This window comes from Corallococcus sp. AB030 (assembly GCF_003668965.1).
Taxonomy (GTDB): Bacteria; Myxococcota; Myxococcia; order Myxococcales; family Myxococcaceae; genus Corallococcus; species Corallococcus exiguus.
Window position 1 is genome coordinate 1 of sequence record NZ_RAWQ01000067.1, and the last position, 42,831, is coordinate 42,831.

At 70.2% G+C, this 42,831-nt stretch carries 32 protein-coding genes; 11 read left to right on the forward strand and 21 right to left on the reverse strand.

Translation table 11 applies throughout. The features are described from left to right. The first annotated feature begins 370 nt into the window (after nucleotides 1-370). The 3 genes from D7Y15_RS45800 (at nucleotide 371) to D7Y15_RS17830 (ending at nucleotide 5,080) form a co-directional block, all read left to right on the forward strand. Entirely contained in the window at nucleotides 371-952 is a 582-nt protein-coding gene (locus D7Y15_RS45800; protein ID WP_233597096.1) for a hypothetical protein, read from the forward strand. Between the two features lie 131 nt (nucleotides 953-1,083). Then, on the forward strand, nucleotides 1,084-4,287 hold the full coding sequence (locus D7Y15_RS17825) for a TonB-dependent receptor (protein WP_121753337.1): 3,204 nt from the start codon (nucleotides 1,084-1,086) through the stop codon (nucleotides 4,285-4,287). Nucleotides 4,288-4,327: 40 nt separating this feature from the next. Further along, a complete protein-coding gene (locus D7Y15_RS17830; RefSeq protein ID WP_233604991.1) occupies nucleotides 4,328-5,080 on the forward strand; it encodes a hypothetical protein in 753 nt (250 codons plus the stop codon). On the opposite strand, the gene D7Y15_RS17835 is transcribed toward D7Y15_RS17830, so the two are convergent. Beyond that, nucleotides 5,052-5,765 (reverse strand): HAD family phosphatase, encoded by a 714-nt coding sequence (locus D7Y15_RS17835; protein WP_120577663.1) that lies wholly within the window; start codon nucleotides 5,763-5,765, stop codon nucleotides 5,052-5,054. The genes D7Y15_RS17830 and D7Y15_RS17835 overlap by 29 nt on opposite strands. A 212-nt stretch (nucleotides 5,766-5,977) precedes the next feature. Here D7Y15_RS17835 and D7Y15_RS17840 point away from each other — a divergent pair, with 212 nt between their 5' ends. From D7Y15_RS17840 to D7Y15_RS17855, 4 genes are all read left to right on the forward strand, one after another. After that, nucleotides 5,978-7,621, forward strand: a complete 1,644-nt coding sequence (locus D7Y15_RS17840; protein ID WP_120577662.1) for a sigma 54-interacting transcriptional regulator — start codon at nucleotides 5,978-5,980, stop codon at nucleotides 7,619-7,621. Between the two features lie 18 nt (nucleotides 7,622-7,639). Next, complete coding sequence (locus D7Y15_RS17845; protein WP_233597094.1) at nucleotides 7,640-8,014, forward strand: hypothetical protein; 375 nt, start codon at nucleotides 7,640-7,642, stop codon at nucleotides 8,012-8,014. Nucleotides 8,015-8,155: 141 nt separating this feature from the next. Next, nucleotides 8,156-8,533 (forward strand): hypothetical protein, encoded by a 378-nt coding sequence (locus D7Y15_RS17850; protein ID WP_233604992.1) that lies wholly within the window; start codon nucleotides 8,156-8,158, stop codon nucleotides 8,531-8,533. A 137-nt stretch (nucleotides 8,534-8,670) separates the two neighbouring features. Next, nucleotides 8,671-9,030, forward strand: coding sequence for a hypothetical protein (locus tag D7Y15_RS17855; RefSeq protein ID WP_121753339.1), 360 nt, complete (start codon nucleotides 8,671-8,673; stop codon nucleotides 9,028-9,030). A 5-nt stretch (nucleotides 9,031-9,035) separates the two neighbouring features. Here the strand turns inward: D7Y15_RS17855 and D7Y15_RS17860 are convergent, their stop codons facing one another. From D7Y15_RS17860 to D7Y15_RS17900, 8 genes are all read right to left on the reverse strand, one after another. Then, complete coding sequence (locus D7Y15_RS17860; RefSeq protein WP_121753354.1) at nucleotides 9,036-12,578, reverse strand: serine/threonine-protein kinase; 3,543 nt, start codon at nucleotides 12,576-12,578, stop codon at nucleotides 9,036-9,038. A 122-nt stretch (nucleotides 12,579-12,700) separates the two neighbouring features. Then, the gene (locus tag D7Y15_RS46590; RefSeq protein WP_121753340.1) at nucleotides 12,701-15,889 is read right to left on the reverse strand and encodes a DUF4215 domain-containing protein; all 3,189 of its coding nucleotides are present in this window, start codon (nucleotides 15,887-15,889) and stop codon (nucleotides 12,701-12,703) included. A 60-nt stretch (nucleotides 15,890-15,949) separates the two neighbouring features. Continuing rightward, nucleotides 15,950-17,719, reverse strand: a complete 1,770-nt coding sequence (locus D7Y15_RS17870) for an OmpA family protein (RefSeq protein WP_121753341.1) — start codon at nucleotides 17,717-17,719, stop codon at nucleotides 15,950-15,952. Nucleotides 17,720-17,940: 221 nt separating this feature from the next. After that, entirely contained in the window at nucleotides 17,941-18,357 is a 417-nt protein-coding gene (gene rnk, locus D7Y15_RS17875; protein ID WP_121753342.1) for a nucleoside diphosphate kinase regulator, read from the reverse strand. 363 nt (nucleotides 18,358-18,720) lie between these two features. Beyond that, entirely contained in the window at nucleotides 18,721-19,302 is a 582-nt protein-coding gene (locus D7Y15_RS17880) for a DUF1629 domain-containing protein (RefSeq protein ID WP_120576461.1), read from the reverse strand. Nucleotides 19,303-19,319: 17 nt separating this feature from the next. Next, nucleotides 19,320-20,519: an AHH domain-containing protein gene (locus D7Y15_RS17885; RefSeq protein ID WP_306770415.1), complete on the reverse strand. Its 1,200-nt coding sequence runs from the start codon at nucleotides 20,517-20,519 to the stop codon at nucleotides 19,320-19,322. A 607-nt stretch (nucleotides 20,520-21,126) separates the two neighbouring features. Beyond that, nucleotides 21,127-21,726: a DUF1629 domain-containing protein gene (locus tag D7Y15_RS17895; protein ID WP_211486776.1), complete on the reverse strand. Its 600-nt coding sequence runs from the start codon at nucleotides 21,724-21,726 to the stop codon at nucleotides 21,127-21,129. Further along, complete coding sequence (locus D7Y15_RS17900) at nucleotides 21,723-23,054, reverse strand: AHH domain-containing protein (protein WP_120576464.1); 1,332 nt, start codon at nucleotides 23,052-23,054, stop codon at nucleotides 21,723-21,725. The genes D7Y15_RS17895 and D7Y15_RS17900 overlap by 4 nt, the downstream gene beginning before the upstream one ends. 85 nt (nucleotides 23,055-23,139) lie before the next feature. On the opposite strand from D7Y15_RS17900, the gene opgC reads away from it, so the two are divergent. Then, nucleotides 23,140-24,249, forward strand: coding sequence for an OpgC domain-containing protein (gene opgC, locus D7Y15_RS17905; protein ID WP_120576465.1), 1,110 nt, complete (start codon nucleotides 23,140-23,142; stop codon nucleotides 24,247-24,249). 1 nt (nucleotide 24,250) lies between these two features. Here the strand turns inward: opgC and D7Y15_RS17910 are convergent, their stop codons facing one another. The 4 genes from D7Y15_RS17910 to D7Y15_RS17925 all read right to left on the reverse strand — a co-directional run bounded on the left by D7Y15_RS17910 (nucleotide 24,251) and on the right by D7Y15_RS17925 (nucleotide 28,799). Then, nucleotides 24,251-25,279 carry a nitronate monooxygenase family protein gene (locus D7Y15_RS17910; RefSeq protein WP_233604993.1) on the reverse strand — a complete coding sequence of 343 codons (1,029 nt, stop codon included), beginning with the start codon at nucleotides 25,277-25,279 and terminating at the stop codon, nucleotides 24,251-24,253. Nucleotides 25,280-25,620: 341 nt separating this feature from the next. Further along, the gene (locus tag D7Y15_RS17915) at nucleotides 25,621-26,568 is read right to left on the reverse strand and encodes a serine hydrolase (protein ID WP_121753344.1); all 948 of its coding nucleotides are present in this window, start codon (nucleotides 26,566-26,568) and stop codon (nucleotides 25,621-25,623) included. 12 nt (nucleotides 26,569-26,580) lie between these two features. Beyond that, nucleotides 26,581-27,783 carry a DUF819 domain-containing protein gene (locus D7Y15_RS17920; protein WP_233604994.1) on the reverse strand — a complete coding sequence of 401 codons (1,203 nt, stop codon included), beginning with the start codon at nucleotides 27,781-27,783 and terminating at the stop codon, nucleotides 26,581-26,583. Then, a complete protein-coding gene (locus tag D7Y15_RS17925) occupies nucleotides 27,780-28,799 on the reverse strand; it encodes a dipeptide epimerase (protein WP_121753345.1) in 1,020 nt (339 codons plus the stop codon). Before D7Y15_RS17925 ends, D7Y15_RS17920 begins: the two co-directional genes overlap by 4 nt. A 96-nt stretch (nucleotides 28,800-28,895) precedes the next feature. On the opposite strand from D7Y15_RS17925, the gene D7Y15_RS17930 reads away from it, so the two are divergent. Further along, nucleotides 28,896-30,290 (forward strand): M20/M25/M40 family metallo-hydrolase, encoded by a 1,395-nt coding sequence (locus D7Y15_RS17930; RefSeq protein WP_121753346.1) that lies wholly within the window; start codon nucleotides 28,896-28,898, stop codon nucleotides 30,288-30,290. A 136-nt stretch (nucleotides 30,291-30,426) separates the two neighbouring features. Here the strand turns inward: D7Y15_RS17930 and D7Y15_RS17935 are convergent, their stop codons facing one another. From D7Y15_RS17935 to D7Y15_RS17965, 7 genes are all read right to left on the reverse strand, one after another. After that, on the reverse strand, nucleotides 30,427-30,960 hold the full coding sequence (locus tag D7Y15_RS17935; protein ID WP_158629067.1) for a TetR/AcrR family transcriptional regulator: 534 nt from the start codon (nucleotides 30,958-30,960) through the stop codon (nucleotides 30,427-30,429). A gap of 129 nt (nucleotides 30,961-31,089) precedes the next feature. Next, nucleotides 31,090-31,845, reverse strand: a complete 756-nt coding sequence (locus D7Y15_RS17940; protein WP_306466068.1) for a class I SAM-dependent methyltransferase — start codon at nucleotides 31,843-31,845, stop codon at nucleotides 31,090-31,092. A 170-nt stretch (nucleotides 31,846-32,015) separates the two neighbouring features. Then, nucleotides 32,016-34,892 (reverse strand): HEAT repeat domain-containing protein, encoded by a 2,877-nt coding sequence (locus tag D7Y15_RS46595; protein ID WP_121753348.1) that lies wholly within the window; start codon nucleotides 34,890-34,892, stop codon nucleotides 32,016-32,018. Then, entirely contained in the window at nucleotides 34,885-36,102 is a 1,218-nt protein-coding gene (locus tag D7Y15_RS17950; protein ID WP_121753349.1) for a VWA domain-containing protein, read from the reverse strand. Before D7Y15_RS17950 ends, D7Y15_RS46595 begins: the two co-directional genes overlap by 8 nt. Then, the gene (locus D7Y15_RS17955; protein ID WP_121753350.1) at nucleotides 36,099-38,411 is read right to left on the reverse strand and encodes a DUF5682 family protein; all 2,313 of its coding nucleotides are present in this window, start codon (nucleotides 38,409-38,411) and stop codon (nucleotides 36,099-36,101) included. The genes D7Y15_RS17950 and D7Y15_RS17955 overlap by 4 nt, the downstream gene beginning before the upstream one ends. Next, on the reverse strand, nucleotides 38,411-39,496 hold the full coding sequence (locus D7Y15_RS17960) for an AAA family ATPase (RefSeq protein ID WP_120576491.1): 1,086 nt from the start codon (nucleotides 39,494-39,496) through the stop codon (nucleotides 38,411-38,413). Before D7Y15_RS17960 ends, D7Y15_RS17955 begins: the two co-directional genes overlap by 1 nt. A gap of 104 nt (nucleotides 39,497-39,600) precedes the next feature. After that, the gene (locus D7Y15_RS17965; RefSeq protein ID WP_158629068.1) at nucleotides 39,601-40,119 is read right to left on the reverse strand and encodes a trans-aconitate 2-methyltransferase; all 519 of its coding nucleotides are present in this window, start codon (nucleotides 40,117-40,119) and stop codon (nucleotides 39,601-39,603) included. A 151-nt stretch (nucleotides 40,120-40,270) separates the two neighbouring features. Between D7Y15_RS17965 and D7Y15_RS17970 the strand changes: the two genes are divergently transcribed. Both D7Y15_RS17970 and D7Y15_RS17975 read left to right on the forward strand, forming a co-directional pair. After that, the gene (locus D7Y15_RS17970) at nucleotides 40,271-40,972 is read left to right on the forward strand and encodes a hypothetical protein (protein WP_121753352.1); all 702 of its coding nucleotides are present in this window, start codon (nucleotides 40,271-40,273) and stop codon (nucleotides 40,970-40,972) included. Between the two features lie 154 nt (nucleotides 40,973-41,126). Further along, entirely contained in the window at nucleotides 41,127-42,458 is a 1,332-nt protein-coding gene (locus D7Y15_RS17975; protein ID WP_121753353.1) for a ferritin-like domain-containing protein, read from the forward strand. Between the two features lie 11 nt (nucleotides 42,459-42,469). On the opposite strand, the gene D7Y15_RS44715 is transcribed toward D7Y15_RS17975, so the two are convergent. After that, nucleotides 42,470-42,631 carry a hypothetical protein gene (locus D7Y15_RS44715; RefSeq protein WP_158624387.1) on the reverse strand — a complete coding sequence of 54 codons (162 nt, stop codon included), beginning with the start codon at nucleotides 42,629-42,631 and terminating at the stop codon, nucleotides 42,470-42,472. Nucleotides 42,632-42,831 lie beyond the last annotated feature (200 nt).

Consider the following 42,831-nt stretch of genomic DNA (forward strand, 5'->3'; position numbering starts at 1 on the left):
GCTCTTCGTTGATGGCCACTTTGCGTCCCCGCATGGCCTCTCTTACTGCTCCCCACCACTCCGCCTCGCACGCAGCTGTCAGGTAGGCGTCTGGCGATCCGCTCGCTTAAATGCGGGGATCACTCAGCCTGGAGACAGCAGCGCTGGGAGCCATTCAGGTGGAACTGGCCCAACGCATCTCGGCGAATTGCGCCAATCTGGCGGCTCAGACCGTGTTCAGTTCGACCACGCCGGTGACAGCCCTCGGGCTCGCGTGTGAGGAGTTCAGGACCACCTTCGGGATCGGGCTTGATGGGGCCATCCTTGGCTCGCGAGTCAGGCAGCAGTGCCACCCAGCAACCCTCTCCTTCAACTCCAAGGCCAGGAAGCCATGACGCCTTCCGCCGAAGAATTGCTCGCGATTGCTCGTCTCTACTGGGGCACCGACCAAGCCTATGTCTTCCGGCAAGAACCCGGTCCCGAGGATCTTCGCTACCAAGCCCTCTGGGAGGAGAAGGATGTGGAAAGGCCCCGCTGGGGGGCCTTCGTGAAGACGCTTCGAGCAGCGATTCCCGATTGCGATGCCTGGGACTACGCGCCGGGCCTGGCAAACCCCAGCTTCTGCGTGCTGGTCTACCCGCATCAGGCGAAGGACATGATGCGCCCGCAGATCACCTGGACGGTCGCCGGGTACCTCAGCATCTTGGCCCCCCTCTACACCGTGCACTGCGTTCGCCGGGTCTTCCTGGGGAAGCACCTCATGGAGTCGAAGGTCTTCCTCGGCCCCGTCCCGCTGGAGCTGCAAGGCATCGCGGACACCGTCGCCCGACACATCGAAGCTGAGTTCGGCGCCACCGCCCTGCCGCTCGAAGTCGCCCAGACGCCCGTTCCACTCTACGTCAACTTCATGAAGCCGCCGGAGACCACGCTCTTCCACGCGCTCTTCACCTCCGAGCCCGGGAACATCCTCTGAGCTCCCTCCCCCGGCCTGACGCAGCGGGCCAGCCGTTTTCCGCTCTGGCGGCAAAGTCTTTTTGATTTGGGCTGGTGGATTTCTCACGTTTTGCGACAGAGTTCGCCGCCTTCGCCGGGAGGGGCGCAGCCGTGTCCAGACGAATCCGATTCATCCGTGGGCTGTGGCTCATGGTCGTGTTGTGGGGAGCCGGGGCCTGGGCCCAGGGCAACTCGGTCATCACCGGGACCCTGACGAACACGCTCGACAAGAAGCCGCTGGTGGATGTCGTGGTCACCGCCACCTCGCCCCAGTTGCAGGGCGAGCGCACCGTGCTCTCCGACAAGAGCGGCCTGTACCGCATCCCCCAGCTTCCGCCGGGCACGTACACGCTGCGCTTCGAGGCCCAGGGCTATCAGCCCTATGCCCGCGACGGCATCCTGCTGCGCATCGACCGCACCATCCGCTTCAACGCGGAGCTGGCTCCGGACGCCCTGAGCTCCGACGTCGAGGTCGTCGGCTCGCCTCCGACCCTGGACGTGGGCTCCAGCGCCGCGGGCGTCACCGTGGACCAGGACTTCATCCGCAACATCGCCGTCATCCGCCCCGGCACCAAGGGCTCCGCGTCCCGCTCCTTCGAGGGCCTGGCCGAGCTGGCCCCCGGCGCCACCGAGGACCGCTACGGCGTGAGCATCAGCGGCAGCTCCTCACCCGAGAGCCAGTACGTCGTGGACGGCCTGTCCGTGAACGACCCCGGCGTGGGCACGCTGGGCACTCCCCTGTCCGTGGAGTTCGTGAAGGAGGTCAACATCATCACCGGCGGCTACATGCCGGAGTACGGCCGCTCCACCGGCGGCGTGCTCAACGTCGTCACCAAGTCCGGCTCCAACGAGTTCCACGGCTCCGTCTTCGCCAACTACGCGCCCGGCGCGTTCCAGACGTCCGGCAAGGAAATCCTGCGCGAAGGCAGCGTCATCTCCGCGCAGGGCAGCGCCCACAACCTGGGCGACTTCGGCTTCGACCTGGGCGGCCCCCTCCTCAAGGACAAGCTCTGGTTCTACGTGGGCGTCGCGCCGTCCTTCAATCGCATCCAGGTGGACCGCCAGCTCAGCAGCTACGAGCTGTGCTCGGAGGTGGACCCCGAGAACGGCTGCTCCGCCGTGGGCGCGCGCCGCAAGGACCCCACCACCGGCTTCTCCCAGGTGAACCCCATCGAAGGCAGCCGCACCAGCCGCTTCGCCGACGAGCGCAGCGTGCAGTACCTGGGCAAGCTCACCTACAACTTCAACCCGGACCACAGCCTGTCCGTGTCCGTGTTCGGCACGCCGCGCTCCTCCGGCGGCAGCGGCAAGTACTCCTTCAGCGACGACGGCGAGCCGGAGGTGTGCACCAGCCTGTCGTGCACCGCCTTCGTGCAGGGCGCGTATGAAGCCATCGCCACCCGGCGCAGCAACAGCGCCATGGACATCGTCGCGAAGCAGGCGTCGTCCTTCTTCGACAAGAAGCTGCTCGTGGACGCGACGCTCGGCTGGCACCATCAGGCGGACTCCATCCTCCCGTCGGACGGCTCCGGCCTGGGCTCCGGCGAGGGCCTGTCCGCGAAGTCCAACATCGCCTGGCGCCGCACCCGCAACCCGGGGTTCCACACCATCAACGAGTTCGAGACGCTCCCGTACGCGGACGCCTGCGGCACCACGCCCGAGGAGCAGCGGCTGCGCTGCCCCGTGGCGGCCTACTCCACGGGCGGCCCCGGCACCATCAGCATCCAGCGGCTGGACCGCGTGCAGGGCAAGGTGATGGGCACGTACCTGCTGGAGGCCCTGGGCCACCACATCCTCAAGGCGGGCGCGGACATCGAGCGGATGAGCTTCTACAACAAGCGCGCGCGCACCGGCCTCACGCCCTGGCAGGAGTGCACCGGCGGCGACTGCTTCTTCAGCCTCAACCAGTACGGCTACCTGCAGGGCCCTGACATCCCGGTGTTCCTGCCCAACAAGGAAGGCACCTCCACGTCCACCACCGTGGGCGGCTTCCTCCAGGACAGCTGGTCCGTCATGGACAAGGTCACCGTCAACGTGGGCCTGCGCTACGACGTGCAGACCATCTACGGCCTGGACGGCGAGGTGGGCCTGCACCTGCCCAACCAGTGGTCCCCGCGCCTGGGCGTCATCTACGACCCGACGCAGAGTGGCCGCGCCAAGCTCTTCGCCAACTACGCGCGCTTCTTCGAGAACGTCCCCCTGGACATGGCGGACCTGTCCTTCCCGCAGCAGCAGCTGCTGTCCGCCACCTACGACTCGCCCCCGTGCGTTCCCTCCCGTGAGGATTCGCTGCTCGGGGACTGCACCCAGAACGTCAACCGCCAGCCCATTGGCAACCGCGAGAGCCCCAACCAGCTGTGGGACGCGCAGGGCGGCGACCGCGTGCCGGTGGATCCCCAGATTCGCGCCCAGTCCGCGGACGAGTTCGTGCTGGGCGGTGAGTACGAGCTCTTCACCGCGAGCCGCCTGGGCGCCACGTACACCCGGCGCTACCTCAACGACGTCATCGAGGACATGAGCCGCGACGACGGCAGCACCTTCTTCCTGGGCAACCCGGGCAAGGGCTACTCCACGGACTTCCCGCTGGCCCGGCGCGAGTACGACGCGGTCAACCTCTACTTCCAGCGCGCCTTCACCAACGGGTGGCTGGCCCAGGGCAGCTACACCTGGTCCACCCTGCGCGGGAACTACTCCGGCCTGTTCCGCGCGGACACCGGCCAGCTGTCCCCCAACCTCACGCGCGACTTCGACCTGGTGTCGCTCACCGTCAACCGCGAGGGCCAGCTGCCCGGAGACCGCACGCATTCCTTCAAGGTGTTCGCCGCGAAGGAGCTGGTGCTGGGGCCGAGCACCAGCATCAACGTGGGCGGCAACTACCGGGCGCGCTCCGGCGCGCCGCTCAACTACCTGGGCGCGCACCCGCGCCGCAGCGGTTCGGAGACGTTCATCCTGCCGCGCGGCAGCGCGGGGCGGCTGCCCTGGGTGCACGGCGTGGACGGGCACGTGGGCCTCAACCAGCGGCTGGTGAAGGACTACGTCCTCACGGTGTCCCTGGACGTGTTCAACCTCTTCAACTTCCAGCAGTACACGGACGTGGACCAGACCTTCACCACCACGCGCGTGTATGCCATCGAGCAGGGCGGCAAGCCGGACGACCTCACCGCCTGCCTCACCAACGGCAACCCCCACTGCAAGGTCATCTCCACCGCCACGAACCAGCCCATTGGCGAGGCGGACATCAACCCCAACTTCAAGCGGCCCACCGCCTACCAGGCTCCGCGCTCCATCCGCCTGGGCGCGAAGCTCAGCTTCTAGGTCTTGAGCCATGAGGACTCCCGCGATGAAGTTTCGTTGGATGGCAGTGAGTGCAGGGCTCGCGGCGGCGGCCGTCGCCGTGGGTGCGTGCGGCAGCGAACCGGAGCCCGAGTGCGTCGTGGCTCGCGCCGTGTCGGACGGCTCCACCGGCTCGTTCGCCGCGACGTACCAGCTCAAGCCCGGGCAGAACCCGGACCTTGTCTGCGCGCAGCTGAAGCCAGAGCCGCTGGGGCTGCAGAAGTTCTTCAGCCCGGACCCGGCCGCGCCCGACACCGTGGGCGTGCGCAGCGCGCGGCTGGGCAAGTTGCTGGCGGACTTCGCGTCCCGGCTGACGGAGGACTCGAAGGCGACCGCCACCGCGGTGGGCCCCTTCGCCTCCGTGACGCCGGGGGCGGACCACTTCTGCTCGGTGCCGGCCCTGACGCCCACGCGGCTGGAGGTGCCCGCTTCCACGGCGCCTGACGGCGGCCCGCTGCCCGCGCAGGACTTCGGCTACGCGTGGAGCAACCTGCGCATCTACAACACGCCAGAGATTCCGGGCACGCAGTTCACCGCGGACCTCGTGTACTCGGAGAACGGCTGCAGCGCCGAGTACACCGTGAAGGGCATCTGGCCGGTGGTGAAGTGCCAGAACAGCGCCACGAAGCTGCCGGACGACGCGCTGTGCGACCCGTACGCGGACTACGACGCGGGCCGGCTGCGCGGCTCCGGCATCAACCCGCTGTTCCCCGTGAAGTGCGACCCGGACGCGCTCATCTGCGTGCTCACGGGTGAGGTGCCGTCGGCGCCGTGAAGCCGTGACTTCCGGGACGCAGCGCCTGCGGCAGGTCCCGGAAGTCCTTCACCAGCCAGTCCGGCCGCTCGCGCACCAGGACCTCGCGCGGGAACGACGTGGCGACGGCGACACACGCCGCGCCCGCGGCCCGCGCGGCCCTCAACCCCGCCACCGCGTCCTCGAACACCACGCACGCGTGCGGCGGGACGCCCAGCGCGGCGGAGGCCTTGAGGTACACCTCGGGATCCGGCTTGCCCCGCGACACGTCCGTGGACGTCACGCGCACGGGGAACAGGTGCTCCAGCCCCACTCGCTCCAGGGCCCGCTCCGCGTTCTGGGCCAGGGCGCTCGTGCCCAGGGCCCAGGGCACGCCCGCCCGCTTCAAGGACATCAGGTAGGCGCCCACGCCGGGGACGGGGGACACCGGCTCGTGGTCGAGCAGCCGGTGGAAGGCCCGCTCCCGGTCGTCCGTGAGCACGGCCACCTGCTCGTCATCCAACTCCGCGCCGAACCACGCGCGCAGCGTCTCCCCGGCCCGCAGGCCGTTGGTGGCGAGCAGCTGCTCGCGCGTGGGCACGTAGCCCCGCTCGCGAGCGAACTCATCCCAGACGCGGTAGTGCAGTTCGGTCGTGTCGATGACGACGCCGTCCAGGTCGAAGAGGACGGCGCCGAAGACAGGGATGTTCGAGTTCGATGGAGTCATGAAGGTCGCGCTCCCTCTCGAAGAACCACACGGCACGCGCCACAAACCTATTCATTGGATGGGGCGCGGGCGTGGCTCCCGCTCCTACGGCCCGTGCCCACCTTGCGAGCAGACGTGGGGACGGCTCCCCGCCGGAGCAGGTAGGAGCGCGAAGGAACGCCGCCTGCCAGGCCCCGGGGCAGCCAGCCCGTTGTAGGCTGCCTGGGAGGTCCATGCCGCTCAAGAACCCCACGAACTTCTCCACGACCGCCGTCCGCACCCAGGGCACGCCTTCACAGGCCGCCCAGGTGATGCCGGCGTTGACGCTCATTGGCCATGCCCAGCCCCAGCGCATCGGGGAGCGGCTGCTGCTGGACGGGTTGCTGTCCGGAGAGCGCGCGGTGGCCCTGTCCCGCAACGCACCGGACTTCAGCCGTCCGGGGGCGGTGCTGGCGTTGCCCCTGGGTGACCCCTTCCTCAGCCGGACTCCGGTGCGCTTCGAGGCGGGGACGGACGGCAGCGTGCGGCTGCGGGTGCCGGAGGGCGGGACGCCGGTGTGGGTGGGCAGCGAGCCGGTGCGCGGCGGGCGGGAGTTCCCCGCGCAGGCGCTGGTGGCAGGCGTGCCGCTGGTGCTCGCCGGGCGCGTGGCGCTGCTGCTGCACCAGGCCACCGTGCGCGGCGCCAGTGCCCAGACGGAGCTGGCGGGGCTGGGCATGGTGGGCGACAGCGAGGGCGTCGTCCGCGTGCGCGAGGACGTGCTGCGCGTGGCCGACCTCCTGGTCCCCGTGCTGGTGCGGGGCGAGACGGGTACGGGCAAGGAGCTGGTGGCGCGCGCGCTCCACGCGCGGAGCCCGCGCCGCGCCGGGCCCTTCGTCAGCGTCAACCTGGGCGCCCTGGCCAAGGACCTCATCGCCGCGGAGCTGTTCGGCGCGGTGCGGGGTGCGTTCACCGGCGCCGCGCGCGACCGGGAGGGCTTCTTCCGCGCGGCCCACGGCGGCACGCTCTTCCTGGACGAGGTGGCGGAGGCGCCCCCGGAGGTCCAGGCTGCGCTGCTGCGCGTGCTGGAGACCCAGGAGGTCTATCCCGTGGGCGCGCAGACCCCGGTGCGCGTGGACGTGCGGCTCGTCACCGCCACGGACGCGGACCTGGAGGCGCACATCCGCGACGGCCACTTCAAGGCCCCGCTGCTGCACCGGCTGGCGGGCTTCGAAATCACCGTGCCGCCGCTGCGCGAGCGCCGCGAGGACATCGCGCCGCTGTTCCTCCACTTCGCGCGCCAGGAGCTGGAGTCCACGGGCGAGGCGGGGAGGCTGAGCTCCTCGGATGCGCGCGCGGAGCCGTGGCTGCCCGCGTCGCTCGCCGCGCGGCTGGTGCGCTCCGCGTGGCCCGGCAACGTGCGCCAGCTTCGCAACGTCGCGCGGCAGCTCGTGATTGGAAGCCGGGGACTACCCGGGCTGCGCGTGGATGCGCGGCTGGAGCAGTCACTGGACGCCGACGCGCTCCCCATCCCCGGACAACCCCTGACCGAGCGGTCGCCCTCCCCTGCCTCGGAGGACACGCCCGCGCCTTCGGAGACGCGCGCACCCGCGCGGCGCAAGCCGTCGGAGGTGAGCGAGCAGGAGGTGCTGGAGGCCCTGCGCGCCTGTGCGTGGGACTTGAAGGCCACGGCGGACTGGCTAGGCATCCCGCGCTCCTCCGTGTACGTGCTCATCGACAAGAGCTCGCTCCTGCGGACCGCGCGCGACCTGAGCCCGGAGGAGATCACCCGCTGCTTCCACGAATGCGAGGGCGACCTGGACCGCATGGTGCAGAAGCTGGAGGTCTCCCGCCGCGCGCTCCATCGCCGCGTGCGTGAGCTGGGATTGGACGCGAGCTGAGCTGGTACGGCGTCTGCAATGTCCACCCGCACCATGCCCACCAACACCATCACCATCGACGTCTCCACGACCCCTGTCAGCTACAGCCCCAGCCCCGATGTGAAGCACGGCGACAAGGTGGTCTTCACGTTGGGCAACGCGGTCAGCGCCACCGCCACCGTGACGTTCCCCGACGGCACCTGCCTCACCACGTCCGGCCCGTACACGCTGGGAGGCGCGACGATGGCGACCTCGCCCCTGACCGTCGCCCTAACGGCCTCGCGCGGGGTCTATGCCTTCGACGTCGACTTCAACAACGGCCAGGAGTCCCAGGCCCGCAAGGGCCACGAGTGGGACCGGAAGAACGGCGGCATCGACGTGACCAGCGACCCGCCGAAGGAGCTGCTCCGGTAGACGCCGGACACGTCAGCTCCCGGACCGTGACGTGTCACTGACACGTCCGGGAGCGCGCGTCCGCTGTCGCAGCCGTGAAACATCCGAGCACGTATTCAAGCCATGCATGTTGGTACGGGGGCTGCAATGCTGCGCGGACCTATGGCCAACATCACAGTCGACCTCTCCACGGTTCCCGTCACCTACAGCCCCGGTCCGGAAGTGAAACACGGTGACACGGTGATCTTCTCGCTGGGCAGCTACCCTCCGGGCGCGACCGCCACCATCACGTTCCCCCACGGGAACTGCCTCACCGTTTCCGCCTCGAACCCGTACCCGTACGAGCTCGGAGGGACCCACGCGCTGGCGACCTCCCCGCTGAACGTCTCGATGACGGCGGTGAAGCGGATCTACGAATTCGACGCGACCATCGACGATGGGTCGAGCACCCGGAGCGAGGACAAGGTCGGTCCGCTCAAGCTGGACCGGAAGAACGGCGGCATCGACGTGACCAGCGACCCGCCGGAGGAGCGCGCCTAACCGGCGGACACGTCAGCCCCGGACCGTGCCCTGTCATTGACGTGTCCGGGGTCCTGTCCCGTGTCGCGGCCGTGAAACATCCCAGCGGTGTTCACGGTCCGCGCACTGGTACAGGCGATGCAGTGCAGTCCGGGCCTATGGCCCTCATGACAGTGACTCTCTCCCCCAAGGACATCACCTACGACCCGTCGCCGGAGGTGAAGCACGGCGACCTGGTGGTCTTCGTGATGGCTGGTTACGCGGCTGACGCCACCGCGATCGTGTCGCTCCACCACGATGATTGCTTCACCGCGCGGAGCCCGTTCAAGCTGACCAGCGACAACGCGGTGCCCGTGCCGCTGACCGTCGCCTCCCACGCGAAGCGCGGGATGCATCCCTTCCAGGTGCGCATCCACACGCGCAGGGCCCAGGACGACAGCTCCATCGAGGGGCAATCGGACCGCAAGAACGGCGGCATCGATGTGACGAGCGATCCGCCGGCGGAGGTCCGCCGGTAGTCTCCTCAGGGCGTGGGTGCGTCGACCACGCTCTCCGGGGTCGGGGGTCCGGCACGAAGCGCTGCCAGGCCGGCCCTCACCTCGCGCGCGTGATTCCACCGGGGACGGGCCGACACCACCGCATCGGCCAGCGCCAGCCCTCGCGTCAGCCCGGCCGTCGCGTCCTGCCCTTCACGGATGCGCCACCGCGCCCATGCGCCGTGGAGCTCCGCCGCCGCGAGCCGGTACTCCAGCCTGGGGTCGAGCTTCAGCGCCTCCTCGAAGGCCTCCGCCGCGCGCGTGAACTCGCCGTCCGCCGCCCCGTGGCCCCGCGCCATCCAACGCGCACGGACGCCGGAAGCCTCCGCCAGGTAGCGCCAGGCATTGCCCAGGCGCGGGTTCTGCTCGCGGGCCCGGTTCAGCGCCGTCTCCGCCTTCGTCAGCTCCGCCGCCGGATTTCCCGCCTGTGACAGCGTCCACGCCGCGTGGCGCACCCAGGCCTTGCCCAGGTTCGCCAGCAGGTCCGCGTCGTCCGGCAGCCGCTTCAGCGCCTCCGAGTAGTCGTCCACCGCGGCGCGCAGCGCGACGCTCGGGTCCTCGCCCTTCGCGAGCTGGAGCTCCGCGCGGAAGACCTCCCACTCGCCCAGGTTGTTGAAGGCGAAGCCCTGCGTGGGCGCCAGGGCGCGGGCCTTCTCGAAGGACGCCTTCGCCTCGTCGAGCAGGGCCTTCGTGTCGCCGCCCTCCTCCGCGCGCAGTTCCGCCTGCCAGAACACCGCGGAGCCCAGCGCGTTGTGGAGCGCGGGCTGCTTCGCGTTGAGCGCCAGCCCCTGCCGGTACAGCGTCAGGGCGCGCTCCAGGTCCACGCTCACGTCCTCGCCCTTCAGGTAGCGGGCTCGCGCGAGCTGCTCCGCCACCTCCGCGCCGTTGAAGCACGCGCTGAAGTTGTCCGGGTTGAGGGACAGGGCCCGCGTGAGCGCGCTGTTCGCGAGGCGCAGGTCGCCCATCGCATCCGGCGCGTTCCGGGCGTCCGCCCGCTTGCGGTACGCGACGCCCAGGTTGATCCACGAGAACGGCTGCTGCTCGCTCAGCTGGAGCGCGGCTTGGTACTCAGTGATGGCCTTGTCCAGCAGCGGCAGCGGGTCTCCGCCGCGCGCGGCCTCCGCGTCCGCCTGCCCCTGCCACGCGAGCCCCAGGTTGGCGTGGAACGCGTAGTCGCGGTCCTCCGGGCGCAGCTGTTCGAAGGAGGCAATCGCGAGCTTCAGCTGTCCGCGCGGGTCCTCTCCGCGCAGCTGCTGGTAGCGCGCCCACTGGCGATGCGTCAGGGCCCGCTCCAGCGGGATGCGTTCGCTCGGCGTGGCCACGGCCTCCGCGGTGCGCAGCGCGGCCAGGGACTTCTCCAGCAGCGCCTCCACGCCCTCCCCGCCCTGGTTCGTGCGCTGCTCCGCGAGCCGGCGGTGGAAGCGCGACACCAGCACCAGCGAGCGGGCATGGTCCGGCGCGGCGGCGAGCGCGCGAGACAGCGCCTCCAGGCCCCGCTCGTAGTGCGGCAGGATGTTTCCCTCGCCGTACAGCTCCATCACCAGCGCGGCCAGCTCCAACCGCCCCAGCACCGAGTGCACCACGGGCTGGCTCTCCGCGGTGGCGACAGCGGCGGCGTACGCCTCGCGGCTCAGCGCCAGGTCCGCCTGCGAACCCGCGCGGTCCCCGCCGTTCCAGCGCCGCGTGGCGCGTGCGAGCAGGATGTCGCCGCGCAACAACGGCGCCTCGTAGAACCACGGCGACTGCGTGCCCGGCGCGTCCAGCAGCGCCAGCGCGTCCTCCGGCCGGTCCTCGTAGAAGGCGAACAAAGCCTTCACGAACGACGGCGGCGCGGGCACGTCCGGCCCTTCCGCCTGGCGCAGGTACGCGAGCGCCGGGTCGCGGTAGCGCCCGTTCAGCTCCTTGAGCCGGGCCTCGCGCTGCGCGGGGGCTCGGCGCTCCACGTCCAGCAGCAGCTGCTCGCGGTACAGGTGGCCCAGCGTCTGAGCCAGCGCCCAGGCCACGCGGGGCTCGCGGAAGCCGTGCGCCCACGCGGACTCCAGCTTCGCGCGCGCGCCGTCCAGGTCATCCAGCGCGAACAGGGCGCGGCCCAGCGCGTACTCACCGGGGCCCACCGCCTGCTCGCCCGCGCGGGAAATCTCCTGCTCCAGCGCGGCCATGCTCGCGCGCAGCGCCTCACGGTCCTTGCGCGTGTCGTGCAGGCGCGACAGGGCGGAGTAGCGCGCCGAGGACTCGATGCGCTCCACGCGCTCGGTGAAGGCGCGGGCCAGCCGCTCGCGTTCGGCCACCTCTCCGCGCGCGAGCTGCGCTTGCGTGAGCGCGCCGGCCACCACCGCCATCACCGTGCCGCCCAGCGCCAGCGCCGCGCGGTGCTTGCGGACCTTCTTGCCCAGCCAGTAGCGCGCGCCATGGCGGGCTCGCACCGGCTCGCCGGACAGGAAGCGCTCCAGGTCGTCCGTGAAGGCGCGCACGGAGTCGTAGCGGAGCGGCCGCTCCTTCTCCAGGCACTTGAGGACCACCGCCTCCAGGTCCTCCGGGATGTCCGGCTCCAGCGCGCGCGGACGCGGAGGCGGCTCCGTCTGGAGCTTCGCGAGCACCTCCTTCTCCGTCCCGCCGGTGAAGGGAGGCTGCCCGGTGAGCAGCGCATATAATGTAGCGCCCAGCGCGTAGACGTCCGCGCGGCGGTCCAGGCGGTGGCCTTCGCCGCGGGCCTGCTCGGGCGGCATGTAGTGCGGCGTGCCCAGCACCGCGTTCGGGGTGGTGCTGTCCTCGCGCCAGTCCCGCGCCAGGCCGAAGTCCATCACGAACGGGGTGAAGCCTCCGTCCTCCGTGCGCTCCACCAGGATGTTGCCGGGCTTCAGGTCGCGGTGGACCAGCCCCACGCGGTGCGCGGCGTGCACGCCCTCCGCGGCCTGGCACAGCACCCAGACGCGCTGCTCCAGCGTGAGCGAGTTGGAGAGCTGCCCCAGCGACGGGCCCTCCACGTAGCGCATGGCGATGAAGGCGTGGCCGCGCACCTCGCCCACTTCGTAGACCTCGCACACGCGCTCGTGGCGCACGCGGGCCTGGGCACGGGCCTCGGACAGGAAGCGGCGGGCCAGCTCCGGGTCCCCGTCGCGCACGAACTTGAGGGCCACGTTGCGGCGCAACAGCGGGTCATAGGCCAGGAACACCTGCCCCATGCCGCCCTGCCCCAGGAAGCGCACGGGCTCGTAGCGGTCCCAGCCGGGCACCGGGAACGAGGGCACGCCATGCACGGCCAGCGAGGACGGAATCGCCGTGCCCAGCGTGGCGGCCTCCTGGATGGGCGCTTCACCCCGGTCCGTGACGCCGCGAGCCAGGTCCTGCCGCAAGAGGTCCAGGGTGTCCTCCGTCAGCCGGCCCCGTTCCTTCAACAGCTCCAGGGGCCCGCGGTGCAGGCGAAGGGCCTCCTCGCGCAGGGCCGCCGCCTCCTCGGAGGACAGCAGCCCCTCGTCCAGCGCGAGCAGGACCTCCTCCTCGTAAGACGCTTGATGACCTGCCCCGGGCACGGACGAAGCATACGGGGAAGGCAGGGGGACGCGGGAGCGCCGCCGGAAGGGCGCCATGAGAGGGAGCGAGGGGGCGCTCCCGGGAAGGGGGTAGGCCCTCCCCTCCGGCGGGCTCCGCGAGGCTATGCGGCGCGGCGCTGACGGCGGCGCAGCCCCGGCACTCCCATCAGGCCCAGGAGGGCCAGCCAGGAGGCATCCGGCGCGGTGCTGCACCCGCCGCCCGCGAAGGCGCGCGTGTTCACCACCGTCCAGGTGTACTCCGCCGGGGTCGCATCCGTGTTGCCGCTGCCGTCCACCGCGCGGACGCGCAGGACGTGGTCCCCGCCGCCGACGGTGTAGCTGTCACGGCACGGGCCCCAGGCGCCACCGTCGAGGCTGCACTCGAACGTGGAGCCCACTTCCGTGGAGGCGTACTCGAAGTCCGCCGTGCGGTCGGAGGTGGTCGGCGCCGGGCCCTTCACGATGGAGGTGTCCGGGGCCTGGTTGTCCAGCACCACGCTGTCCACCACGAAGGGGACGGTGGCGGACGGAGGGCTGGTGATGCCCGCGGGCGATTCGGCCGTGGCCGTCACGCTGTGCGGGCCGTCCGTCAGCGGCGTCGTGGGCACGCAGCTCCACTTGCCGGCCGCGTCCACGGTGGCGGTGCAGATGACGGTGGTGCCTTCACGCACCGTCACCAGCGCGCCGGGCTCGCCGGTGCCGGTGATGGCGGGCGTGCCGGTGGTCACCGTGGTGTTCGCCTCGGGGCCGGTGATGACCGGGGCCGGGACCTCCGTGTCCACGATGAAGGGGACGGCGGTGGACGGGGGGCTGGTGGTGCTCGTGGACGTCTCGGCCGTGGCCGTCACGTTGTGCGGGCCGTCCACAAGCGGCGTCGTGGGCGTGCAGGTCCAGTTGCCGGCCGCGTCGGCGGTGGCGGTGCAGACCACGGTGCCGCCCTCACGCACCGTCACCTGCGCGTTGGGCACGCTGGTACCGGTGATGGGAGGCGTGCCGGTGGTCACGGTGGAGTTCGCCGTGGGGCCGGTGATGACCGGGGCCGGCGTCACGGGCTGGGGCTCCTGCGCCACGCACAACTGGGTGGACAGGTCGCAGTACGCCTCGCAGACGTTGGACGCGTTGCACGCCTGGCCCACCTCCAGCAGGCAGCGCGGCGAGCAGGTGTCTCCGCCCACCAGGTTGCCGTCGTCGCACACCTCGGCGCCCGCGCGGATGCCGTCGCCGCAGGTGGTGCCGCAGGCGCTGGGCGCGCCGTTGCAGCTGTAGCCCGGCTCCACGGCGCAGGTGGCGTTGCAGCCGTCGCCGCTGGCCGCGTTGCCGTCATCGCACGACTCGCCTACGTCCACCGTGCCGTTGCCGCAGGTGTTGAAGCACACGTTGCCAGGGGCGGGGCAGCTCCAGCCCGGCTCCACGGCGCAGGTGGCGTTGCAGCCATCGCCCGCCGTGGCATTGCCGTCGTCGCACGCCTCGGAGCCCGCGCGGATGCCGTCGCCGCAGAGGGTGGTGCAGGTGCTGGGCTGACCCGAGCAGCTGTAACCCGTCTCCACGCGGCAGCCATTGGAGCAGCCGTCGCCGGACGACTGGTCCGCGTCGTCGCAGGTCTCGTTCGGATCCAGGGCGCCGTTGCCGCACGACTGGACGCACACGGAGGGACCGTTGGCCGGCGTGGAGCAGGCATAGCCGCCCTCCACGCGGCACTCGGTGGCGCAGCCGTCACCGGACGCGAGGTTGCCGTCGTCGCACTGCTCGCCCGGGTCCATGTGGCCGTTGCCGCACGTCTTCGCGCAGGGCTGGCCCGGCGTGGCGCAGGCATAGCCCAGCTCCAGGGTGCAGGCGTTGGAGCAGCCGTCGTTCAGGTTCGTGTTGCCGTCGTCGCACAGCTCACCGGCGTTGAGCACGCCGTTGCCGCACAGCGGGGCGCAGACGGACGGGGTGCCGTTGCAGGAGTAGCCCGTCTCGATGCGGCACGCCGCGGAGCAGCCGTCGGAGCTGAACACGTTGCCGTCGTCGCACTGCTCTCCCGCGTTGATGGCGCCGTTGCCGCAGGTGGCCGCGCAGGCCTGGCCCGGCGTGGGGCAGGCGTAGCCGTCTTCCACGCGGCAGCTGGCGTTGCAGCCGTCGTTCGCGGTGGTGTTGCCGTCGTCGCACTGCTCGCCGGGGTTCAGGTTGCCGTTGCCGCACGTCTTGGCGCAGGTGCTGGGCGCGCCGGCGCAGCCATAGCCGGCCTCGATGCCGCAGGTGGCGTTGCAGCCGTCGCCCGCCGTGGTGTTGCCGTCGTCGCACTCCTCGCGCGGGGAGACGGCGCCGTCACCGCAGCGGTCGTCGTAGGCGTCCACGAAGAGGTAGCGGAAGGCGTTCGGCGGGCTGGCCTCGTTCTCGTTGCACAGCTCGATGCGGTTGAGGCCCGCGTGCCAGGCCGCGTTGGTGCCGAACTCGCGGAAGATGTTCTTCTGCCAGGGCTGGCCGGGCGGGTCGTTCACGGTGACGGGCGAGATGGCCACGCCGTTCACCTTCGCGCCGTCGAACTGGTTGTCATTGAAGGTGGCCAGGCGCAGGCGGAACTGCGCGATGTGGGTCGTCGAGGGGATGAGGAAGTCCTGGTACACGCACGTCTGGAGGCCCTGGGGCGCCATGAAGCGCGCGGTCTGCATCTCCAGCGGCCAGTCGTTGGCGTTGCGCACGCCGGTGTCCGCGCCGGTGGTGGTGCCGGAGTAGAACCAGTGCGTATCCACCGCGCCCGTGGGCAGGCGGCGGTTCTGCGCGTCCACGCCAGTGTTGAACACCGCCACGCCCGCCCTCACGCAGCGGCTGGGGCTGCCCGCGCAGGCGAAGCCGGGCTCCACTTCGCACTGGCGGCTGCAGCCGTCGCCCTCGAAGCGGTTGCCGTCGTCGCAGATCTCCTGCGCGTAGGACGGGTACTGGCGGTTGTCGAACACGCCGTTGCCACACAGCGACAAATCACACGTGGCCGAACAGCCGTTGCTGCCGCTGGCGGTGTCGCCGTCGTCGCACAGCTCGCCGGTGTTCACCACGTTGTTGCCGCACAGGCTCGCCAACGAGCACGCGTTGCCGGGCACGTTGCACAGGTAGCCCGCCTCCACGGTGCCGGTGGACGAACAGCCGTCCCCGCTCACCGTGTTGCCGTCGTCACACTGCTCGCCGGGCTGGAGCCGGCCGTCACCCACGAGCGAGGACGACTGGCTCGTGAGCACGGGTTCGGAGGCAGCGGGCCGCGGCGTGGCCGACTCGCAGCCCGCGAGGAGGAACAGCGAACACAGGGCCAGCGCGTGGAAGCCCGCGCTCAGGGCCATCCGGGGTGAATCTCCCCGGACAAGGGTATGCATCAGGGTCTTGAGCATGAACGGTCTGCCTTACTTCTGAAGGGTGTCGGGGGAAGAGGAGGAGGCCGGCGTCGTCTGCACGCCCTCGGCCTCTCCGACGATCTTGAACTCGACGCGGCGGTTCTTCGCGCGGCCGTCCGCCTTCGCGTTGTCCGCGATGGGCTGCGTGGGCCCGAAGCCCTGCGCCACCAACCGCTCGCGCTGCACGCCCTTGCTCACGAGGTAGTCCACCACGGCCTCGGCGCGCTTCTGGGACAGCTCCAGGTTGTAGGAAGCCTTGCCGGTGTTGTCGGTGTGGCCTTCCACGCGCACCTTCTCGATGTCCGGATGGGACACGAGGATGGACGCGACCTTGTCGAGTACCGCGTTGCTGCGCTTCTGGATGACGGCCTTGTTGTTCTCGAAGAACACGGCCTCCATGATGCGGATGCTGCCGGAGTCGATGCGCGCGACGGGCGCCTCCTTGCAGCCGCCGTTGGCCTCGGTGCCGGGCTCGTCCGGGCAGTTGTCCAGGCGGTCCACGATGCCGTCGCCGTCACGGTCGGGCTCCACGTCCGGGCAGCCGTCCTTGTCCTTGTAGCCGTTGAACGTCTCCGGCTCCTTCGGGCACTGGTCCTTGGAGTCCACGATGCCGTCCCCGTCGGAGTCAGGGTCGTCCGGGCAGCCGTCCTCGTCCTCGAAGCCGTTCTTGTTCTCCGCCTGCGTGGGGCACTTGTCCGCCAGGTTGGGGATGCCGTCCTGGTCGTCGTCCTTGTCCGGGCAGCCCTGGAGCTGCGCCAGGCCGGCCGTCGTGGGGCACTGGTCGTCGCGGTTCTTCACGCCGTCGCCGTCGGCATCCAGGTCGGGACACTCGGCGGCCACGTGGGGCTGGCCCGCGATACAGACGGGGCCCTTGGGCGCGGGAGGCGTGCCGAAGGACACACCGGCGAGCACGCGGAAGCGCGGCGTGCCCGGCGTCTGGCCAAAGCCCGGGCCGCCCATGACGTACAACTCGGTGCCGTCAGCGGTGGGGACGCGCAGGCCCAGGAGCGCTTCCATCGAGCTGGGCGAGTCCTGGGTGGGAATGGTGCCGCGCAGGATGACCTCTTCGCGCAGGCCCCAGAGGGCGGCGGACAGGTTGACGCCGCCGTTGACCTCCACGCCCATCTCGTCGAGGTAGGGCTGCGTCTGCGGCGTCAGCGCGTACGTCTTCGTGCGCACGAGCGCGCCGACGTCCGCGCCCACGCGGAAGGTGCCGCCCAGCTGCTTGCCGGCGCCCAGGCGCGGGGAGAAGGTGAAGCCCTCGTCGCGGGTGAGGGCGGCCTTGCTGCCCAGGGGCAGGGCCGCGGCCAGGTGCAGACCCAGGTCCATCGGTCCGCCCCGGCTCTCGGAGAGGAAGCCCACGCGCGCCTGGACCCACGGCGTGCCGAGCGCGCTGGTGGTGGGACGGGACACGCCATTCGACGCGGTCTCCGGGCCCCACTGGGCGACGATGGGCACCTGCGCGCCCAATTCCAGCCAGTTCGTGAGGGAGTACGCCGCGGTGATGTGCGTCGTCACGCGGTTGGAGATGATGTCGGCCTGCCGCTCGTCGTTCTCCACCAGGACGAGGGGCCGGTTCTCGTAGTGCGCCGTCAACCCGATGCGGAACTGACCCGCGGGGAGCAGGTCACCGGTGGACAGCACGAGGCTGTCACGCATGGCGGGGTTGAGCTGCAGGCGCTCCAGTTCGACGCCCGGAATGGTGCTCTGGGCCTGGGCGCTGAAGGCGCAGAGGACGGCCAGTCCTCCGAGCCCCAGGTGATGCCTTCGTGCGAACAAGCGTTCCTCCACATGCACACGCGGACGCAAGAGCGTCGCGCGTCCCCTCGCCAGGCGAGGGGTACGCAGGCGGTTGCATGCCAGGGGCCAGGAGGTGTTCGGAAGACAACGTCCAGCAATCACGCGGGGATGCGGCGGGGGCCGGCCTCCCCGGGGGTGGGAATGACGCGTCAGCGCGGGACGCGGACACGGCGCTGACGCGTCATGGGAGGACGCGGGGCCTACAGGTGGAAGTGACCGGCGGCCTCCGGCTGGTAGGGCACGGCGATGATGCGCAGGCGGCGGGTGCGGCCCTGGGGGAGGGGCCACTCCACGGTCTGGCCCACGGACAGGCCCAGGAGGGCGCTGCCCACGGGGGCGAGGATGGAGATGCGGCCGGCGTCGCTGTTGGCGTCCTTGGGATAGACGAGCGTGACTTCGCGCGTCTCGCCGGCCTCTCCGTCTTCATAGACGACGGTGCTGTTCATGGTGACGACGTCGCGGGGAATGGTGCTGGAGGACGTGACGACGGCGCGGGCGAGCTCGGACTCCAGCTGCTCCACGAGTTCGGCGTTGCGGGCGTTGCCGTATTGTTCGACGACGCGCTCCAGGCGCTGCAGGTCGGTGTCGGTGACAATGAGGGAGTGGTCGTGGGTCATGGCGGTTGCCTCCTGTGGGAAGGGGGATGGGGACGGCATGCACACCTGGAAAGGTGGGCGTGCGTGGCGCGAAGGTTCAGTGGGGGTGGAGCGGACGCCGTCCGTCGTAAGCTACGCGAGACGGGCGGCGTGGGTGACAAGCCAGGCGGTGGCTCGGCCGTGCGCGGGCAGCGTCCGGCGCACGGAAATCCGGCGCGGAGCACGCTGCAGGCAGGCTGTGAGCGAAACCGTCATCTGACGAGGAACCCGGGGGTTGCGACTGCGGTGAAGTGCTGAATGTAGCCGTGTGCGCCCTGATTGCAACCGAGCCTCGGAAACAAGCGGCCTGGCGGACAGTCGCCGTGACGCACGGAGGCGCGGAAATCAGCGGAGCGGGGACACGTCCTTGAACTGAACACCCGTGGCGCCAATCGATTCCAGCGCGAGCTTGATGTCCTCGGGAATGACGAGGACGACTTCCCAGTGCAGGGGCCGAAAGACCCTCGCGCTACCGAGCCGTGTGGTGTCGATGCGCATGCCCCAGACGGAGAGATAGGTTCCTACCTTCTCCGTCAGCCCATTCTTGGGCGTCCAGTACCGTGCTTCCTCCGAAGCCTCATCGTCGATGCAGTTCACGCGACGAATGGCGTTCAAGATGAAGAAGTCATCGGACTGTCCCTCGATGTTCACGGGGAAGAGCTGGATGTCGTTCGGAGCCAACCGCTCGAAGATGGCGGCGACCCGGGAGGTGACCACCGGCGTGCCGAATGCCGCATGGGAGTAGTCAAGCGTATTGCCTGGAATCTCCACCGGGACCCGCAGGCTTCCTTCCCACGAGCTTGGTCGACCCATCCTGAACTGCCAGGAGTCCTCAAGGTCCCGCCCCTGGGCGTCCTGTGGATGCCCCAGTTCCCAGCGGCCCTCAATGTACACGTCATCAGCGAGTTCGAAATATCGCAAGGACATGGGTCGGGTTCCTGCACTCACTCCGTGCGGGTCACCAGCTTGTTGAGGAAACTGCCCTTCTGGACGATTTCACTCGCCAGAACGCGCAGCGCACCTTTCAACGCCTCTCGGCATTGGTCGATGGTTTTGCAGGTCGACGTTACCTGTTCAAGTCGCTGATGGACTCTTTCATGGTACTCGCGAGGATGCGGACCTCGATGGCCGGGAACGTCCACCTGGTTCTCGGGATCGTTCAGTGACATCCCGCCCTTGTCGAAGATCCGCTGGTAGCGCGGAGTCCACGGGCCACCGTTCGCGGTGGACGTGCTGAACTTGTCCGAGGCGATATGGTGCTTGGGTCCTGGCACCTCCACAGGCCCACCGGTCGCCACCGCGCCCGGCGCCAGGGTGAGCAGGATGTCCCCCGTCGTGGACATGGCCACGGACTCCACCTGAGAGACCGCGCCCAGTCGGAAGCCGCCCTCCGCCACGCCCACGAGTGACGCCTGCGCCGAACCGGGCAGCTTGGGCAGCTTCGCGGCCAGCGTCTCCGCCGTACTGCCCAACGCCGCCGTGGCCAGCATGACGAAGGCCCGCGCGGCGTTCTCACCCAGCACCTCGCCGTACTGCTCCCCCGCGTCCCGAAGCTCGTCGAAGGTCGTGGCCTCCACCACCGCCTCCGAGAGCCGCATCCATCCCTGGATGAGGCTCCACACCGTGTCGACGCCCAGGTACGCGATGAGCACCGCCGTCATCGTCGCCGCGACGCCCTTCGACACCGGCTCGGGCAACAGCCACAATCCCAGATACAGGGCGCCGGTCGTGACGATCATGGAGAGCACCGCCCCGCGATCCGTCATCCCGCGCAGTGCGTCCTCCGTCTCGTCCCACACCGAGTCCAACGCGATGGAGAAGGCCAGCGTGCGCTTGCCGTCCTCATCCAACGTAGACCCGCGCTCCAGCAGGTGGAGACAATCGCCAGTGAGCGCCTTGCGTTTGCACCATCGGCCATACGCCGCCGCCAGCTCCACCTCCGGTGCATCGTTGAGTCGGAGGTGTCCGCGCCCAGGCTCCTGCACGGAGATGAGTCCCAGGTGCCCACGCACGTGAGCGTAGGGGCGTGACGGAAGCGAAGCTGCCAGCAGCCGGCGGGCCGCCTCCATGGGGTACGAGGAAACAGGCGCGGTGCGTGCGAGCCCCGCGACCGCGGACACGAAGGCGTCTTCGTCCAGCGCCACGGGCCGGACGCCCCGCTGTGGCGTGTGGACACGGGTGGGTTCTCGACCCGCACTGAGCCGCACGGTCCGGGACGCCGCACAGCCGGTCCCTACGAACAGCATCCACGCGATGACGGCTGCGTGCGTCATCCGGACAGTGACACTGGATCCGAGCGACCGGTGCGGTTTACCCGGGACGTGGGCCTGCGGCATGGGTGAGTGAAGTCTATCTCGAGCCTCTCCCTCGCCTTACTGAATTGGCCGCACACTGCGGACGGCGCGGCTTCGGTCTCCGTCACCAGGGCCCAGCCCTCGCGTGACAGGCCAATACCCTGCCCCGCCCACAAGGCGGCGCTGCCCACGGGCGAGGATGAAGATGCGGCCCGAGTCGCTGTTGACGTCCTTGGATAGACGAGCGTCACCTCACGCGTCTTATCGGCCACATACGGAGACCCGGAGCGAAGCACGCTGCAGGCAAGCTGTGAACGACACCCTCATCTCACGAGGGACCCGGGGGCTGCGGCTGAGGTGAAGCGCTGGATGCAGCTGCGTCCTCCCTGATTGCAACCGAGCCGCGGGAAACGGGTGGCATGGCGGACAGTCGCCGTGACGCACGGAGGCGCGGACTTCAGCGGAGCGGGGACACGTCCTTGAATTGCACGCCCGTGGCACCGATGGATTCGAGCGCGAGCTTGATGTCCTCGGAGACGATGAGCGCGATGAGCCAGCCCCAAGTGCGGAAGACCTTCGCGTCCCCCGTCCTGGCAGGGTCGATGCGCAGCCGATGAACCGCTTGATAGGTGCCGACCCGCTCGGGCCGTCCATCCTCCGGCGTCCAATAGCGCACCTCGCCCGAAGCGGTGTCGTCGATGCACTTCACGACGCGCACAACGTTGACGAGGAAGTACGGGTCCGGGGCGCCCTCCAACGTGACCGGGAACAACTCCACGTCCCCCGGAGCCAGTCGGGACAGAACCTCCGCGACCCGTTGGGAAACGATAGGGACAGCACCCGCGTCCGCGAGCGAGAAGTCGAGCGCCCTTCCCCGCGCATAGGACGGAACGCGCAGCGCGCCCTCCACCTGCGCGGGAGTTCCCTGCATGAACAGCCACGAGCCGTGGTCCTGCCCCTGGGCATCCACGGGCGTTCCAAGCTCCCAGCGGCCGGGCAGTGTCACGTCGTCCGTGAGCTTGAAGTACCGGGGCGTCACGCGGGCATCCTGCCTCATCCACCACTCCGGGTGACCAGCTTGTTGAGCCAGGTGTTCTCCGTCGCGAGTTCCTTCGCGAGGATCCGCAGCGCCTGCGTCAGGTCGACCCGGCACTGCTGAATCGTCCGGCATGTGCTGGTCGCGAGCCTCAACCGTTCAAAGACCTCCGCGTGGTACTCCTGCGGATGCGGCCCCCTGTGCCCCGGAACATGAACCTGGTTCTCCGGGTCGTTCAGGGACATCCCGCCCTTGTCGAAGAGTTGTTGATAGCGAGGCGTCCACGGGCCTCCGTTCGCGGTGGACGTGCTGAACTTGTCGGAAGCGATGTGGTGCTTCGGCCCCGGCACGTCCACGGGCCCGCCGGTCGCTACCACGCCCGGCGCCAGGGTGATCAGGATGTCACCCGTCGCGGACACGGCGACGGACTCCACCTGCGCGACCGCCCCCAGCCGGAAGCCGCCCTCCGCCACGCCCACGAGTGACGCCTGCGCCGAACCGGGCAGCGTGGGCACCTTCGCGGCAAGCGTCTCCGCAGTACTGCCCAGCGCCGCCGTGGCCAGCATGACGAAGGCCCGCGCGGCGTTCTGGCCCATCACCTCGCCGTACTGCTCCCCTGCGTCCCGAAGCTCATCGAAGGTCGTGGCCTCCGCCACGGCGTCCGCGAGCCGCATCCATCCCTGGATGAGGCTCCACACCGTGTCGACGCCCAAATAGGCGATGAGCACCGCCGTCATCGTCGCGGCGACGCCCTTCGACACGGGCTCCGGCAACAGCCACAAGCCCAGGTACAAGGCGCCAGTCGTGACGATCATGGAGAGCACCGCTCCGCGATCCGTCATGCCCCGTAGCGCGTCCTCCGTCTCGTCCCACACCGAGTCCAACGCGATGGAGAAGGCCAGCGTGCGCTTGCCGTCCTCATCCAGCGTGGCCCCTCGCTCCAACAGGTGGAGACAATCGCCATCGAGCGCCTTGCGCTTGCACCACCGGCCATACGCCGCCGCCAGCTCCGTCTCTGGAGCATCACTGAGCCGGAGGTGTCCGCGCCCAGGCTCCTGCACGGAGACGAGCCCCAGGTGTCCACGCACGTGGGCATAGGGACGTGACGGAAGCGAAGCCGCCAGCAGCCGGCGGGCCGCCTCCATGGGGTACGAGGAAACAGGCGCGGCGCGTGCGAGCCCCGAGACCGCGGACACGAAGGCGTCTTCGTCCAGCGCCACGGGCCGGACGTCCCGCTGCGGCGTGTGGACACGGGTGGGTCCTCGGCCCGTACCGAGCCGCACGTTTCGGGACGCCGCACAGCCGGTCCCCACGAGCAGCATCCACGCGATGACGGCCGCGTGCGTCATCCGGACAGTGGCACTGGATCCGAGCGACCGGTGCGGTTTACCCGGGACGTGGGGCTGTGGCATGGGTGAAGAGAGTCTACCCGCCATGAAACGCCGCCCCGAGTTCGACAGCCTGCGCGGAGTGCTGCTCGTCCTGATGACGCTGACGCACCTGCCCACCCGGCTGAGTGTCATCGGCAATCAGCCGTTCGGCTTCGTGTCCGCCGCCGAGGGCTTCGTGTTCCTCTCCGCGTTCCTCGTGGGCGTGGTGCACGCGAAGAAGCTGGGGACCTCGAGCCCCGTGGCGATGTTCAAGAGCCTCTGGAGCCGCGCCCTCAAGGTGTACGGCTACCACGTCGCCCTGCTCTCTTTCGCGTTCACCATCATCGCCACGCTGGGCGTCGCCGCGCGCAGGCCCGCCATCCACAACCTGCTCGGGTTCTTCCATCAGGACCCGTTCACCGCCCTGTGGAGCAGCCTGTTCCTCCTCTACTGTCCCCCGCTGCTCGACATCCTTCCGCTCTATGTCGTGCTGCTGCTGCTCACTCCCGCCGTGCTGCTCGGTGCGCGCAAGGAGGGCTGGTCCCGGGTGCTGGGGCTGAGCGCCCTCATCTGGGTCTGGGCGCAGGTGGGCCTCAAGCGCGCCCTGTATGACCTGCTCGTCGCCATCCCCGTGCTGCCGTGGCCGCCGTTGAGCATCGACCTGTCGGGCGCGTTCGACCTGTTCGCGTGGCAGTTCCTCTGGGTGCTCGGGGTGTGGATGGGCGTGGCCCGCGCCACCGCGCCGGAGCAGCGCGAGCCCGTGTCCCGCCGGCTCCTCACGGGCGCCATCGTCGTCAGCCTGGGGTTCTTCGTCGTGCGCCACCTCGACGTGGACCTGGGCGCCGCGGGGGTGCTGTTCGACAAGTGGTCGCTCGCGCCGCTGCGGCTCGTGAACTTCCTGGCCGTGGCGCTGCTGGCGAGTTGGCTCGCGCCCCGCCTGTTCCAATGGCTGCGTCCCAAGGTTCTGGAGGCGCTGGGACAGGCGTCGCTGCCCGTGTTCGCCGTGCACGTGGTGCTGTGCCTGCTCAGCCTGTCGCTGCTGGACGAGAACGAGGACCCGCTGGACTACTGGGATGAAGTCGCGGTCCTCGTGGCCACGTTCTGCAGCATGTACTTCGTGGCGCTGCGCCAGCGCATCGCGGGCCGGAGCGTGGGCCCGCCGTCAACGTCCTGAGTCAGCCGCGCACGGCGGCCAGCGCGGCGTCGGTCTCCACCACCAGGGCACGCACCAGGTCCGCCGCGGGGCCCTCTCGCGAGAGGCCAATGCCCTGCCCCGCCCACAGGGCCATGAAGCGCGTGTCGTTCTGCTTCGACGACGCGGCCCGCAGCGTGCGCGTGGCTCCGTGCTGCTGCGGGAACGGCAGGATGGCTCCGGCCTCCTCCAGCGTGGTCGTCAGCTCGTTGGGAATCGCGCGGGCCGGGCGGCCGGAGAAGGCGCGGGTGATGCGTGACGATTCATCCCGGGCCTCGCGCAACAGCGCCTTGTGGGCCGCCGCCGCGCTGGACTCCTGGCACCGCAGGAACGCCGTGCCCAGCTGCACGGCCGCCGCGCCCAGCATCCGGGCCGCCGCGATGCCTCGTCCATCCATGATGCCGCCGCTGGCGATGACCGGCACCCGCACGGCGTCCACCATCTGAGGCACGAGCGCCATCGTGCCCACCATGCCCGCCTCGAACGAACCGCCGAAGGAGCCCCGGTGGCCTCCCGCCTCCGACCCCTGCGCGACAATCGCATCCACGCCCGCGGCCTCCAGGGCCTGGGCCTCGCGCACGTTCGTCGCCGTGCCCACGACAAGGCTGCCGCGCGACCGGAACGCTTCCAGCACTGGCGCGGGCGGAATGCCGAAGGTGAAGCTGAACACCGTGGGCGCCGCGTCGAGCACGGCCTCCACCTGCTTCGCGAAGTCCGGCATCGCCGCCGCCGGAATCACGGGAGGAGGCAGCCCCAGCGCGGCATGGAAGCGCTCGATGATGGCGAGCGTGGGCCCCGGGTCCGCGGGAGCCACCGCGGGCTGGGGAGCGAAGAGGTTGATGGCATAGGGCCGAGAGGTGAGTGAGCGCACCGCGCGGGCCTGCTGGACGATGTCCTCCGGCTGCACGTACGCGGCGCCCAGCGAGCCCAGGCCTCCTGCCTCCGACACCGCCGCGACCAGCTCCGGCGGCGTCAGGCCCCCTGCCATCGGAGCCTGGATGATCGAATGCACCACCCCAAGCCGCTCCGAGAACCTACGCCACGCCTGCGGATCCATCATGGCCCCACCTCTCGTGACTCACGTCGGACAGCATTAACGGCCTGGCTTCACCTTGGCGCCCCGCGCAAGACAGAATCATCAGTCCTGCTTTCACGGTCCATGCCAGGCACGGAGCGTTTCGTCCGCCTCTCCTGCCCGAACTGGCAAAACCTGTCCGACTGTCGGACAGGTTTCCGCCGCGCGGTCCCGGCCTGTCCGACGGTCCGACAGGTGTCCGTTGTCCGAACCTGTCCGACTGTCGGACAGGTTTTCGCGGTCCGCCTCCGGCGGGGGCCCGCTGGGTTCTCACCTTCTCATTCGCAGTCGTAGTTCGGCGCGGGCGCCCCGGGCTCCAACACGACGGGTGCAGGACCGCCATCCCGCGCCACGGCCTCCCCACAATCCAGCGCCGCGTCCTTCGCCAGGTGCCGGTACAGGACACACGACGCGCGCTCCACGAAGAACGCCTGCTTCGGCCAGTCCGGTCCTCGCGAGGCCAGGATGGCCACCGCATACCGTCCTCCGTCCGGCAACGTCACCAGCCCCACTTCATTGAGCACGTTGTAGCGCGCGTCATCTCCACAGCATCCCGGCGGCAGCCACCCGCCCTTGTGTTGGAGCGACGCGCGGGCGCTCGCGGGCAGGCGCGTTCCCAGCCAGCCGCCGCAGCCGTCCCGAGGCGTCAGTTCCATCCACTTCAGCAGCCGCGCCGTGGGCTCCGGCTCCAACAACTCCCGGCGGTCCAACCGCGCCAGGAACGACACCATGTCGTCCGCGCAGAAGTAGTTGTCCCGCCCCATCACGCGCGGAGAGTTCGTCGCCCAGCGCTCCCGGCCGTAGTTCCACTTCGTCAGCGCCGTGTGCTCCAGGCCCAGGCCGCGAAGATAGACATTGATGGCATCCGGGCCGCCCACCAGGTCGATGACCTCGCCGGATGCTTCGTTGTCCGACGTGCGGAACACCTTCTCCGCGAGCGGTGCCACCGTCGCCAGGTCCCGCTGTCCCAACGCCGCCGCCACCCAGAACACCTTCGCGGAGCTGGCGGAGATGTGCGGCTCCAGGCCGGAGACGCTCGCCGTCTCCCCCGTGCGCAGGTCCATCACCGCGAGCGACAGGTCCGTCCCGGGCGACAGGCGCGTGGCCTCGCCCGCCAGCGACTCCACCACCGCCTTCAGGGACTCACGTGGAGGAGCGCCCGCCTCCGGCTTCGTCGCGCAACCACCCACCGCCAGGAGCCCTGCCCAGAGCAGCACCGTCCGCATCCACGACTCCCTTCAGTGAATCAGCCGGTGCACCTGCTCCAGCATCAGCGCCGTCACCAGCCCGCAGTACGTCCCCAGCACATACCCCAGCACCGCGAGCAGCACGCCCACCGGCGCGAGCGCGGGATGGAACGCCGCCGCCACCACCGACGCGGAGGCCGTGCCGCCCACGTTCGCCTGCGACCCCACCGCCGCGAAGAACACCGGTGCCTTCAGCCAACGCCGCGTGCCCATCGTCACCGCCGCGTGGATGCACATCCACAGCGCCCCCACCGCCACCAGCGCGGGTGCATCCCACAGCCGCCGGAACTCCGCCTGCGCGCCAATCGTCGCCACCAGCAGGTACAGGAACAGCGAACCCATCCGGCTCGCCCCTGCGCCCTCCAGCCTGCGCACCGGCGTGAACGACAGCACCACGCCCACCGTCGTCACCAGCAGTACTACCCACGTGAAGCCCGTCACCACGTTGCCCAGGTCCGGCAGCATCTTCGCCAGCGCCGTGCACACCACCGTCACGCCGAACGCCACCGCCAGCATCGAGAGCAGGTCGGACAAACTCGCGGGCCGGGCGGACGCCGCTTGAATGCGCGCGGACTCCTCGCGCACATGGTCCAGCGCGGTCCGGTCCGCGCCGATGCTCGCGTCCATCGCCTTCTCACGCCCGGCGAAGGACAACAGCACCGCCGTCCACACGTTGGACACGCCCACGTCCACCACCACCAGCATGCTCAACGTGCTGTCCAGCGCGCCCACGCTCTGGCCAATCGCCACGAAGTTCGCGCTGCCTCCAATCCACGACCCGCTGAGCGCCGCCAATCCCTTCCACGCCTGGTCCCCCAGCTCCGCCGGCACCAGCCACCCCAACGCCAGATACGCGAGCGGCCCGCCCACCATGATGCCCACCGAGCCCGCCAGGAACACGCCCACCGCATTGCGCCCCAGCCGCGCGATGGCGGGCAGGTCCACCGACAGCACCAACAACACCAGGCTCGCGGGCAACAGGTACACGCGCGTGAAGCGATACAGCTCCGACTGCGTGGGGATGACGCCCGTGTTCGACAGCAGCGTCGGCACGAAGTACGCGAACACCAGCAGCGGCACCACGTTGAAGAACCGCTCCACCGCCGGGTAGCGCTGCAACGCATACAGCCCCGCCAGCACCGCGAGCAGCACGGCGAGCACCGCCATGGGGTCCTGGATGAGCGGTGGCGTCATCGGGGCTCCACGCCCAGGCCCGCGCCCGCTCCCAACTGGATGCGGCCCTGCACCACCGGATGCGCGCGGTACGGGTCCTCCGCGAGCAGCAGGTTGCCGTCCAGGTCCACCCAGTCCACCAGCGGCGCCAGGTGCGCGCCCGCCGCGATGCCCAGCCCCGTCTCCACCATGCAGCCCAGCATCACCTTCAGGCCGCACGCGCGCGCCGTCTCGATGATGCGCAATGCCTCACGGATGCCGCCGCTCTTCTGGAGCTTCACGTTGATGCCGTGGAAGCCCTCCGCCAGCTTCGGCACGTCCGACGCCTTCGTCAGCGACTCGTCCGCCACCAGCGGCAACGGCGAGCGAGCGCGCAGCCACTTCGCGCCCTCCACATCCGCCGCGGGCAGCGGCTGCTCCACCAGTTCCACGCCCTGCGTGGACAACCACTGGATGTGCGCCAGCGCCTCGTCCGGCTTCCACGCCTCGTTCGCGTCCACGCGGATGGTCTGCTCCGTGAGCGCGCGCACCGTGCCGAACACCTCCTGCACGCGGTCCGCGCCCAGCTTCACCTTCAGCACCGGGAAGTCCGCCGCCTCGCGCACCTTCACGGCCAGCGTCTCCGGCACGTCGATGCCAATGGACATGGACGTCACCGGCTGCCGCGTCGGGTCCACGCCCAGCATCCGGTACAGCGGCACGCCCATCACCTTGCCCGCCCAGTCATGCAGCGCCAGGTCCACCGCCGCCTTCGCCGCGGGGTTGTCCGGCAGCGCCGCGTCCACGGCCTCGGACACGTCGCGGAAGTGGCGCAGGTCGCGTCCCTCCAACACGGGCGCGAGCTTCTGGAGCGCCGCCTCCACCGTCTCCCACGACTCGCCGTAGCGCACGTTGGGCGCGGCCTCGCCGTAGCCCACGTGTCCTTCCGAGCGCACCTCCACGAACACGTTGCGCTTCACCGTGCTCGTGCCCCGGGCGATGGTCCAGGCGTGACGCAGCGGCAGTTCCACGGTGCGAAAGCTCAACGGCGAGGCCATGGCGGAATCCCTCCAGGGCCCTTCCCTTAACACGGCACTCCTTGCAAACACCGCTTCCGTTGCCTTCCCAGGCCGGAAGGGGCGAGCCTCTCCACCATGCGTCTCCTGCCCCTCGTCATCGCATTGTTCGCGCTGGGTCCAAGCCACGCCGCGTCATCCCGTCCCGCGCCGAAGGACGAACTGAGGACGCTGCTCGCGGAGCTCATCGCCGCAGACACCTCCAACCCGCCCGGCAACGAGACGGCCGCGGCCCAGGTGGCGGCGAAGTGGCTGCGCGAAGCCGGCATCGAAGCGGAGCTCATCGAGCCCTCGCCCGGGCGCGGCAACCTGCTGGTGCGCTTGAAGGGCAGCGGCAAGGGCCGGCCGGTGCTCGTGCTCGCGCACCTGGACACGGTGCCCGCCGCGAAGACCGAGTGGGTCACCGACCCGTGGACGCTCACGGAGAAGGACGGCCTGCTCTACGGACGCGGCGTGCAGGACAACAAGGGCATGGCGGCGGCGAGCATCCTCGCGCTGCGCCGGCTGAAGCAGGAGGGCGGCACGCGCTCGCGCGACATCCTGCTGTACCTGGGCGCGGATGAAGAGGTGGGCTCCGGGCAGGGGCTGGACTGGATGATGGAGCACCGGCCGGAGCTGAAGGAGGCGGAGTTCGCGCTCAACGAGGGCGGCCTCACGGAGCTGTCACCGGACCGCAAGGAGGTGCGCTTCGTGGCGCTCCAGGCCGCGGAGCGCGTGTCCCGCAACGTGACGCTCAAGGCCACCGGCCCCGGAGGTCACTCCTCCGCGCCGCCCGTGGATGCGGGACCCCTGGTGCGGGTGGCCGCGGCGGTGGCGCGCGTGGGCGCCCTCACCTTCCCCGCGCATCTGACGCCCGCCGCCAGGCTCCACGTGCAGGGCCGCGCCCAGGCGACTCCCGGCGAGCTGGGCGAAGCGTTGCGCCGCATCGCCGCATCGCCGGACGCGCCGCCCGAGGACGCAGTGACGACCGTGGCCCGGTTGGACCCCGCGCTGGGCGCCGTGCTGCGCACCACCTGCGTGCCCACGGTGTTCAAGGCGGGCACGAAGTCCAACGTCATCCCCGCCACGGCCGAGGCCACCGTGAACTGCCGCCTGCTGCCGGACGCAAATCCGAAGGCCGTGCGCGAACGCATCGTCGCCGCGGTGAATGACCCCGACATCCAGGTGGAGATGGACGTGTCGCCGCCGGACTCGCCCATGTCGCCCGTGGGGGACAACGCCATGTTCCGCGCGGTGAAGGCCGCCGCGGCGAAGGTGTGGCCAAAGGCGCCGGTGATTCCCCGCATGTCCACCGGCACCACCGAGTCCGCCACGCTGCGCCGCGCAGGGATTCATGCATACGGCATCGACCTCTTCGCTCTCACTCCGGACGACGCACGCACCGCGCACGCACCCAACGAGCGCGTCCCGGTGACGTCCCTCCAGCCCGGCGCGGAGTTCGTCTACCTCACGCTGAAGCACCTGACGCGCTGACGCACCGGCACCACCTCATCACGGGCCCTCGCATCACATCCGGCCCTTGCTCAGGGGGCATGCGTGAACCCCAGCAGGACCGTGGTGGCTCTCCGGCTGGGTGAGCCACCGTCACGGAGCCTCGCGGGCAGCCAGGCTATTTGCGCGTGAGCTCTTCGATTCGGCGGATGACCGCCGCTCGCGTCTGGCTTGAGACCGTGCGGTGCTCGAGCATGTCCGACATCCACAACCCGTCGATCGCCAGACGGCAGAACGTGAGCTCCGGCGACTCTTGCTCCTGGGGGCTGAGTTGCTCCTCCCGCGCCTCGTCCCAGATGGAGCTCCAGAGTTCCCGGACCTCCGGGTCGAAGAGCATGAGCCCGATGAGCGAGCGCATGACGCGGGCCTCGTCGTCATCAGGGGAAGCGGCGACCGTCACCCGGAGATACGCGCGGGTTCCCCTGCCGTTGGCGTCCGGATCCTTCGCCATCTCGGCGGCGACGGCCCCGGCGAAGCGCTGGGTCACGTCGTCGAACAGCGCATCGAGCAGGATGGGCTTGCTCTGGAAATGCCCCAGGAGGTCCTCCTTTGGGACACCTGCCCGCCCGGCGATGGCATCAAGCGTCACGGCCTGAAGCCCCTGAGCCAGGATGAGGTCCGCAGCCACCCGAAGAAGCTTCTCGCGGGTCACGTCAGGCTCCTTGTTCCTCCACTCGGTCATCGCCATCACCTCTCGCAACAGGAACGCCGCCGCCCGTCTTTCCCAGTTAATCACGAGTAACGTCGGAATAGGCTCGGAGTCTCATCCGACCTTCCCGTGTCAGGGGGATGCGATGGGACCCGGAAGGTATTGCTGGAGCCAGACCTTCTCGAGCCCCCAGGTGAACAGCATCCAATGGGAGGAGTGGCCGCTGAAGCCCTCCGCCTCGATGGGACGGGTGACGGTGATGATGCGCGTGCCAGGGGCGCAGGTGCGCAGGTGGGTGACGAGCCGGGCCTTCGTCTCCGGGCTGAACGCCACCCAGTTGCAGAAGATGTGGGTCGCGTCACCCAGGGGCTCGCGGGTCATGTCGCCCACGGTGAGCGTGATGCCCGCCGGCTGAAGCCACGGCGCCACGCGTGCCACGTGGTCCGAAATCAGCTCCACGCCATGCGCCTCGGCGCCCCACCAGCGCGCGGCGAGCAGCACGCGTCCGCGCCCCGCGCCCAGGTCCACCACCCGGCTGTCGCGCCCCACGCCCGCCCTCTTGAGGAACCACAACGCCGTCACCAGCGGCGTCTCGCCGTACATCAGCTCGCGGAATGACTGGCCCGTGGTCTGGAGCGCCCGCGTCATCTCGAAGGTGCGCCGCCAGCGGTAGGGCGTCCGCAGGATGCGCTGCCACCACAGTCCCATGTACGGCTTCAGGAGCCGGGGGCGGAGGAGCAACAGCAGCAGGTCGGTGACGCGCAGCACGACCGCGATGACGATGCCCTGCATCTGGAGCGACAGCCGCTCGAAGAACGGCAGCTCGAACTCGCCCATCGTGTCGTCGCGGCGCGGCGGGGGCGAGGGAGGAGGAGCGGGAGCCGTCATGCTCCGCGGAGGCTGTCCGGATTCCGGACGCCACGCAATGGCTGCGCGTCGGAGCGGGACGCGCTGGGAAGCCGGTCCCCGTGCCGGCCTCCCCCACCCGCATCGACCTCACCTCGAAGCTGCCGAGCTGAACGCGCCGCCGAGAGGAGCCCGGCGGCGCGGCCACGGCCTCACATGAGCTTCTTCGCCGCCTTGGCCAGGGCCTTGTCCGCGGCCAGCGCGGGCACGTCCATGAGGCGCTGGGCGATGTGCTTGCCCACCGCCGTACTCGACGCCGCCACCTTCAGGTACACGGCCGCGCGAGCCAGCAGGTCCGGATGTTCGAGGGACGCCTTGAGACGGGCCTCCAGCGCCCGGGCCAGGTCGGTGGGCTGGAAGTTCTCGAAGACGCTCCGGAACGCCTTCCGCTCCAGTTCCTCCGGGCGCCGCTCGGCCAGGTCCAGCGCTGGCTGCAGCAGGGCCAGCCCCAGCGAGCGCATGGCCTCCGCGACGACGCCGGGCTTCCACCCGTCCACGAACGCCAGCAGCAGGGCCTCCGCGCCGCGCACGTCGCCCAGCATGCCCAGCGCGTACACGGCGTGCTTCGCCTCCACGTCGTCGTGGCCTCGGCCCTGCACCATCAGGATGAACCGGTCGAGGACCTCCGCGTCTCCCATCCGGGCCAGCGCCTCCGCCGCCTCGCGCCGCACCTCGCGCGCCGGGTCCCCGTGCAGCACCTGGCGCAGCACGGGCATGGCCACCGTGCCCAGGTCCGCCAGCATGGCCACGGCCGCTCCGCGCGCGTCCTTCGTCGTCTCGGACAGCGCCGCCTGCATCAGCGGCACCGCCTTCTCCTTGCGGCGCCGCGAGAGTTCCACCACCGCCGCCTCGCCCGTCTCCCGGGCCTGAACGTCCTCCAGCGTCTCCTTCGCGAACAGGCGCAGGCCCATGTCATGGCCCTTGCGCGTCACCGCGTCCAATTCGCGCCGCGCCTGCACTCCGCCCATCGCACCCAGCACGCGGAGGGCGGTGCGGCGCACCATGCGGCTGTGGTGCTCACCGAGCGCGCTCCGCACGGAGCCCAGCGCGTTCTCGCCCAGCGCAGCCACCGTCCGCGCCACGAAGGCGCTCGCCGCGCCGTCGCTCCACGTCGGGTAGAACTCCCTCGCCAGGACGTCCGGCCCAAGGCTCGCGTAGTAGCGCGCCGCGTGCGCCGCCGCCTCGTAGCGCGTCAGCTCCCCTCGCGCCCGGCGCACCATGGCCTCGCCCGGCGTCAGCACCTCCTCCGGCTTCTGCACGTGGATGCTCGGGTGCGTGGGCACGGACTCCAGCTGGGACAGGTCCACCTGCACCGCGCCCGACAGCCGCACCAGCGCGATGCCCAGCACCTGGTACACCTTGATGAAGTCGTCCAGCCGCTCCGCCGGATCCGCCCGCTGCGCCAGCGCCTCCAGCAGCGCGCCCGGCTTCTCCAGCCCCAGCTCCTTCAGCCGGGACACCAGCGGCTCCACCGTGCGAGGGCTCACCGCCGACAGGCCACTGGCGAACGCGTCCGCCAGCTCATCGCGCACCTCCGCCAGCGCGATGGCCGCCCGCGACGCACCCGCCGCCCGTGCCGCATCCGCCCAGCCGCTGCGAGGCAGCGCGTTCGGCGCGGCGGGGGCCCGCACGCGACCGCGACGGCGGGGCGACACGGGCGCATCCTCCGCGCGTCCCAACGTGCGCAGGTCCAGTCCTTCCGGCGTCCGCACCACCACGGCCGAGGGGAACAGCGTGGGGAGCGCCGCCTCCAGGCCCACATCGCCCAGCACCGCCACGAGCTTCGCGTCCTCCAGCGCGGTGGACAGCGGCTCCTCCAGCGACGGGTCCACCGGCAGGAAGAGGCCGCGTCCCGTGCCGTCCACGAACTGCGAGCGGGCCCCGCTGGCGAGCAGCGTCTCCGCCCGCACGGACACCGGCAGCAGGTCCGGCGCGAACACGTCCTTGCGGTGCTCCTGGAAGGCCGTCATCACCGCGCCCACGTCCGGCAGCGCCACCTCCACCAGCCGCTCCAGCGCCGCCCGGTCCACCGACGGCGCGTCCTTCCACGACTCCAGGTCCAGCCGGTGCGGCGCGAAGCCCGGGTACTGCCCGCCGTGCGCACCCTGGAGCACGGCGCCCGCGTGGCTGTTCTTCGGGGCCACCGTCTTGAGGTTCGCGGGGAGGATCTGCTTCTCGCTGTAGTGCCCGCCTGACACCAGGTCCACGAAGCGGCTCTCGCGGACCATGAACCGGTCCGGCGTCACCTTGGAGGAGAACGCGTACTCCACCAGCTTGAGCCCCTCGACGGGCGCGCGGTCCTTCTTCGTCCACGTCTTGCCGATGAGCTCCTCGACGTGGCGCGGCTCCAGCGCATCACCGCCCAGGTGCTTCTCCACCTTGCGCGCGGTGAGCAGCATGTCCGCCACCAGATCCGCGTACACCGGCGCCTCGAAGGTCCCCGTGCGAGCCGCCGCCGCGTCCAGCAGGCCCGCCAGCTCCACCGCCCGCGCGGACAACCGCCGCAGGCCATTGGCCCGGAGCGCCTCGCCCAGCGCGCGCACCTGCTCCGGCCGGTCCGCGCCCAGCGACGCCACGCCCGACAGCCCCAGCTCGCGCACCAGCGTGGACACCTGCCCCACGCCTGCCTTCATCAGGTCGCCCGTTTCGGCCTTGCCCTTCTTCACGCTCTTCTTCGCGCCGCCGGAGCCCGCGGGCGCGGCCGGGGCCGCCTCCGCCGTGACGAAGGCCTGCGGCGCCCGGGCCCACGCCACCAGCAGCGCCGCCGCGTGCTTGCAGAAGGGGCGCGAGCGCGCCGCCATGCACGAGCACCGCCCCTTCACGTCCGAGCGCGCCTCGCCGAATACCAGCGACACCTTGTAGGGCGTCGCCCCGGAGCCCGCCGCGTCCGCGAAGAGCCGGTTCTCGAAGCGCGACAGGTTGGTGAGCTGCTTGCCGTCGAACAGCTCCGAGCCCTTCTGCAGCTCCGCCTTGTCGCTGATGATCTCCGTCATTGCGCCCATCCCGATGACGGGCCGTACCTCAGCCATGACGCTCCCCCTTCTTGTCGGCGGACGCGAGCAGCGGCGCCAGGTCCTGGTTGCGCATCACCCGCTCCACCACGTCCACCAGCTTGCGGGGCGTGCACCCGAAGCACGGAATCCCCAGCGCGGTGAGCTGCTCCGCCATCGCATGGTCATAGGAAGGCCGCCCGCTGTCCGACAGCGCCAGCAGGCACAGCACCTTGGAGCGTGAGTCCACCAACTGCCTCAAGCGGGCCACCAGCTCCTCGGCGTTGCCGCCTTCGTACAGGTCGGTGATGAGGATGAAGAGCGTCTTCTCCGGCCGGCGCACGTAGTGCTCCTGCGCGTACGCCACCGCCCGGTTGATGTCCGTGCCCCCGCCCAGCTGCGCGGAGAAGAGCACCTCCACCGGGTCCGCCAGCACGGGCGTCATGTCGACAATCTCCGTGTCGAACAGCACCAGGCTGGTTTTCAGCACGTCCAGCGACGCGAAGATGGCCGCCATCACGGAGCTGTACACCACGCTCTCCGCCATGGAGCCGGACTGGTCCACCACCAGCGTCACGTCCCACTCGTGGTGACGGCGCTGGTTGGGCCAGAAGTAGAAGCGCTCCGGAATGAGCCTCTTTCGCTCCGCATCCCAGCCCTTCAGGTTGGAGCGGATGGTGCGGCGCCAGTCGATGTTGCGCGCGATGGGGATGGGGCTCGTCCTGTCCCGCCTGAGCGCCCCCATCACCGCCGTGCGCAGCGGGGACTCCAGCTTCTTGCGCAGGTCCTCCACCACTTCCCGGATGATGGCGCGCGCGGTGTCCTTGGCCTGCTCCGGGATGAGCCCCCGGGCGCTCACCAGCGTCGTCACCAGCTCCAGGTTCTTGTCCAGGAAGGGCAGCGTCTCCGGCTCGAAGAGCAGCTGGGTGAGCCCCTTCTTCTCGATGGCGTCCTTCTGCACCAGCGCGATGACGTCGTCCTGGAAGAAGTCGCGCAGCGCGCCCAGCCACTTGGGCAGGTACGGCTTCGAACCGCCGCGCCCGGCCGAGCGCTCGCCGTAGACGAAGGAGAGCGCGTCATCCAGGCCCTCCAGGTCGTCGCCCGTCAGGTCCACCGTGCCCGCCCCAGCGCCCAGCGCGCTCAGGGAAGGGCAGGAGCCCGTCTTCTCCGCCTCCGGGCCCAGCGCCAGCCGCCAGCGCAACAGGGCGTCGCGGTCCTTCGGGTCCAGGTCCTTGGGGTCCACGCTCATAGCAGGTCATCCAGGTCGTCGAGCGCCTTGCCCAGGTCCGCGCTCAGGTCCTTCAGCGTCGCCTTGTCCTTCTCCTCCAGCACCGCCTTCACCGCGCGGCCCTTGTCCTTCAGCTGGCGCACGCCCATCACGTTCTCCATCAGGTAGCGGCGCTCCGTGGCCCCCAGCGCGCCCAGCGCCCGGCGCAGCACCGGCAGCGTCTGCCGGAAGCGCTCCGGCTCCACGCTGGTGAGGAAGTCATCCAGCGCCTTCACCACGTCGCGGCTCTTCACCAGCACCAGCGCGTTTACCTGGAGGAAGCCCTCCAGGTACGCCGCCGCGTCCGCGGGCTCCACCGCCGCCGACAGCCGCCGGCCCACCTCCAGCGCCACGTCCGCCTCCGGCAGCTCGCGAGCCAGGTACAACAGGCCCGTGGCCAGGCCCGACGTCGACGGGTGCACCGCGTGGCTCCCCATCAACCCGCGAGCCTCCGCGAGCCAGCCCTCCTTGTCCGCGCGGGGCTGGGACAGCGCCACCTCGTGCAGCGTGCGCAGCGCCTCCAGCACCGGGGGCACGCCTTCCGGAGCGCAGGCACTGGCCTCGCGCACACGCAGGAGCGCCCGGCCGAAGGTCTTCTCCCCCAGGGCCGCCACCGCCTCGTCGCCCACGTCCGAGTGCGCGCGCGAGGTGCCATAGGCCATCAACCCCGACAGCGCCCGCGCCGCGCTCGCCAGCGACGGCAGGTCCGCGTCCGTGGCCGCGAGCGCGTCACAGGCCTTGAGCGCCTGCGCCACCGTCTGGGAGCAGCCGGTGATGACGGACTCCAGGAGCACGTCCGCCGCCTCGGCCGTCGTCTTCGCCTGCGTCAGCCGCTCCTGGAGCACGCGCGTCGTCACGCCCTCCAGCGAGTCGCCCAACACAATCTTCTCCACCAGCGCCACGTCCGTGGACGGCGTCCACTGCGCCTGCCAGGCCTCGCGCACGCGCGTGAGCGCCGCGTAGCCGCCGGCCTCTGCTTCCGCGCCCTGCTTGCGCGACGAACCCGTCCCGGACAGTGACGCGTACGGGATGCCCGCCACGCGCAGCCGGTGGAGGAACACGGAGGAGCCCACCTCCACCGGGTTGTTGAGCCGCAGCGTGAACGTCTCCGGGCTGTCCGTGCGCGGCAGCCGCCGCTCGCCCACCTCGCGCCAGAACTCCGCCTGGAGCGAGTTCTGCCCGATGCGGCTCGCCACCTGCCCCACTTCGTGGCCGATGACGCTCTTCCACAGGAAGCTGTCCACGTGCGTCGCGTCACCACGGCACAGCGTGGCCACGGTGGCCTCGCGCAGCTCGTCCAGGCCCGGGGCGCTCTTCTCGCGCAGGTCCGACAGCGTCACCGCCAGCCGGTACGCCTCCAGCACGTCCGACAGCGACGCGGAGAAGCCGCGCATCCGCAGGTGCGACGCGAAGTCCAGCAGCACCTCCAGCGTGGCCCGCCGGAAGTCGCAGTTCGCCTCGTGGGCCTTCTGGTAGAAGTGCGGCGCCCGGTTGCCCGCGCCGTATCCCAGTTGCTCCGCCAGACGCGGGAAGCTGTACGGAATCACCGTCACCGCGCACGGCCCGGCCGCGGGCAGCTTCGCCTCCTCCTTCGGATCCACGTCCCCCGCCAGGAACGCCGCGGTGTGCGCCGCGCCCGCCACCACCGCCACCTTCTCCGGCGCCACGCCGCCTGCCACCACCTCCAGCACCTTGCGCGCCATGAAGGCGTCGCGCTGACGGTGGTAGGCCAGCCGGGGCCCCGCGTTGACCACGTCCGCCCAGGCGGTGAGCACCGGCCGGAACTGCTCCGGGCTCCAGTCCGGCGCCTCGAAGGACGCCTCCCAGAACTCCTCGAAGGAGCGGAACCCCTGCGAGCGCGCGAACGCCTCCGTGAGCGGAATGGCTTCATCGGGAACGGGCTCGCTGCCCTCCGGGGCCTCCGTCTCCACGCCTGGCCCGGGCACATGGCGGTCCACCGCGAGGCTGACGCCCACCGGGATGTCGATGAACTCCGCCCGCGCGCCGTTCGCCCGGGCCCACTTCAGCGCCTGGTACTCCGGCGAATACGCAGCGAAGGGCCACAGCGACGAGGACGGGGTGCCATCCGTGCGGTAGCCCAGGATGGCCACGGGCGGCCGGGTCTGCTTGTCGCACAGCACGTCCACCAGCGCCGTCGCGTCGCAGGGCCCCTCCACCAGGACGACGGCGGGCTTCACGCGCTCCAGCCACTTCATGAGCACCGCGGTGGTGCGCGGCGAGTGGTGACGGACCGGGAAGTGCTGCACCCGGGAGAGCAGTGCCAGGTCCATCAGCCCCTCAAGAGCTTCTTGCTCGCGGTGTACAGCTCCTTCCACGGGCCCGTGCGGCTCTTGGCCACCGTCTCCATGTATTCGCGCAGCGCCTTCACGTCGTCCTCCTGCTCCTTCACCACCGCGCCCACCAGCGACGCAGCCAGCTCCTGCGACGTCACCGTCCCGGAGCCGAACTGCTGCGCGAGGATGGAGCTGTTGAACAGCACGCTGATGGCCTCCGCCGTGGACAGCACCGCGCCCGGCGTGCGCACCTTCGTCTTGCCGTCCTTCGTCACGCCCTTGCGCAGCTCGTGGAAGAGCGTCAGCAGCACGCGCGACAGCTCCTCCGGCGGCGGCACGCCCACCTGGTAGTCCGTGCGCAGCTCCGCCTCGCGCTTGGTGACGATCTGGATCTCCTGCTCCAGGTCCTCCACCACCGGCACGGTGACGAAGTTGAAGCGGCGCTTGAGCGCGGCGCTCATCTCGTTGACGCCGCGGTCGCGCGTGTTCGCGGTGGCGATGAGGTTGAAGCCGCGCTGCGCGCTCGTGATCTCCCCCAGCTCCGGCACCGACACCTGCTTCTCCGACAGGATGGAGATGAGCGAGTCTTGAATCTCCGGCGACGTGCGCGTCACCTCTTCAAAGCGGGCGAACTTGCCCGTGCGCATGGCGCGCAGGATGGGCGACGGCACCAGCGCTTCGGGCGTGGGGCCCTGCGCGAGCAGCAGCGCGTAGTTCCACGAGTACTTGATGTGGTCCTCGCTGGTCCCCGCCGTGCCCTGGACGACGAGCGCGGACGTGCCGCTGACCGCCGCGGAGAGGTGCTCCGACAGCCAGCTCTTCGCGGTGCCCGGCTCGCCCACCAGCATCAGCGCGCGGTCCGACGCGAGCGTGGCGATGCACACCTGGATGAGCCCCTTGTCACCTACGTACTTGGGCGTGATGGCCACGCCCCCCACGGGCTTGGGACTGCCCAGGATGTACGTCTCCACGGCGCGAGGCGACAGCGCCCAACCCGGTGGGCGGGGCTTGTCGTCATGCGCGGCGAGGGCGTCCAGCTCGTTCTTGTACTTCGCTTCGGCAGGCAGGCGGATGTCCGGCATGAGCTGCACGCTATCCACTCAGTCTGACACCCGGCAAACGCTTCGGCTGCCTGGCGGGTCGCTTCGAAATCGGCGGCACTCCCCACCCGATGGGGACCGTGCCGCTACCCGGACGCCTGCCCCACGACGCAGGCGCGCGACGGCCCGGCGGGAACGGTTCGCACGGTGAAACCCTGCGACTCCAGGTTCCGCGCGGCCACCGTGGCGAAGCGCTTCGCGTGAGCGGCGACGGGCGCTTCATGAAAGAGGTAGAGCGCGCCACCGGGACGCAGGTGTTCCCGCAGCCGCGAAAGCTCCACGCGGACGTCGTCCTCCGCGAACAGGCTGACGTTGATGGCGAAGGCGACATCGAACAGCTCGCGCCCCAGGTCCACCTCCGCGAGCGTCCCGATGCGAGCCAGGACATGTCCCGCGCGGACGGCATCCGCGTTCCGTCGCAGCGCCTGGGTGACCATCTTCTCCGAACGGTCGATGCCCAGGACGCACCCATCGCGCAGCCGCGAGGCCACGAGCCCCAGCGCGATGCCATGGCCACACCCCACCTCCAGCACCCGCGCGTCCGGAGCGAGGGACAGCACCTCCATCGCCCAGCGGAACCTGGGCGCGACCGGACCCGTGCTCATGCGCGCAGCGTGGCGTCCGGACCCGACCCCCTCAACTTTTCGAGTCCTGCTCGGCTTTTCGAGCCCTCTGGAGCGCCCTCCCTCCCGTGAGGAGGTGTTGGCATCCTCATTGCTGAGGCCATCGGACACACGTCCTTCCCAGGAGCCTCCCTTGAACATCCATCGACTGCGTCGTCTCTTCTCGCGGGCCTCGCTCGCCCTGCCCCTGGTGCTGGCGGGCTGTGGCGGACCGGAGGGCAGCGTGGACCTGACGGGTTACTCGGAGATCGCTTGCACGGACCAGGGCATCTCCGTCAGCGGCCTGACGGTGACGCCGGCACCGGACTTCGTGCAACTGCGCTACTTCGACTCCTACAAAGAAGATGGCCAGGCGCCCGCCCCTCCCCTCAGCCTGAGCTCCTCCGGCCAGCCTTGCGCGACGGCCACGGACGTCCCCGCGTGTGAGACCGCGCTGGAGAACGCGATCGTCACCGACGGATTCCACTTCGGCTGCCAGGGCAAGGGCGGCTGCACCAGGTCCCACTTCCTGGTGACGACCCGGGGTGACGAGGTGAAGACGTATTCGACGGGTGTGGAGGTCCAGCGGTTGCTGGGTGTCATCGACACGGAACAGGAGGCGGTGCTCAAGGCCTTCGCGTCCAGCTACTCCTTCCTCTGCGGAGACAAGAAGCAGGGCGCGGTGAAGAAGAACACGGATGGCAGCTTCAATGTCATTGGGACGAATGGCTACGCCTGCGGGCCGGGCTCGGAGCTGACCCAGCACGTGCTGAAGGTGAAGGGCTCCGGTGAGGTCGAGGAGCTGGAGACGCGCGTCCTGGAGGAGGGCGACTCGGTCTGCCCTGCCGGCCAGTAGGGCTTCAGGTCGCCCTGCGAGCGCGGCGCCCAGGTCGCGTCCCCCTCAACTTTCCGAGTCCCTCTCAGCTTTCCCTGAGGAGATCCCCAGGGAAGACGCCCTGGCATCCACATTGCTCAGGGTCCCGGACACACGCCCTTCCCAGGAGCCTCCCTTGAACATCCATCGACTGCGCCGTCTCTTCTCGCGAGCCCTGCACGCCTCGCTCGCCACGCCCCTGGTGCTGGCGGGCTGTGATGGCTCGGAGGGCAGCGTGGACCTGACGGGCTACTCGGAGATCGCTTGCACGGCTCAGGGCCTGTCCGTCAGTGACCTGACGCTGACGCCGGAGCAGGACTTCGTGCAGCTGCGCTACATCAACGCCAACGGAGGCCAGGCGCCCGCCACCTACGTCAACGTGAGCTCCTCCGGCCAGCCCTGCGCGACAGCCACCGACGTCCCCGCGTGCACGACCGCGCTGGAGAGCGCGAACGTCACCACGGGCTTCCACCATGTCTGCATAGACTTCTGCAGCGAGTCCTTCCTGGTGACGACCCGGGGTGACGAGGTGAAGACGCACGCGACGCTGGAGGAGCTCCAGCTGGTGCTGGGCACCATCGACACGGAACAGGAGGCGGTGCTCAAGTCCTTCGCGTCCGACTACTCCCTCCTCTGCGGAGACAAGAAGTATGGCGCGGTGAAGAAGAACGCGGATGGCAGCTTCAACGTCGTCGCGACGAAGGGCTACGCCTGCGGACCGGGCACGGAGCTGACGCAGCACGTGGTGCGCGTCTCCGCTTCCGGCGAGCTCCAGGAGCAGGAGAAGCGCGTCCTGGAGAAGGGAGACCCCAACTGCAACATCGGCCGTCGGCCGGTGGGGCTCCAGGTCGCGGAAGCCTGCGAGAGCCCGGAGGCGCTGGGCCGCTACTTCGCGAACGCGGCGCACCTCGAAGCCGCGTCAGTGCATGCGTTCCTGCGGCTGCGGGATGAGCTGGCGATGCACGGCGCGGACGTGGGCCTCCAGGACGCGGCGCGAAGGAGCGCCATGGAGGAGGTCCAGCACGCCCGGGTGACAGAGCGGCTCGCGCACCGCTTCGGAGGCACGCCCCAGCGTCCGGTGGTGGAGGAACTGCCCCCGCGCTCCCTGGTGGACGTGGCGCTGGAGAACGCGGTGGAGGGCTGCGTGCGTGAGACGTACGGCGCACTGCTCGCGCACCACCAGGCGCTGCACGCGCGGGACCTGGAGGTGCGCGAGGCCATGGTCCGCATCGCGGAGGACGAGACGCGGCACGCCGCGCTGTCGTGGGACATCGACCAGTGGGCCCGGCCGCGCCTGTCCGCGGAGGAGCGTGAGACGCTGCGCGAGGCCCAGCGGCGCGCGGTGGCGGCCTTGCGCGAGGACGTCGCGGTGCAGCTCGACGCGAGCGTCATCACGATGGCGGGCATGCCCACGCCGGAGGCGGCCCTGGCGCTGCTAGACACGCTGGAGCAAGACCTCTGGGCTTGAGCCGCCTCTTCTCATGAGTCTCTGAGGCTCTGCTCCGGCGCCTTCCACCGCATGGCCAGTTCCCGGGCCATGCGGAAACGTTCGCGCCAGGACTGCAACTCTGCTTGAGCGGAAGGCCCTTCAGCCGCGGACTCCTTCTCCACGAAGTCACTCAGATCCTTGAGCGTGCGCATGGATTCTCCAAGGGTGAGGCCATGCCTATGACCCACGGAGCGTGATGCCGCACCGCAGGGTCGCGCACGGCGATCTAAGTAGGTCGCCAGAAGTTCCGAGACAAATCCGGGTCGCATGCGCAGTTTCTGGAGCATGCGACCGGCAAGGAGCCCTGCCGAGCTGGGGCTGACAGCATACGACATGCGGAAGCTGGAGCGGG

Excerpts from the sequence above, each read along its gene's own strand:
- D7Y15_RS17830 (WP_233604991.1), top strand. The coding sequence starts at position 4,328 with ATGGCAGTGAGTGCAGGGCTCGCGGCGGCGGCCGTCGCCGTGGGTGCG.
- D7Y15_RS17855 (WP_121753339.1), top strand. The coding sequence starts at position 8,671 with ATGGCCCTCATGACAGTGACTCTCTCCCCCAAGGACATCACCTACGAC.
- rnk (WP_121753342.1), bottom strand. The coding sequence starts at position 18,357 with ATGACCCACGACCACTCCCTCATTGTCACCGACACCGACCTGCAGCGC.
- D7Y15_RS17920 (WP_233604994.1), bottom strand. The coding sequence starts at position 27,783 with ATGACGCCACCGCTCATCCAGGACCCCATGGCGGTGCTCGCCGTGCTG.
- D7Y15_RS17960 (WP_120576491.1), bottom strand. The coding sequence starts at position 39,496 with ATGCCGGACATCCGCCTGCCTGCCGAAGCGAAGTACAAGAACGAGCTG.
- D7Y15_RS17940 (WP_306466068.1), bottom strand. The coding sequence starts at position 31,845 with ATGACGGCTCCCGCTCCTCCTCCCTCGCCCCCGCCGCGCCGCGACGAC.
- D7Y15_RS17930 (WP_121753346.1), top strand. The coding sequence starts at position 28,896 with ATGCGTCTCCTGCCCCTCGTCATCGCATTGTTCGCGCTGGGTCCAAGC.
- D7Y15_RS17835 (WP_120577663.1), bottom strand. The coding sequence starts at position 5,765 with ATGACTCCATCGAACTCGAACATCCCTGTCTTCGGCGCCGTCCTCTTC.
- opgC (WP_120576465.1), top strand. The coding sequence starts at position 23,140 with ATGAAACGCCGCCCCGAGTTCGACAGCCTGCGCGGAGTGCTGCTCGTC.
- D7Y15_RS17840 (WP_120577662.1), top strand. The coding sequence starts at position 5,978 with ATGCCGCTCAAGAACCCCACGAACTTCTCCACGACCGCCGTCCGCACC.
- D7Y15_RS44715 (WP_158624387.1), bottom strand. The coding sequence starts at position 42,631 with ATGCGCACGCTCAAGGATCTGAGTGACTTCGTGGAGAAGGAGTCCGCG.
- D7Y15_RS17895 (WP_211486776.1), bottom strand. The coding sequence starts at position 21,726 with ATGAGGCAGGATGCCCGCGTGACGCCCCGGTACTTCAAGCTCACGGAC.
- D7Y15_RS17925 (WP_121753345.1), bottom strand. The coding sequence starts at position 28,799 with ATGGCCTCGCCGTTGAGCTTTCGCACCGTGGAACTGCCGCTGCGTCAC.
- D7Y15_RS17900 (WP_120576464.1), bottom strand. The coding sequence starts at position 23,054 with ATGACGCACGCGGCCGTCATCGCGTGGATGCTGCTCGTGGGGACCGGC.
- D7Y15_RS46595 (WP_121753348.1), bottom strand. The coding sequence starts at position 34,892 with ATGGCTGAGGTACGGCCCGTCATCGGGATGGGCGCAATGACGGAGATC.
- D7Y15_RS45800 (WP_233597096.1), top strand. The coding sequence starts at position 371 with ATGACGCCTTCCGCCGAAGAATTGCTCGCGATTGCTCGTCTCTACTGG.
- D7Y15_RS17965 (WP_158629068.1), bottom strand. The coding sequence starts at position 40,119 with ATGAGCACGGGTCCGGTCGCGCCCAGGTTCCGCTGGGCGATGGAGGTG.
- D7Y15_RS17915 (WP_121753344.1), bottom strand. The coding sequence starts at position 26,568 with ATGCGGACGGTGCTGCTCTGGGCAGGGCTCCTGGCGGTGGGTGGTTGC.
- D7Y15_RS17850 (WP_233604992.1), top strand. The coding sequence starts at position 8,156 with ATGGCCAACATCACAGTCGACCTCTCCACGGTTCCCGTCACCTACAGC.
- D7Y15_RS46590 (WP_121753340.1), bottom strand. The coding sequence starts at position 15,889 with ATGGCCCTGAGCGCGGGCTTCCACGCGCTGGCCCTGTGTTCGCTGTTC.
- D7Y15_RS17955 (WP_121753350.1), bottom strand. The coding sequence starts at position 38,411 with ATGGACCTGGCACTGCTCTCCCGGGTGCAGCACTTCCCGGTCCGTCAC.
- D7Y15_RS17880 (WP_120576461.1), bottom strand. The coding sequence starts at position 19,302 with ATGTCCTTGCGATATTTCGAACTCGCTGATGACGTGTACATTGAGGGC.
- D7Y15_RS17845 (WP_233597094.1), top strand. The coding sequence starts at position 7,640 with ATGTCCACCCGCACCATGCCCACCAACACCATCACCATCGACGTCTCC.
- D7Y15_RS17950 (WP_121753349.1), bottom strand. The coding sequence starts at position 36,102 with ATGAGCGTGGACCCCAAGGACCTGGACCCGAAGGACCGCGACGCCCTG.